33 protein-coding genes, 5 tRNA genes and 1 pseudogene are annotated in these 57,671 nt (G+C 42.3%); 19 read left to right on the plus strand and 20 right to left on the minus strand.

The window, feature by feature from the left end:
• Positions 1–482: RNA-guided endonuclease InsQ/TnpB family protein (locus OGM63_RS03805; protein WP_263744177.1), on the plus strand; the 482-nt coding region annotated here is incomplete at its 5' end.
• Between the two features lie 477 nt (positions 483–959).
• Here the strand turns inward: OGM63_RS03805 and OGM63_RS03810 are convergent.
• From OGM63_RS03810 to OGM63_RS03825, 4 genes are all read right to left on the minus strand, one after another.
• Positions 960–3,764 carry a CHAT domain-containing protein gene (locus OGM63_RS03810; RefSeq protein WP_263744178.1) on the minus strand — a complete coding sequence of 935 codons (2,805 nt, stop codon included), beginning with the start codon at positions 3,762–3,764 and terminating at the stop codon, positions 960–962.
• 136 nt (positions 3,765–3,900) lie between these two features.
• A complete protein-coding gene (locus OGM63_RS03815) occupies positions 3,901–7,200 on the minus strand; it encodes a two-partner secretion domain-containing protein (protein ID WP_263744179.1) in 3,300 nt (1,099 codons plus the stop codon).
• Between the two features lie 339 nt (positions 7,201–7,539).
• Positions 7,540–12,510, minus strand: a complete 4,971-nt coding sequence (locus OGM63_RS03820) for a two-partner secretion domain-containing protein (protein ID WP_263744180.1) — start codon at positions 12,508–12,510, stop codon at positions 7,540–7,542.
• A gap of 589 nt (positions 12,511–13,099) precedes the next feature.
• Positions 13,100–14,950: a ShlB/FhaC/HecB family hemolysin secretion/activation protein gene (locus OGM63_RS03825; protein ID WP_263744181.1), complete on the minus strand. Its 1,851-nt coding sequence runs from the start codon at positions 14,948–14,950 to the stop codon at positions 13,100–13,102.
• A gap of 388 nt (positions 14,951–15,338) precedes the next feature.
• Here OGM63_RS03825 and OGM63_RS03830 point away from each other — a divergent pair, with 388 nt between their 5' ends.
• Positions 15,339–17,486: a serine/threonine-protein kinase gene (locus OGM63_RS03830; protein WP_263744182.1), complete on the plus strand. Its 2,148-nt coding sequence runs from the start codon at positions 15,339–15,341 to the stop codon at positions 17,484–17,486.
• 168 nt (positions 17,487–17,654) lie between these two features.
• Here the strand turns inward: OGM63_RS03830 and OGM63_RS03835 are convergent, their stop codons facing one another.
• The 5 genes from OGM63_RS03835 to OGM63_RS03855 all read right to left on the minus strand — a co-directional run bounded on the left by OGM63_RS03835 (position 17,655) and on the right by OGM63_RS03855 (position 23,726).
• On the minus strand, positions 17,655–18,944 hold the full coding sequence (locus OGM63_RS03835) for a Glu/Leu/Phe/Val family dehydrogenase (RefSeq protein ID WP_263744183.1): 1,290 nt from the start codon (positions 18,942–18,944) through the stop codon (positions 17,655–17,657).
• A 293-nt stretch (positions 18,945–19,237) separates the two neighbouring features.
• The gene (locus OGM63_RS03840; protein ID WP_263744184.1) at positions 19,238–20,701 is read right to left on the minus strand and encodes a folate/biopterin family MFS transporter; all 1,464 of its coding nucleotides are present in this window, start codon (positions 20,699–20,701) and stop codon (positions 19,238–19,240) included.
• A gap of 115 nt (positions 20,702–20,816) precedes the next feature.
• A complete protein-coding gene (locus tag OGM63_RS03845) occupies positions 20,817–22,019 on the minus strand; it encodes a beta-ketoacyl-ACP synthase (protein ID WP_263744185.1) in 1,203 nt (400 codons plus the stop codon).
• Positions 22,020–22,125: 106 nt separating this feature from the next.
• Entirely contained in the window at positions 22,126–22,920 is a 795-nt protein-coding gene (locus tag OGM63_RS03850) for a peptidylprolyl isomerase (RefSeq protein ID WP_263744186.1), read from the minus strand.
• Between the two features lie 224 nt (positions 22,921–23,144).
• Positions 23,145–23,726, minus strand: a complete 582-nt coding sequence (locus OGM63_RS03855) for a photosystem I assembly protein Ycf4 (protein WP_263744217.1) — start codon at positions 23,724–23,726, stop codon at positions 23,145–23,147.
• Between the two features lie 413 nt (positions 23,727–24,139).
• Between OGM63_RS03855 and psbD the strand changes: the two genes are divergently transcribed.
• The 6 genes and pseudogenes from psbD to OGM63_RS03885 all read left to right on the plus strand — a co-directional run bounded on the left by psbD (position 24,140) and on the right by OGM63_RS03885 (position 30,813).
• Positions 24,140–25,195, plus strand: coding sequence for a photosystem II reaction center subunit D2 (gene psbD / locus OGM63_RS03860; protein WP_263744187.1), 1,056 nt, complete (start codon positions 24,140–24,142; stop codon positions 25,193–25,195).
• Positions 25,196–25,913: 718 nt separating this feature from the next.
• A complete protein-coding gene (locus tag OGM63_RS03865) occupies positions 25,914–27,902 on the plus strand; it encodes an iron uptake porin (protein WP_263744188.1) in 1,989 nt (662 codons plus the stop codon).
• Between the two features lie 320 nt (positions 27,903–28,222).
• Complete coding sequence (locus OGM63_RS03870; protein ID WP_263744189.1) at positions 28,223–28,663, plus strand: RrF2 family transcriptional regulator; 441 nt, start codon at positions 28,223–28,225, stop codon at positions 28,661–28,663.
• 109 nt (positions 28,664–28,772) lie between these two features.
• A pseudogene (locus OGM63_RS03875) lies at positions 28,773–29,014 on the plus strand (cysteine synthase A); the annotation flags it as partial.
• Positions 29,015–29,029: 15 nt separating this feature from the next.
• Positions 29,030–29,725, plus strand: coding sequence for a J domain-containing protein (locus OGM63_RS03880; RefSeq protein WP_263744190.1), 696 nt, complete (start codon positions 29,030–29,032; stop codon positions 29,723–29,725).
• A 209-nt stretch (positions 29,726–29,934) separates the two neighbouring features.
• The gene (locus tag OGM63_RS03885) at positions 29,935–30,813 is read left to right on the plus strand and encodes a 6-carboxytetrahydropterin synthase (protein ID WP_263744191.1); all 879 of its coding nucleotides are present in this window, start codon (positions 29,935–29,937) and stop codon (positions 30,811–30,813) included.
• 82 nt (positions 30,814–30,895) lie between these two features.
• Here the strand turns inward: OGM63_RS03885 and OGM63_RS03890 are convergent, their stop codons facing one another.
• From OGM63_RS03890 to OGM63_RS03900, 3 genes are all read right to left on the minus strand, one after another.
• Positions 30,896–31,864, minus strand: coding sequence for a PrsW family glutamic-type intramembrane protease (locus OGM63_RS03890; protein ID WP_263744192.1), 969 nt, complete (start codon positions 31,862–31,864; stop codon positions 30,896–30,898).
• Positions 31,857–32,780 (minus strand): class I SAM-dependent methyltransferase, encoded by a 924-nt coding sequence (locus OGM63_RS03895; protein WP_263744193.1) that lies wholly within the window; start codon positions 32,778–32,780, stop codon positions 31,857–31,859. The genes OGM63_RS03890 and OGM63_RS03895 overlap by 8 nt, the downstream gene beginning before the upstream one ends.
• 200 nt (positions 32,781–32,980) lie before the next feature.
• Positions 32,981–34,639, minus strand: coding sequence for a DUF3352 domain-containing protein (locus OGM63_RS03900; RefSeq protein ID WP_263744194.1), 1,659 nt, complete (start codon positions 34,637–34,639; stop codon positions 32,981–32,983).
• Positions 34,640–35,144: 505 nt separating this feature from the next.
• On the opposite strand from OGM63_RS03900, the gene OGM63_RS03905 reads away from it, so the two are divergent.
• From OGM63_RS03905 to OGM63_RS03955, 11 genes are all read left to right on the plus strand, one after another.
• The gene (locus OGM63_RS03905) at positions 35,145–37,826 is read left to right on the plus strand and encodes a M1 family metallopeptidase (protein WP_263744195.1); all 2,682 of its coding nucleotides are present in this window, start codon (positions 35,145–35,147) and stop codon (positions 37,824–37,826) included.
• 972 nt (positions 37,827–38,798) lie between these two features.
• Positions 38,799–40,016 carry a glycosyltransferase gene (locus OGM63_RS03910; RefSeq protein WP_263744196.1) on the plus strand — a complete coding sequence of 406 codons (1,218 nt, stop codon included), beginning with the start codon at positions 38,799–38,801 and terminating at the stop codon, positions 40,014–40,016.
• 192 nt (positions 40,017–40,208) lie between these two features.
• A complete protein-coding gene (locus OGM63_RS03915; protein WP_263744197.1) occupies positions 40,209–41,405 on the plus strand; it encodes a glycosyltransferase family 4 protein in 1,197 nt (398 codons plus the stop codon).
• A 75-nt stretch (positions 41,406–41,480) separates the two neighbouring features.
• Entirely contained in the window at positions 41,481–43,643 is a 2,163-nt protein-coding gene (locus tag OGM63_RS03920) for a GumC family protein (RefSeq protein WP_263744198.1), read from the plus strand.
• 11 nt (positions 43,644–43,654) lie between these two features.
• Positions 43,655–45,103: an O-antigen ligase family protein gene (locus OGM63_RS03925; protein ID WP_263744199.1), complete on the plus strand. Its 1,449-nt coding sequence runs from the start codon at positions 43,655–43,657 to the stop codon at positions 45,101–45,103.
• Between the two features lie 15 nt (positions 45,104–45,118).
• Positions 45,119–46,192 carry an acyltransferase family protein gene (locus tag OGM63_RS03930; protein WP_263744200.1) on the plus strand — a complete coding sequence of 358 codons (1,074 nt, stop codon included), beginning with the start codon at positions 45,119–45,121 and terminating at the stop codon, positions 46,190–46,192.
• Positions 46,193–46,245: 53 nt separating this feature from the next.
• Positions 46,246–47,421, plus strand: coding sequence for a glycosyltransferase (locus OGM63_RS03935; protein WP_263744201.1), 1,176 nt, complete (start codon positions 46,246–46,248; stop codon positions 47,419–47,421).
• 9 nt (positions 47,422–47,430) lie between these two features.
• A complete protein-coding gene (locus OGM63_RS03940) occupies positions 47,431–48,441 on the plus strand; it encodes a glycosyltransferase family 2 protein (RefSeq protein ID WP_263744202.1) in 1,011 nt (336 codons plus the stop codon).
• Between the two features lie 49 nt (positions 48,442–48,490).
• Positions 48,491–49,450 (plus strand): glycosyltransferase family 2 protein, encoded by a 960-nt coding sequence (locus OGM63_RS03945; RefSeq protein ID WP_263744203.1) that lies wholly within the window; start codon positions 48,491–48,493, stop codon positions 49,448–49,450.
• Between the two features lie 110 nt (positions 49,451–49,560).
• Entirely contained in the window at positions 49,561–50,946 is a 1,386-nt protein-coding gene (locus OGM63_RS03950; protein ID WP_263744204.1) for an oligosaccharide flippase family protein, read from the plus strand.
• Positions 50,947–51,014: 68 nt separating this feature from the next.
• Entirely contained in the window at positions 51,015–51,902 is an 888-nt protein-coding gene (locus tag OGM63_RS03955) for a class I SAM-dependent methyltransferase (protein WP_263744205.1), read from the plus strand.
• Positions 51,903–52,501: 599 nt separating this feature from the next.
• Here OGM63_RS03955 and OGM63_RS03960 read toward each other — a convergent pair.
• The 8 genes from OGM63_RS03960 to OGM63_RS03995 form a co-directional block, all read right to left on the minus strand.
• Entirely contained in the window at positions 52,502–53,593 is a 1,092-nt protein-coding gene (locus OGM63_RS03960; protein WP_263744206.1) for a hypothetical protein, read from the minus strand.
• Positions 53,594–54,139: 546 nt separating this feature from the next.
• Entirely contained in the window at positions 54,140–55,741 is a 1,602-nt protein-coding gene (locus OGM63_RS03965) for a TROVE domain-containing protein (protein WP_263744207.1), read from the minus strand.
• 36 nt (positions 55,742–55,777) lie between these two features.
• Positions 55,778–55,901: transfer RNA gene (locus OGM63_RS03970), tRNA-OTHER, on the minus strand.
• A 31-nt stretch (positions 55,902–55,932) separates the two neighbouring features.
• Positions 55,933–56,063: transfer RNA gene (locus tag OGM63_RS03975), tRNA-OTHER, on the minus strand.
• Between the two features lie 30 nt (positions 56,064–56,093).
• A tRNA-OTHER gene (locus OGM63_RS03980) sits at positions 56,094–56,221 on the minus strand.
• A 53-nt stretch (positions 56,222–56,274) separates the two neighbouring features.
• A tRNA-OTHER gene (locus OGM63_RS03985) sits at positions 56,275–56,399 on the minus strand.
• 35 nt (positions 56,400–56,434) lie between these two features.
• A tRNA-OTHER gene (locus tag OGM63_RS03990) sits at positions 56,435–56,544 on the minus strand.
• Positions 56,545–56,678: 134 nt separating this feature from the next.
• Complete coding sequence (locus tag OGM63_RS03995) at positions 56,679–57,644, minus strand: hypothetical protein (protein ID WP_263744208.1); 966 nt, start codon at positions 57,642–57,644, stop codon at positions 56,679–56,681.
• Between the last annotated feature and the right edge of the window lie 27 nt (positions 57,645–57,671).

The following is a 57,671-nucleotide window of genomic DNA, read 5'->3' on the forward strand; positions in this document are numbered from 1 at the left end:
AGCTTCTTCAAAAACGGGTATCTCGCTGTAAAAAAGGTAGTAACCGTCGTAAAAAAGCTGTTAATAAAGTAGCTAGACAACATAAAAAAGTAGCTGATAAACGGCGTGATTTTCACTTTAAGACTGCTAACAACTTATTGAAAAAATATGATGTTGTAGTAGTTGAAGATTTAAATGTCAAGGGTCTTTCACGTTCCATGTTGGCAAAGTCTGTAACGGACGCTGGATGGTCAAGCTTTCTGTCAATACTTTCAAACAAAGCCGAAAATGCTGGTTTGTTGGTTGTTGCAGTGAATCCATCAGGCACTAGTCAAGATTGCTCTAGTTGTGGCGTTAAAGTACCAAAAAAACTGCACGCTCGGCAACATGATTGTCCAAGCTGTGGATGTAGTTTGGATCGAGATCATAACGCAGCCATAAATATAAGAAAAAGGGCGGAGGGTCATCCCGTCTTTAAAGCTCAACGCCTCCGCGCACAGTAGCCGGATTGGTTGAGAAGCCCCCACTGTAACGGTACTCCGTTCAGTGGTGGGAGATGTCACCAATGATTGTAAGTAGCCATCATGAACTGCGTACACTAATCAAATATACAGCAAATTTCACTCCTGGTTGAGGTACAGCCGTAAAACCCGCTCACCCGCTCCAAGACTACCAAGTGCTACGTCTCTACGTTTATTTAATCACAACGCAATCTGCTGTATGTATAGGTTGTAACTATGACCCAAGCCCATTCGCGTCTCTACCCTTGTATTTTGGGCTTAACACCAAGCGTATTGTATTATGTCCGTTTAATTAACAGTAACAAAAACCTACCTACCGTCCTAAAGACGTTCCAGTCGTCAAGACGTTCCAGTCGTCAAGACGTTCCAGTCGTCAAGACGTTCCAGTGGAACGTCTCTACAGTATGTGTGATAAACCTGTCGTGATATAACACCAGGAATTTGCCACATTCGGTGCAACTATTGCCAATTTCCCACCAGAACAAAAGGCGCCCAGTAATGGGGATGATTATATTTCGTATCTTTCAAATCTTTTAGCAGACTCAATTGTGAATATTGCAGTACTTGTGCTCTATTTATTTTCTTTTCTTTAGCTTGCTCTAACTGGTGATACAATTCACCCATGATTTTGGCAGTACTTTTATCTTCTACTGACCAAAGTGTTGCTAGGGTACTCCTAGCACCAGCACGCACTGCTACCCCAGCCAACCCTAAAGCAGCGCGTTCGTCTCCACTAGCTGTCTCGCAGGCTGAGAGAACCAATAATTCAATTGGTCTACCCTGATTTAGTGTGCTGTTTCTTAATAAGTTACCAAAGTCGATAACATTAATCCGGCTATCCCAAGCAAGAATAAAAGTGTCTTCAGCTTTAGAACTAAACTGACCATGAGTAGCTAGATGGACTATAGGAAAACCAGCACCCCCAATCTCTTTTTTGAATTCTTTGGTAGTGAATTGAGCGTTGAGGATCGGCTGAGATGGAATTCCAGAGTTTTTAATTTGTTTGAGTTCCTCTTCGACGTATATTAATGGCTTAAATTGTCCTGTAAATTCTTTACCAACTTCGCTTAATCCCGCTGTTAATGCTCTTAACTTAATCTCCGCTAACGGTTTTGGTTCGATTAGTTGCAAACCAGAACTTATAGCAATGGGATACTTTTCGATGAGATAATTCTTGCCATCATAAAGGATAGACATCGGGATATTCCGTAACTTCCCATTTAGGACAAAAACTAAGTTACTAACTTTACTGGTTGCTAATTCATTTTCTAGTGGTTGAATCAGCCAGTCATATAACTGTTTGTATTCGGGTAAAAAGCCCTCTATTATACTGTCAGGAGTTTTCAAAGAACCCTGTACATCTTGTACAGTTTGCTCAAAATCTTGTTGAGAAATCTGTTTTGTATGAACGCTTAAAGGTTGATTAGGTAGGCTGAGAATAACTTCTAAGCGATCGCCCAAAATAATTGGATAAATAACCGCTGCTTTTTTGTCTACTCGATCAATCTGTTTTGTATTTGCTTCTACGCAAGCTTCTCGAAAAAAGTTGTTGAGTTCAGCTACTTGCAAAGATTCAATTACATCACGAGCTTGAATTAGCAAACTTTGCCTTTTTTCGTTTTTTACTTCTTTATTTAAGCTAGCAACATATTGTAAGTCTAAATCAACTAACTCTCGGTAAATTGGTTCGACGCGATCGCGAAACGAAAACTGTAGTTCTGCATTGTTGCCGACTAAATCACCGCGTAATGACCCAAGAGCATCATAAGCTTTGGTGTAAGCGGCGATCGCATCTTCTATATCTCCTTGACTTTTACGTATTCTTCCCAACTGCCAGAAAAACTGGTAAGCTATGTCTGGTGCTTCAAAATTGGAAACTATACTCAAAGACTGTTGAGTAAATTTTTCGGCTTGTGTCTGTGGTGTTGCTTCAGTCAGTTCATACAGTCCACCACGATTTCCCAATGCATAAGCTTCAGCTCGTTTGTCTCCCAAACTTCTAGCTTGTTCTGTAGCTCTAGCTAAGATTTTATCAATGTCGTTAAATGTTGGGAGTTGCGGATTAGCACCCACCAGCGTCAATTTTTTTGTTTGAGCGGAGTTAATAAAGCTTTGAGCAAAATTAATTTGCTGGTATACTCCGGTACGACTGGGGGATAAGGTAGTCAATTGAGAATTAAGCGATCGCCATAATTCTTCTGTTGCTGACACTTGCCCAAGTTTCAGCAATAAACTGAGTTGATTGAGTTGTGCTTGCTGTCTTATCATTGGCGATGGAGACAACTTTATCACCTCACCATAAGCAGAAGCAGCTTTTTCTTCGTAATTTTCTCTTCGGCTGCGAAATGGTTCTCTTTCAGCGATCTCTCGTGCAGTGTTACCTATACTTAAATAAGTAGCAGCTATGTCTTGAGGAGAATTCAATTTTTCAGCTAAATTTAAACTTGTTGCTAAAATAATTTCTGACTGCTCTGGTTGACTGACTAATCGTAGCAGTTCCCCAAGGCTTCTTAATCCCACTGCTACAGTTAGAGAAGGAGATTCGTTTTCAACTTTTTTCAGCTTTTGAGTTAATTTGTCTTTACTTAATTGTCCTAATTCTTGACAACTTTTCACTCCCTCAATTTGTTTATTCAATACCTCTAATAAAGTTTTGCAAGCGCGGGGATAAAGACCCAAATCTTGCATTGCTTGAGTTTGATTTATCTTGCTTTGAGCAACTTTCAAAGGTTGATTGATTTTGCCATAAATATTAGCAGCTTCTTGCCAAGTATTGAGAGCATTTGCCGATTGTCCTATTTCCCTTTGCAAAGAACCGAAAACGTCTAAAGTTTGAGCTTGGATTTGGAGCTTTTCTTTATTTTCTGGCTGGGTTTTGAGAATTTGTAAACTTTGGGCGATCGCAGATGATGCTTGTTCCCATTGTCCTAATTGTTGATAAGTCAAAGAAAGATTACTCAAAGCCATAGCTTGATTTAATCTATCACCTTGAGCCAGAAAAACATTAGCTGTTAATTTCCATGCCGCTGCCGCTTCGATGAATTTTCCCTCACGATATAATTGAATAGCTTTGCTCGCTTGCTGTTGGGCATTCTGCGGACTTTCGACAACAAAATTTGATGCAGGAAGTTTAGCGATGGCAGGTGAGATTGCAGCTGAGAGAATAAATAATAAAGCTACGAGAAAGAGCGATCGCTTTTTAGAGGATTTTAAAGTCTTACGTAAGACTTTAAAACCCTTGGAACCTAACCTCCCTTTCCCCACTTCCCTGCGAGAGGGGTTTGACGAGTTTCCAAATATCCTCTTATATATTTTTTGGATAAAACCCTTCAATTTTCCACTCAATCCAGACTGTTTTTTATACACGTTTTATTCCTCCTGTCAAGTTATATAGAAAAAATTAACGCGCTGGACAAGCAGCCGTGCTAAAAGGACGTTGAGAGCCAGTATTTGTAGGATCGTATGCGGTGAGAACTACCTGACCTTTATCGTTAAATATCCATCCTTGGGCAGGTACGCGTTTAGCAGTAACAGTAGTTGCAGGTTTTATAGTTGCACTACGAGAATTGCCGGAACTGGCAACAGGTTGTAGCAAATCAACGCGAACATTATCACTGTTGAGAGTTTCATTAGGAGTTGTTGGTAAACCACCCCGTCCGGTGACAACAAATTCATTGCCGAAACCTTGTCTACAAGGACTTTGAGCAATTTTCTGTGTCGGATTGCTCACAGTCTCTGGTAGTTCAACTAACCCGCGACTGGGGTCAACATCTGGGGAAGTAACTTGTACGTTATCACTAAAGTTGGAATTTTGCTCTGAAAAGGCAGTGATGTCACTTGTGGGTAGATTTCTCGGATTTAAACCTGGAACACCCAGTCTCTCAAGGTCTGCGCGAGTACGAGGAATTATACCAAAGCGAATAGCATTAGTTGTGACTCCTCCACCATTACCACTCACAGAATTAGCGATGATGTCATTATTTCGGGGAAAAGCAACAATAAAAGGAGTATTAATTGTGATGTCACCGCCGTTACCACCTTGTTGACCGCCTGCGCTAGTAGAGATCAGGCTTTCATTACGCAATCGGAGAAAGTTTTGTAGGCTCAGTGTAATATTACCACCATTACCTGAGTTTGTTGAGGCGCTGATAATTCCGCGATCGAGGCTCAAAGTATTTCCCGTAATGGATAGATTACCGCCCCGTCCTGTACCCCTGCTATTGACAAATATTCCGCTTTCTTGTTGATTGACAGGTTCGTTGGTATATAGGGGAACAAACCCTCGAGCGACTTCATTAAATGGGACATTCAAAGTGGGGTCAGCAACCGAAATCGTAATGCGATCGCTACTCACATCAATATTACCTGCATTGTCGCCCCTTTGAGCAGCAGCCACAATTTTGCCACCATCTCTCAATTCTATGTTTTGAGAGTTTACTGTGATGTTGCCGGCATTCGCCACATTTCGGCTTCCAAAGGTGCTGGCAACCAATTGACTGCCATTTTTTAGGGAAAGTGAATCAGTTTTGATATTAATATCACCTGCATTGCCTTCCCCCCCACGTCTAATATTGGTGCCCAAAAGTCCACCATTGTCGATAGAGAAGGAGGGAGCTGAGATATTAATGTTGCCACCATTACCTCTTGAGGTGGAACCCACTTCACTGAATACCTCACTGTTGTCTACGGAAATCTTATCGGTAGCCGTAATATTCACATCACCCGCTTGTGCAAATCCTCCATCTAGTCCCCTTCCATTTATGATACTGGCAGCTACAATTGCCTGGTCTTTGATCACAACTGAGCGTGCCGTAATGTTAATACTATTGCCGTTGCCTAGTCCTAATCCTCCTTCTTCTGTTCGTGCTACATCAGAGGCAACGGTGGCGTCTCCATTCCCATCAAATCCAGCCAAGGTAACGGTATCTCTGGCTTTAATCGTCACACTACCCGCATTTCCTTCTCCACTAGCATTTCTTGCTAACACTTGAGCACCATTAGTCACAGAAAGTGACCCAACATCAATAGCGATATCGCCAGCATTCCCCCGTCCAGAGGTAATGGAATTGATTTGAGAACCATTAGTTGCAGAAAGTGACCCAACATTAATCGCGATATCTCCAGCATTCCCCCGTCCAGAGGTGCTGGTTATGAGTACAGCGCGATCGTTTAAAGAAAACGACTCCCCGGAAATTTGCACGTCACTGCCATTGCCTAATCCACCAGGGTCTACATTGGCGAAGATTCCAGTATTTAGACCTGTAAAAGAGACAGATTCCCTGGCTCGTATCGAGACAGTACCAGGATTTCCTTGAGCATTAGCAAAGAAGCCAGCTTGTAATTGAGATGTATCGGTCAAGGAAACTACTCTAGCATCAAGTAGAATATTTCCAACATTACCGTTTGCTGGCACTCCTTGAGAGCTTCCAATATTACTGAAAATCAAGCTAGTCTTAGCAAGGGAGATGGTATCTTTTGCCTGGACGGTGACATTACCAGCATTACCCTGTCCAGGATTGCTGGTTTGCAGTCGAGCATTATCTAAAAAAACCGAGTCTGCCTTGATATTGATGTCACCAGATTGACCTTGACCAAAATTTGAAGCATCCAGTTCGGCTTGATTAGTTAAAACAAATGAACCAGTTGTAATGCCGATATTACCACTATTAGCAATAGTTCCTGAATTTACATTGTTTTCAATTCGGCTTTGATCTATTCTGGTTTCTCCCGTTGCATTCAGCGTCATATTTCCGGCTGAATTATTAACCGTTCCTAAACTATCGGCAATGCCAGCACTTAGTAAGCTTTCTCCAGAGATTCCGATATTTCGAGCATTGATATCAATACTTCCACCACCCAATTGGTTAGCAATGACATTGATTCCTGCTCGATTGGTCAAAGATACATCACCTCGCTGTACCCCATCCGGAAAACTCAAGGTTTGATTAGCATTAATTCCAACTGTTCCTGGTGCTGTCAAACCTCCTAACTGTACTCGACCTCCAGTAGCCTGCAAAACACCACCATCTAAATTTACATTCCCACCTACTAAAGTTAGGTTCTCTCCTACTGGTACTTCTAAAGTGGGGTTATTAAATCTACCGGCTGCACCACCTAAACCATTAGTTTGACCAAGACCCTCCACGCGAATTTCTCCGGGGTTATCTCGAAATCCCAAGCCAATGGGAATATTTACAGTTAATAAAGGAGGTGCGATCGCATTGGTGGCACTAAATTCAAACCCGTTGTCAAATATCAGACTGTTTGCCGAACTTCCCAAAAAGGAACCACCATTATCTAAACTGGCATTGGGTCCAAAGAAAATTCCGTTAGGATTTATCAAGAAGAGATTGGCGTTACCTAATACACCTAATGTCCCCAAAATATTAGAGCGATTTACCCCAGTAACGCGAGTAAGAATGTTTGCAACCCCGTCTGGATTGGAAAAATAGGCTGCTCTTCCGGCATTGACGTTAAATTCGCCAAAACTGTGGAAAAGGTTTCCCCCACGCCTCGCACCTCCATTAATCTGATCGATTTGATTGATGGGAATGCCGTTAATCGGTTGATTTGGCTGTGCAACGGTGGAAGTTTCTGCACCCAAACTGTTATCTGGAGTGATTTGCGCTTTCGCACTGGTTATCAAACCAAAGGTGCAAAAAAAGGTTAACAGAAAGAGCGTTTTCCAACTCTGTTCCATATAATATTACCTTTTTAGGTCTTGTAACAGATTATCTTTTTATTGTCAATAAAAATGTCAAAAAATATTAACGGGCAGGGCAAGCAGCAGCGGTGCCTCTTTAGACATCTCCAGAAACTAATTATGCGTTGCCCGAACCCCAACAGACGTAGCTAGCTTACGTCTCTACGTATGACTCTGGAGATGTCTAATGTAAAGACGTTCCGGCGGAACGTCTCTACGACGGTTAGGATGTTTTTTATTAATGTTAATTAAACGGACATGATATGAGTCGTATAGTAAGCGCAAAGAGCGCTTATTTTAGGTACGCGCATTGCCTACTACAAATTTAAAAAAATGTTAACGTGCAGGGCAAGCAGCAGCAGTGCTAAAAGGACGTTGAGAGCCAGTATTGCTAGGATCGTATGCGGTGAGAACTACCTGACCTTTATCGTTGAATATCCATCCTTGGGCAGGTAAGCGTGTCGCAGTCACAGTAGTTGCAGACTTTCTAGTTGCACTACGAGAATTGCCCGAAATGGCAACAGGTTGTAGCAAATCAACGCGAACATTATCACTGTTGAGAGTTTGATTAGGAGTTGTTGGTAATCCCCCGCGTCCGGTGACGAAGAATTCATTACCGATGCCTTGTTGACAGGGATTTTGAGCAATTTTCTGTGTCGGGTCGGTGACAGTTTCTGGTAGTTCAACTAACCCGCGACTGGGGTCAACATCTGGGGAAGTTACTAGCACGTTATCACCAAAAAAGGAATTTTGCTCTGAAAAAGCAGTGATATCACTTGTGGGTAGGTTTCTCGGATTTAAACCTGGAACACCCAGTCTCTCAAGGTCTGCGCGAGTACGAGGGACTATGCCAAACAAAGTAGCATTAGTTCTGACTCGTCCACCATCACCACCAACAGCGTTAGCAATAATGTCATTATTTCGGGGAAAAGCGACAATGAAAGGCGTATTGATTGTGATGTTACCGCCGTTTCCACCTTGTTGACCGCGTGCGTTGGCAGAAATCAGGCTTTCATTTTGCAACCGCAAAAAGTTGCGTAATCTCAAATTGATGTTACCACCGTCAGATGATTGAGTTGAGGCGTTGATAATTCCGCGATCGAGAGTTAAGCTATTTCCCGTAATGGAAATTTCACCACCTCGTCCCTGTCCCTGACTATCTACCGTTACCTCACCACCATCAGCGATCGCAATTCTTGGGAGACTATTCTCATTAGGTTGAATGGTGATACTTCCCCCATTACCTGTAGAGCCAGGAGCAGTGTTAGCAAATATACCGCTTGCGGCTCCCTGATTGTCAAAAGTTCCTTCAATTCGTTGATTATAGTTAGGGTCGCTACCAGAAATCGTAATGCGATCGCCGATATTTAGGTTGATGTTTCCAGCACTTCCACTGTTGAAAGTAGTGGTGATTACTTGTCCACCACCATTAGCTGTAAAGGTATTGGCGTTGATGGTGATGTTTCCAGCGTCACCAGAATTAGAAGTCAATGCATCGACCACCGCCCCATCTGCTATGCGAAAGTTACCAGTGGTAAGATTAATATTTCCCGCTGCTTGAGGACTGGTTGCGGTTGTTCCTCTTTCAGCACTGGCAAACAATCCACTAGAGAATCCTGTTGTATCAACACCAAAAATATTGACAAAATCTGTGGCATTAATCTCAATATTTCCCGCTCTTCCTTTTCCACCACTTAAACCATTTCCTTCAGCTATAAGAGCTGTTTGTATCTGACTTCCCCCTGTGAGGGTGAGCGATCGCGCACGAATATCGATATCACCGCCAATTCCTTCACCTCCTTGTTCCACAACACTTCTGATTAGGCTGGAGTTAACAAGTGCGATCGCATCACCAACTTTTAGTGATATATTGCCTGCATTTCCTATTCCGGAGGTGCTGGAATTTATTAGAGAACCATCTTTGAGAGTTACAGAATCAGAGACATTTAACTGAATATCACCAGCAGTGAATAATCTACCAGCTTCTGCCTGTCCAGAAAGAGTTGTTTGAACTCGTCCATTTGTTGCTTCAAAGGTCTTGGCATTTATGGTAATATCGCCTCCGTTATTACCATTATCATTTCTAGCAGTTACAACTCCAAAGTTTGTTAAACGAAAAGCACCAGTAGTAATATCTATACTTCCCCCAGGTCCAGTTGAGCCTGTTTCTGCGGGAGTAAATATTCCACTCTGGAGTCCCGAAACAGGATTGAAACCAGAAATATCGACAAAATCCGAAGCATTAATCTTGATACTTCCTCCCGTGCCGTTACCACCAGGAAGACCACTGTCTTCACGAAAAAGACCAGCTTGGATTTGTGAAGCATTTGTGAGGGTAAGCGATCGCCCCCGAATATCGATATCACCACCTATGCCTGAACCTCCTGCCTGTACATTGGTGATGATAAAACTAGAGTCACTTAATGCGATCGCATCACCAACTTGTAGTGATATATTCCCTGCATTCCCTATTCCGGAGATGCTGGAATTTATTTGCGCGCTATTAGTTAAAAAGAGGTTTCTCGCGTTGATGAGAATGTTGCCTGCATTACCGGTGGCTCCTGACTCTACATCATTAAAAATGGCGCTAGGATTTCCTTGATTTCCTAGTTGGTTGCGACGACCATCAATCCTAACAGTACCATCCGGAACATCAATCGTTACATTGCCGCCATTTCCCTGCCCAAGAACACGAGATTGAAGTTGTGCACCATTGAGTAAAGAAAATGAGCCAGCTTTGATAGTGATGTTACCTGCCTGACCATTTTGCGCTCCAGTTTCCACATTGCTAAACAAGGCATTATCCACAAATTCTACTAAGCCAGTAGCCTGTACAGAAATATCGCCAGCCCGACTGGAGCCAGAGGTGTTAGAACTGATTTCTCCTAAGTTCATGACCACTCTGCCAGCAGCAATATTGATCGAGCCGGCATCTTGGTTTGGTGCGGTGTTGTTTGCAGTACTTAATCGAGTGTTAGCACCTTCAATCCTCACCAACGCGGGTAAAAAGGAGTTTGCATCGCCAATAAAAATCTGTCCAAAATAGCCGTTACTCGAAATTGCACTATCTTTGATGAAGATTTCGTCGCGGGCATTCAGCGTAATATCTCCAGCAAAATCAGTGTTGCTATTAGTAGTATTTAGCGTCGAATTATCAATATTAATGCGACTGGGCAAGACAGATAAGGCATTTGTTGTGTCTAATTGACCAATAAAAATGCTTCCCAAATTACCTTCACTCGAAACTGTGCTGTTGTTTGTGATGGAAATTTGATTGCGAGCATTGAGAGTAATATTTCCGGCAAATCCAGTAGGATCAGCGTTAGTGGTACTCAGTGTTGAGTTATCAATGTTAATAATGTTTGGTATTAAAGATAACGCATCTGTTCTACCTAATTGACTACCAATAAAAATGCGTCCTAAATTGCCATCACTAGAAATTGTACTGTTGTTTGTAATGGAAACTTGGTCACGAGCATTCAGCGTGATATTTCCTGCAAATCCAGCACTTGCATTTGTCGTTCTTAATACAGCGCGATCGTCTAAAAAGATAGAAGCAGCGTTGATGGTAATGTTGCCCGCATCACCGTTGGCTCCTAACTCCACTAAGTTGTAAACACCACTACCGAAGCCATTAGTACCAAGCCCAGCAAAAGATACGCGATCGCTGGCATTAATCGTTACGTTGCTTGCATTTCCATTACCAGAAGTGCTGGCACTTAAAACCGCACCATTTGTCAAAGAAAGAGTTTTTGTCGTGATGTCAATACTACCTGCATTACCTATGGCGTTATCTGTCACAGCGCTAAAAATTCCAGAAGAAAATCCATTGCTTCCGACCCCATCAAAGGAGATGTCGCTAGCTTGAATTTTGACGATGCCTGCATTTCCCTCGTTAAAGGTGCTGGAACCAATTTGAGCGCCATTAAACAGAGAAAGTCTTCCTGTAGTGATGTCAATACCACCAGCGTTGCCTACAGCATCCCCTTGCACATTGCTGAAGATTCCAGAAGAAAATCCATCACTTCCTACTCCATCCGCAGAAAGTGTGTTTTGGACTTTAATAATGGCGCTGCCTGCATTACCTTGTCCAAAGGTGCTAACCCCCACAACAGAACCAGCCTTTAAAGAAAGCGATCCAGCTTGGATATTAACCTGACCACCATTGCCTTTGCCTGTGCTTTCAAGGTTGCTGAAAATGCCACTGACGTTTTCTAAAGATACAGCACCACCCGCAGAAATAGTCACGTTGCCTGCATTTCCATTACCAGAAGTACTGGAATTTATTTGAGCGTTGCTGAGACTCAGGTTGTTAGTGTTGAATTTGATGTTACCCGCGTTACCTGTTGCTTCACTGCCTACGGTATTGGCTATAACACTAGCAAAGTTAGCTGTTCCCGTAATTGTCACTTGATCAGTGGCATTAATGACAATATCGCCTGCTTGAGCTTCTGACATGCCAAAACCAGGAAATATGCCGGCATCAAGACGACTTCCCCCGGAAACTTCTACATTGCGTCCATTAACGGCAATACTACCTCCACCGATAAAGCTTACATCTACTGAAGCACCATTGCCAAACGATATATCCCCACGAATCACCCCATCGGGAAAGCTCAAACTGCGATCGTTATTAATTCCCACCGTTCCCGGTGCTTTTAATCCTCCTATCTCAACATTTACTCCCAATGCTGTCAGATTTCCACCATCGAAATTAACGTCACCACCTATCAGTGCGAAGGTTTGTCCTGGTGGCACTTGAGGGCTAAGAGCCGCTTGATTAGTAATATTTCCCGGATTATCTCGAAATCGCAAGCCAACGGGAATATTCACAGTTAACAAAGGTGGTGCTTGGGGGTTGGTGGCACTAAATTCAAACCCGTTGTCAAACAATAAACTATCAGCGGTGGTGGCAAAAAATGAACCACCAATATCTAAACGAGCATTTGGTCCAAAGAAAATACCAGCCGGATTGAGTAAAAATAAGTTTGCGCTACCTTGGCTTTGAATCAAACCATTAATTTGAGATAAAGAACCTCCGGTCACACGGTTGATAATATTTTGCACATCCAAAGGATTTTGGAAAACAGCCGAACCACCATTGGGGACAGAAAATTCTCTGAAGCTGTGAAATAAATTTCCTCCAACTCGATTGCCATTATTGATGGTGAAATTTAAGCTATCCGGGCTGGTAACAGTGGTAGATAATGTTCCATCAGGAGAAACTTGTTGCGCTCTGACGCTGGTCATCAAACCCAGAGTGCAACAAGTAGTCAAGAGAAAAAGCCTTTTCCAATTCGGTTTCATAATTTTTTTTTGGTAATAAATTTTAAATGTGTTGTTGATTTGAAGTAACGTACCTAGGGAAGGGGTTTTGGGTTAGGTCTGACCCCTCATTTGACCGAAAAACCCTCGTAAAGACGTTCCACCGGAACGTCTCTACAATCGTGTGGAATGACGAAAAATCCTTGCTCCCCGGACCTCGTAGGGAAGGTGTTTTGGGTTAGGTCTGACCCCTCATTTGACCGAAAAACCCTGGTAAAGACGTTCCACCGGAACGTCTCTACAATCGTGTGGAATGACGAAAAATCCTTGCTCCCCGGACCTCGTAGGGAAGGTGTTTTGGGTTAGGTCTGACCCCTCATTTGACCGAAAAACCCTCGTAAAGACGTTCCACCGGAACGTCTCTACAATCGTGTGGAATGACGAAAAATCCTTGCTCCCCGGACCTCCTAGGGAAGGGGTTGGGGGTTAGGTTTGACCCCTCATTTGAACAAAAAACCCTCGTAAAGACGTGACCATGGAACGTCTCTACAATCGTGTGGAATTGGGATGCTCCGCGTTCCGACGGAACGTCTCTACCCCTAATTCGGATTTTCATATTATTTACCGACGCCTAAAAAGGACTGTAATTAACTGAAAAATACAAACCTTGCTCTTGCAAAGTGCGATCGCCTGAATTAACATCTATTAAGGGAAAACCATAATCAAGACGGGCATTAAGCTGATTAGCCATTTGAAGAAGCAAACCTACCCCCGTACCCACCAAAGTGTTCGGATCTGGGTTGCGATCGCCTGAACTATTCCAACCAATACCAAAATCGATAAAGGGCACTATTTGCAAAAGTCCGTTTACCTGATTTACCCGCAGAATTGGTAATCTAAATTCCGCTGAAGCAAAAAAGCCATTATCAACCAAAAACTGATCCTGACGATAACCCCGGACGCTTTGCAAACCTCCAATGCTAAATTGCTCTAAAGGTACAAGGGATCTCGTTGCAAACTGTGCGTCAGAACGAAATACAAACAAGGTGTCCGGTGCTAAAAGTCGCACATACTGTCCTTGTCCCCTCCAAGAGAAATACCGACTATCAGGAGGTTGGCTGTTGACAGTCGCATCAAACAACCCTACCCCAAGATTAAATTGAGAACGAAAAGCTAAAACTTGTTGGGGACTGCGTTGTGTATATTCCTGAAAAAACCGCAACACTGATAAGCGGGTTGCCCCATTATCATCAGCTCCTGCAGAAAGCTGAAAATTTTGTCCTAAAAGTTGGGTCTGGCTTTGCTCTCGAGATAAAGTTAGACCTAGTGCTAATTCTTCGGTAGCAGTTTCAATTATCGGCTGGCGGTAACTCAAATCTACATAAAAATAGTCACCTACGATATTAATGCGATCGAAAGGTGGTTCAATGACGTTAGTATCTGCAAATCCCCCAGATAAAGTCAGTGTACCATTGCGAGGATTGAGCGGTACTGAGTAACTCAAATCCAAGGTGTTGCTGCCATCGGTATTAGTATATTGTGCCGTTGCGCGATCGCCAAACCCAAATAAATTGTTTTCGTTGATCCGCACACCCCGGCGAAAACTACCTACACTAGGAACACGACCATTATCAACAAAAAATTCTGTTCTAAACGAGTCTGCTTCTACTACCTTGACTTCCAGTAAACTCTGTTCCGGACGCGATCCTACAGACAGTTCAACCGAAATATTTTTAATCAAGGGGTTAGTTTGCAATACTTGCAGCGCTTTCAACAAGCGAGTTCGATTCAAAGGTTTGGAGACACCAAGTCTAATCCGACTGCGGATGTATTCTGAGTTCAACCGTCGATTACCAGTTACCTTAATGTCTTCTATTCCACCTTCAACAATCTCAACTTTGACAACTGCACCCTCTCTTGAAAAAACTTGGTCAGCTGGAATAAAAGCACCAGAATTGATGTACCCAGCATCAGTGTAAAACTTTGTGATTTCAGCTTCAACTTGTAACAATCTCGCAAAGCTAATCGGTGTATTGGTAAAATCTTTTGTAATCTTTCTTAACTTTTCATCATTAAATGCTGTGTTACCTTCAAACTCAAACTTCTTAACTGTGATACTTCCAGGAATCTCTGGACGTGGTGCAGATGAAGGAGGTTTTGTTGGGGTTTCATCCAGAGGAGTTTCTGGTAATGGCTGGGGAGTCGGGATTGGCTGTGGAGGTGGTGGTATCGGTCGAACAGGATTGGGATCTGGCTGTGGAGGTGGTGGTATCGCTCGAACAGGATTGGGAACTTGAGATAGAATAATAGGCGATGCTGTAGTGTTATAAGCAGGAGTAAAAAATTCGTGAAAAGGTATTTCAGCCTGAAGAAGTTCATTACAGCTGCTTTCAGCTAACGCTTTATGAGCAGAGAACGTGATTAACGCCTGCACGATTAACAAAGCAGTTAGATTGTTTAAGCCTCTGTTATTATTGCCCATAATCATAGTATTATGTACTCCTCAGCAAAAGTTTTGTGATTTTAGGCGCTGTATAAAAATGAACTGACTATGATTAATTTTAATTAAAGTTTATTTACCACATATTGTTATTTCTAGTCACTATAATCATAATAAAAATTAACTCATCGCTTAGAGTAAAAACGTAGAAGTGTGTTTGATTATCTGTAAGCTCAAACTAAAAATTAATTGTTAAGCTGAAAATAATATATAGTCGTCACTTAACATAAATTTAAATTCGGGTTATATAAATAAATTGATTTCTATGTACTTTAAGCAGATGAAGAGCATAAAAATATACAAGTGATTGCGATGGAAATGCTTAGTTAAACAACATCGCTTGAGTATAAAAAACGCGCGTTAACTAAAAATGGCGAAACAGAAGGAAATATTACTAGTTGGACGCTACAAGATTATAAAAGAATTAGCAAGAGGGGGCTTTGGTATAACCTCTCTTGCTGAAGATACCATGTCGTCTAACTGTCCTTGTGTAGTTAAACAACTGTACCCGCAAAACTCGGATATTATTGAAACAGCAAAACTATTATTTAAAAGAGAAGTTGCTATTTTAAAATATTTGCAACAAAAGCAACAAATACCAAAATATTTTAATTACTTTGAAGACGAACAAAATGGACAAACACATTATTACTTAGTTCAAGAATATATCGATGGGGAACCTCTGCAAAATCTAATTTTTCAGCAATGGACACAGCCAAGAGTTATTAATTTTCTCCGAGAGATTCTCTCTATTTTAAAATATTTGCATCAAATAAATGTTATTCATCGTGATATCAAACCCCCAAATGTGATGAGAAGGGAGCAAGACAAGAAGTTTGTCTTAATTGACTTTGGTGCTGTCAAACAATTAGATATTAACTACTCATCTCCTCACGAACAGCATACCCAGACAATGATTGGAACTAGTGGATATGCTCCTCCAGAACAAATGGCAGGAAGACCAGGTTTTTACAGTGATATATACGGTTTGGGTATTACGGCAATCCAGCTTTTAACTAAAATACCACCCAAAAATTTAAAACGGGATGAAAAAGACAACATTATCTGGGCTAATGGGCTTGATATAGATAAATCTTTCTCTGCCATTTTAACAAAAATGGTCTACCATAATACTGAACATCGTTATCAGTCTGTAGAAGATGTTCTCAATGATTTGAGTGACTTGACAGCAATCAACGAAGAGGATTTTATCCGTAGTTTATACCAAGGTTCTAATGTAAATACAATTAATCCTTTCAAAATACCGGAATTTCCAACTATCAGTCAAAGTGCTAATAATTTCAATACTAAACAACCACCAACATCAACATATAATAATAAGACAACACTAACTAGTTTGTCAGAGTCGAAATTGTGGAAAATTACAATTGTACTGACAGCATTAGGCGCGATCGCATTATTGATAGAATTTATTCATCCATTTATTAGACCTATATATTATTCTTATCAAGGTAATCGTTTACTTGATATACGTCAACCAGAGAAAGCTCTTGAACAATTTCAAAACCTGATAGCAATTAATCCCAACTCTGCCACAGCTTGGAAAGGAAGAGGTGATGCTTATTTAAGTGTAGGTCGCGATTTACAAGCTTTAGAATCTTATAATAAGTCGCTATTTTTTGAACCTAAGGATCCAAAAACCTTAAATAATAAAGGGAAAGTGCTATATAAGTTACGTAAATATAAAGAAGCTTTAGAAATACATGAAAAGGTACTTGAAATTAACCCTAATAATCCGGAAGCTTGGAGTGGCAAAGGTTTAGCCTATATTGGCTTGAATAAGTACAAAGAAGCAAACGATTCCCTTGAAAAACTCAAGCAAATCAATCTTGGTGAACCAAGTGTTTGGCAGCAAATAGGTTTGGTTACAGAACTTTTGCAAGGACCACAAGCTGCAAAGACATCCTATGAAGAAGCAGTGTTATCTTACGACGATCTTCTCAGAACAAAGCCAAGCGATGTAGTTGCTTTGACAGACAGAGGATCTGTCTTACTAAAATTAAACCGTCTTCCAGAAGCGCTTGATTCTTTTGAAAAGGCTCTAAAAATTGACAATAATTTTTATGAAGCTTTACTTGGTAAAGGTAATGCGCTGGGTGGTTTAGGAAAACCTCAAGAAGCACTTTTCGCTTTTAATCGAGCTAGTGAAATTCGTCCGCTAGATTATCAAGTATGGTTTACGCGAGGAAGTTTGCTGGCACAATATATGAAAGACTATAACGAAGCTTTAAAATCCTTTGAAAAAGCAATTGAACGCAGATATGACTCATATGATGCTTGGGTGAACAAAGGAACGGTGCTGTTAGAGCTAAACCGTTACGATGAGGCTTTGGTTGCTTTTGATAAAGCCAAAGACCTTCAACCGAAAGATCGTTATGTCTGGGCTAACCGAGGATATGCCTTACAGAAATTGGGAAGAACTCAAGAAGCACGCAATTCTTATAACAAAGCTGTTGAACTTGGACTCCCTCGTGAAGAGTTAAACATGAGCAAATAATAAAACATTATATCATGTCTGCTTAATTACTTGCAATAGACATCTCCGGAGTCATACGTAGAGACGTAGCAATGCTACGTCTCTTGGGGTTCGGGCAACGCATAATTAATTTATGGAGACGTCTAATGTAAAGACGTTCCACTGGAACGTCTCTACAATAGGTTGAATTTAAGGATAAAGTCCCCTGTCACTGAGCGCTTGCGCTACACGACCAACCCCCAAGGTGTAAGCTGCTAACCTGAGAGGAATTTGTCGCACCTTGGATTGTTGAATCACTCTTACGTAAGCTTGCACCATCAACTGTTCCATTTCCCGGTTCACACGTTCCTCATCCCAAAATAGGTAAGAAAGACCTTGTACCCACTCCAAATAACTCACCACAACACCGCCCGCATTCGCTAAAATATCCGGTAAGACGGTTACTCCCCGCGCTTCTAGCAATCGATCCGCTTCAAGCGTCACAGGACCATTAGCCGCTTCTGCAACAATCTCCGCTTGGATTTGATTGACATTTTTTTCAGTAATTTGATTTTCCAAAGCCGCTGGGATTAACACCTCACAAGGTAAAGTTAGTAACTCATCATTGCTAATTGGTGATGCTTGGGGGAAACCAACAAGACTTTTACCGTTCTTAGCAGCATAAGCTATCATTGCAGGGATATCAAGACCAGTTTGGGAAAAAACTCCTCCTGAACCTGTGGAAACGGCGATAACTTTCGCTCCCGCTTCGTGTAGCAATAAAGCTGCTGCACTACCTACGTTACCAAAACCTTGAATTACTATCCGCGCATTGGTTAGGGATTTCGAGCGATCGCCTAACGCCTCACGTACTACAATCATGACACCGCGTCCGGTTGCCATTTCCCGTCCCAGCGAACCACCAATCGAAAGCGGTTTACCAGTCACAACTCCAGGCACAGCATGACCAACATTTACAGAGTAGGTATCCATCATCCAAGCCATCTCACGGGCTGAAGTACCCATGTCTGGTGCAGGTATATCTACACTCGGACCGATATCTTTAATTAACTCGCTCATGTAACGTCGGGTAATTCGTTCTAATTCACCGACGCTGTAGCGTTTTGGATCTATTGCAATACCTCCCTTAGCACCACCGTAGGGAATACCTAGCAACGCACATTTCCAGGTCATTAACATTGCCAGTGCTGACACCTCCCGCAATGTTACCGCCGGATGGTAGCGAATGCCACCTTTATAAGGTCCCAAAATATCGCAGTGCTGCACCCGATGTCCAGCTAAAACTTGCACTTCACCATTATCCCGTTTTACAGGAATGGAAACTGTGACTATCTTACGTGGGTGGCTAAGTATTTCCAACAGACCTGGATCTAAATTTAATTCTTTCGCTGCTGCCTCTAAATAACTACAGGCTTGGTCAAATGGGCAAATGTGCCCAGGTGTTGCACTTGAGTGCGATCTGAGGGGTGTTGAAACCATAAAATCTTCTCCTAATCGCGGTATCTACGCGAACCGGATATATATGATATGGCTAGCTTATCCTTTTTTTTCTCAAAAATCTATATTTTGTAACTTTAGTTACAGTTTTTTGAGATAATTTAGAATAGCGCAGTAAATGTAGAAACGTCATATCATTTCACGAAAACTTTGATACAAATGAATTTTGTAGAGACGCGATCGAATGAAATTTCTACATGAATAGACACAGAGAAGGAAAACATGTAGAGACCTAGCACGGAGCTAGGTCTCTAGGGGTTTCAGATAACGCATAATTAGTTTCCACTTTCTATGTCTAATGTTTTGACTATTTCGCTTTGGGAGTCAGCAGCCTGCAACCAGCTGAGGAATGGCAATGGCAAAAGGTTACTAAGATTAGCAATGACTATTAGCAGCCACATAGCATCGAAGTTTGTCTCGGTAATGCCTAGCTGATGCATCAGTATTGCCCCTAATTCGTGGGAAAGCAGTCCGGCTAAGTTTGTGATCGACATCAAGACGGCAAACAATGTCGCTTCCACTCCTGGGGGACACAGCCTCGCTGCTAGCACCAATACTGGCATATAAGCAATTTGCCCCATCACTTTGATGATGAGATTATCACCGATACTAAACCAGTGGTCATCTATACCCAAAGCCCGATTTGTGTGAGTTACCAGCAGCAGCATTGTCATTCCCAAAACTGTGGAAATAACGGTACTCCAACCAAAGATGATGCGAAACGGAACGCTTTTCAGGAAACGCTGAAAAATCCAGATACCAATTAGTGAAGCAATACTTGTCACCAAACGCACTCGTCCTAAAAATTCTGGTTGAAAGTGTAGTTCGTTGGTAGTGAAAAAGAAAAAGGCTGAATCAGCGTTTGGCATTGCTAGCAAGATGAAGAGAAAAGCTGTTGGTAGCCAAATCGCTTTTTGAGAAACGGCTTTGCGTAATTGCTTTAATTGATGCTTGATTGTTGGGGAGTTGCTGCTATTGTTATCTTCCTTGGTGAGGCAGTCGTCGTCTTGGACGGCAGCTTTCACCTGGGAGCTTTCCCCAGAAACCTGCTTTCGCTTTGGGTCGATGGGGAACTGCCTCTCTCCTTGGGTTTTATTTACGGGTGTTTCTGCAATCAACCAAGCTACCCCGGAAACGATGAGGGGAAATGAGGCTGTAATCAAAAATATATGGCGGGTAGTGAAATGCTCTAAAAGCATTCCGCTAAAGTAAGCTGTGATCAAGCCGCCTAAGGCTACAGTACCCCAGGTAAGGGATTGTAGGGAACCTGCTGCTGCTTGAGATTCTCCTCTAGCGCGTTCGACAACCAGTGAGTCAACTATGACATCACTGACGGCGCTAGATAAAGAAGTAAGAGCGATCGCTAATGTAGCTGCCCAGGTCGTGTGAACAATTGTTGCGAGGCTGACCCAAGAAATTGTTCCGAGTATCCCCGATAAAATCAAGTATGGACGCCGTCGATAGCCAAAAATTGGCAACCCATCGGAAATAAAGCCAAATACGGGTTTGATAACCCAAGGTAACATGACAATGCCCATTAATGCTGCAACCTGAGCGGGACTCAGGAACAGTTCATCTTTGAGGAAAAAGCTGATGGCTAAACGTGCCAAGCCTAAGATTCCTTCGACTAAGTAAACAGTAAGAATGGCAAGTAATTCGACAGAGGGTTTGTTGCCAAAGAAAATTTTTTCTGTTACTGAGTCTTTTACCTTGGACAAGCCAGAGGAGGAAATCAGCATTTGGTAAATAAATTTTAACTTTTATGGACTTTTATTATGATATCGATTTTCCTAAAAGCGCAATCCCTTGTTCTGCTGCTTTTGGGATCAAAAAAGGCTGTTCGATAAAAATGCATCACCGGAGTATGGCGATCGCCGCATTCTGTCCCCCAAACCCAAAACTCAAACATAACACCCGCCGAATTTCAGCTTCACGCGCTGTCGTGACGAAATCTAAATCAAACTCAGCCTCTTTCAATCCTACACAAGGCGGTAAAATTTGATTTTTTAATGCCAAAAGTGAAAAAGCCACACCCAAGGCTCCCGATGCTCCTAAAGTATGACCTGTAGCGCCTTTACTAGAACTAACTGCCACCTTTTGAGGAAATAACCGCTGTATGACCATACCTTCTATCTGGTCATTCATCTGAGTACCTGTACCGTGAGCATGAATGTAATCAATATCTGAGAAGGTCAAGTGACTGCGTTCTAAACATTGCTTTACACAAGCGATCGCACTTCTACCTTCAGGCTCAGGTTTATTAGCATGATATGCATCGTTTGTCAAGCCAAAACCGAGAATTTGACCATATATTTTTGCTTGACGCTGTTTTGCTAACTCTGTTGATTCCAAGACAAACACAGCGGCACCTTCACCTAAAACTAAGCCTTCACGGTGTTTATCAAACGGATAAGCTCCAGTTTTCGCGCTTGCACCCATTTGCTGAAACCCAGTTATTGTTAGTGGTGTAATCGGTGCTTCGACGGAGCCGGCAATTACTCGCTGACATTGCCCACTTTGGATGAGTAAAACTGCTTGAGCGATCGCCCAAATTCCTGTAGCACAGGCAGCCATCGGCGCTAAAACGATCCCTGTTGCACCGATTTGTCGCGCTGCGGCGATCGCATTCATATGCGGCAAAGTATCCAACCAAGAAAGAGGAGGGGGGGAGGGGAGGAGGGGGGGATGAGGCAGAAATTTGTCCTCCTTGTCCTCCTTGTCTCCCTTGTCCCCCTTGTCTGTTTGTCTCCCCCTCTCCCTTGCTATCTCTTCCCACGAAGCTTGATGACTGCGACTTGAGCCGATGACAACCCCACAATCAAACAAAGGTGGAACTAAAAGAGCATCTTTCAAAGCTGAATCAACAACCATCTTCGTTAGGGTTCTTAACTCGACTGGTTGCTTACCAATCAAACCTAGAGGACGTGGTTCTAAATCTGGAAATGGTTGATGTAATTTAATTCCAGATTTACCAGCAATTAACTGCTGCCAACTATCCTCTAAGCTTTTACCCAAAGCGGAAACAAGACCAATACCAGTGACAACAACTTCAACCAATTTTGGGGAGTAGGGAGTAGGGAGTAGGGAGTAGGGAGTAGGGAGTGGTTAGTTGTACTTTTTTATAACGCTCCAATTAACCACCAACAACTAACAATCCCAGTCTTTACTTCCCGCCATTTTTCAAGTTTTCTGCACCTTGGGTGACTTTGGCTTCTTCAATGCGATCGCCTTGCTGAATTTTGTTAACTACATCCATTCCTTGGGTGACATTGCCAAATACGGCGTAGCTACCATCTAGAAAGGCGAGATCGGCAAGTGCAAAATAAAACTGGGAGGAAGCAGAGTCTGGTTGTTGCGATCGCGCCATTGCGACTGCACCAAGTTTATGTGTCAAAACAGGCGTTTCAGTAATCGTCTTGCTGTATACAGGCTCTTGGGCACCTTTTGGCTTAATTTCTAAAGGTATAGAGCGCTCAGTTCCAGTTTTTGGGTCAACAAAACCACCTGTTCCCAAAAGTTGTGCTGGTGTCTTCGGGTCTTTACTTTTAGGATCGCCTCCTTGAGCCACAAACGGTTGCGGTTGGCGCACTACTCTATGGAAAGATAACCCATCATAAACACCCCGTTGCACCAAATCGATAAAGTTACCAGCGGTAATTGGGGCGTTTGTGCCGTCTACTTCGATAGTAATCGGCGAACCTTTTACGGTCATCACCACAGTAGCCTTACCTTCGAGTTTTGGTAAATCTTTCATTCCGGGGATACTCTCACTATTTGTACTTTGAGATACAGAACTTGCCTCTGTAGTCGTCTTGGTGCTTGCTTCTGTAGCTGCTGAGGTCGCTGTGGAGGATGGGGAAGCGTTATTAGAAGCAGCCTGCTGCCCTGAACATCCCCCCAACATCAATCCACCGACAATCACTAGAGCAAGTAAAAACTGTGGAATTTTTAAGCGCATTGTTACTTACAAAAATTTTCGGATAGTTTTCCATTCCAATTTTTCGGTCATGTGGAATGAAAGACTACACACATACTAAGCATACCCGTCAAAATGCGATCTTAAACCACCAGTGCAGCGAGGCACATCATATTTCATAAGTAGTGAGCGCTTCAGCGCTCAAAATGGCACTCAAAGTGCCGACTACAAACAAAATACTCAATAAAACTCTGTCAAACACAGCTTTAAAGTCCTTCTAGTGGAACTTGCAAAAAGCGGGCTAATTCCGCACCTTTAACTTCTAACTCTGTTAGCGATAATGGTTGACCTACCCGTGTTAAGGGAATATCTCGGCGACCTTTAGCTCGCAGGTAAAGAGCGCGACGTGGATTTAGACCCTCTTTGAGATCGACTCGCACAGATTGCACATCTTGTGTTGCAAAGTCAACATGAATGCGACGGTTTTTGCCAGGAAATCCCCAGCGAAAAATTTTAATTTTGCCAGTTTCCCGATCAAACTCGTTGTATCCGCCTCCTACATCCCATAAAATTACTAACCACAGGTATAAGGCTAAAAGAAAGCCAGCAATGGAATATAACCCCATCACCAATCCTTGAGGGACAAATACCAGTTGAGTTGGATCGCTAACTATGAGTAAATTGACTTTGAGGTAACTGGATATCGCTGCCAGCAAAAAGCCTGTGGACCCTAAGGTCACGATAGTTGCCCACAATAAGTTGCTGAAGCGACGAGAACCGAGAACTTTTTGATGCAAAACGTTTGTCGCGGAGCGATCGCCTTTGTTAATGGTTGTTGATGCCGTCATTGAACTGCCTACTTCCGGTAATATCTTCCCTAAAAAAAGTCTGCCATCCCAAGAGGATGTATTGCAAGCAAGTTTTCCGACTCTTTGTTTGAAGATTTCTGAGAAAACCTGTGTCAAATTGTAAAAATTCTGATATTGATATTAATTAAGAGCTTCGTGTTTGATACCTGATTTACTAAGGTGGATCGACGCAAACTCGGCAAGATGTGATAAGTTAAGAATCATTAAGTTACCACAAGCTAAATATAGCAGTAAGTGGTGATTATGAAGGCACAGCTGAGAAATGGCGGTGATTAATTCGCTAGATTCTCAGAATCTCAGCAGCATGTAAGCTAGTGAGAGTGTCAAAAAAACGTTAATTCCTCAAAACGTCAAAAACGTCGCAATTTTAGTAAAAAAGAGGATTTCCTGTAATGACCATCGCAGTAGGACGCGCCCCCAGTAGAGGGTGGTTTGACGTACTAGACGACTGGTTGAAGCGCGATCGCTTTGTATTCGTAGGTTGGTCAGGGATATTATTATTCCCTTGCGCCTTCCTGGCACTAGGCGGTTGGCTAACCGGTACAACATTCGTCACTTCTTGGTACACCCACGGATTAGCCTCATCATACCTGGAAGGCTGTAACTTCTTGACAGTAGCAGTATCAACCCCAGCAAATAGCTTGGGACACTCGTTATTGTTACTGTGGGGACCAGAAGCACAAGGCGACTTCACCCGTTGGTTTCAATTGGGTGGATTGTGGGCATTTGTGGCTTTACACGGAGCCTTTGCTTTGATTGGCTTCATGTTGCGGCAATTTGAAATCGCTCGTTTAGTAGGGATTCGTCCTTACAATGCGATCGCATTTTCTGCCCCGATAGCCGTATTTGTCAGCGTATTTTTGATGTACCCCTTGGGACAATCAAGTTGGTTTTTTGCTCCTAGCTTCGGCGTAGCGGCAATTTTCCGGTTCATCTTGTTTATCCAAGGCTTCCACAACTTTACCCTCAACCCCTTCCACATGATGGGTGTAGCAGGTGTATTGGGTGGAGCATTACTTTGCGCGATTCACGGTGCAACAGTGGAAAATACTCTGTTTGAAGATGGCGACGGTGCAAACACCTTCCGCGCCTTCAACCCAACTCAATCAGAAGAAACCTACTCAATGGTGACAGCAAACCGATTCTGGTCACAGATATTCGGGATTGCTTTCTCCAACAAGCGTTGGCTGCACTTCTTCATGTTGTTTGTCCCAGTCACAGGCTTGTGGATGGCAGCAATTGGAATTGTCGGTTTGGCGCTGAACCTCCGGGCTTATGACTTCGTATCGCAAGAATTGCGTGCGGCAGAAGACCCAGAGTTTGAAACATTCTATACCAAAAACATTTTGCTGAACGAGGGTATCCGCGCTTGGATGGCTCCTCAAGATCAGCCTCACGAACAATTTGTATTCCCTGAAGAGGTACTACCGCGTGGTAACGCTCTCTAAGGATCAATGATGCATTATTAATCTGCATTTAGCATTCATCATTTATCCCCCGCCTTTTTTGGTGGGGGTTTTTTATTTATCGTCAATGTGTTATATTAATTGAAGGTGTAAAAACCCAGAGTGAAATGCTCTGCATTTTTGAAAATAAGACCACTTAGGCAACAAGGAGGTGATGCCCATGATAGAAAGTAGTATACGCATGGGTCATCAGGTTGCAGTTAGCCGGCTGTGTGCCGGGGCTGTTCTCTAAAAGTTAGCCTTAGCTCTGTTGAGAGACTAAGTTAGCTCAAGTAGCAAGGCTCGCTCGGAGTTCCTTCCGGCAGTCTGGTTGCAATCTGAAGACCCGCTAGACCGCCCTGAATTAGGTTATCTAATCTAATTCAGGGCGGATAGTTTTTTAAGGGTGTTTTTTAAGTTTTTTGAGAAATAATGAGAAATTTCTTATCGCCTGGGATGTGTGACAGTTTATGAGGCGATCGCTCCCACCTTGTCAGATGACTCAGAAGTTTTATAATACCAAAGTATAAGGGTATGTTTTTGCATTAAGTTAATCACATGAATTTTTATAGAAAATTAATCAGTTATTAGCTTGGCAAAAACTAGAATTGTAGTAGTGACAATTAAGCCTCATATAAAAGGTTTAAAAAGGATGTCGCATTTTCCGGAATAAGTGCAACAGACAAGGTTATCTATACAAGGTGTGAGGAAAAGAGGAAAGATGTCTAATTTATTGTGGAAATCCTTGGTGGTTAGTCCAGCGGTGTTAGGAGCAACGTTGTTAGTTTCAGCAACAGCGATCGCGGCTCCAAGTACAACCACCCAGAAGGCTATTCAGACAGAAGTATTACAAACTGAAAAACCAGAAATTCTTTCAACAGAAGCATTACAAGCCGACAAACTAGAAGTTCTACCAACAGTAGATAAACTAGAAGCTTCAAAAAATACTTCTAAAGGTATAGTATTCCCAACTGCCGCTACAGAAGTTGCCCAAAAGGCAGATGTAGCTCAAGTACAAAAGAGTACAATATTTTCAACATCTACCGCCACTACAGTTGGTAAAAAGCCACAAGTATTGGCTCAAGTACAACAAGTACAACAACAAACTCAAGTTAACACTTTAGATCAAGTTAACAAGTACAGCAACGAAGGCAAAAACGGTAATTCTCTAGCTCAAGTAACATCGGTTTCTCAGTTTTCCGACGTACAACCGACAGACTGGGCATTCCAAGCGTTGCAGTCCTTGGTTGAGCGCTATGGTTGTATCGCAGGTTATCCAAATGGAACCTATCGCGGCAACCGTGCATTAACCCGTTATGAATTTGCCGCTGGTTTAAATGCTTGTTTGGATCGCGTTAACGAATTGATTGCCACAGCAACAGCTGACTTGGTAACAAAAGAAGATTTGGCGACCTTACAGCGCTTGCAAGAAGAATTTTCCGCAGAACTGGCAACCCTACGCGGACGTGTAGATGCGTTAGAAGCTCGGTCTGCTGAACTAGAGTCAAATCAATTCTCTACTACCACCAAGTTGGTAGGTGAAGCTATCTTCGCCCTCAGTGATGTATTTGGCGATCAAGCTGGCAGCAGAAACAACACTGTATTCCAAGAGCGTGTCCGCTTAGATTTGCAAACCAGCTTCACAGGTAAAGACGTTTTACATACCCGTTTGGCTACTGGTAATGCCGGAAGATTTAACTTAGGTACTGGTGGTATAGATACGAATAGAAACGGAAGGATAGATAACCAAGAGCTTAGTGCCGAAGGTTTTCAAACCTTTAACCTCTCAGGGAATGCTGCCAATAATAATGGTATCGTCCTCGACTGGTTAGCCTATTATGTCCCTGTGGGACCTGCGAGACTTTACGTCTCAGCTACCGGTGGTATTCATAGCGATTATGCTGCTACTGTCAATCCTTACTTTGAGGACTATGACGGGGGTAATGGGGCTTTAACTACATTCGCTTCCGAAAACCCCATCTTCCGGATTGGTGGTGGTGCAGGTGCAGCGCTTAACTTTAACTTTGGTAAAAGTGGTGGTCTGCTCAAACCAAGTGGATTAACTATAGGTTATTTAGGTTCTGAACCAAATAATCCTAGCAACGGTTCAGGTATATTCGAGGGCAACTATGCTGCTCTAGGACAGGTTAATTTTAACTTGGGCGAGCGCGTGGCATTAGCTGCAACCTACGTTCACGGCTACCACGGGGCTGGTAGTGCTTTATTTGATGCAGGTGGATTCCAAGACCAAAGCCTTGGTGTAGTAGGTACTCAACAAGCCAACACTTTAGGTGTTAATCGTGTAACAGGTCAACAAAGCGCATCTTCTAGTAACTCATACGGTCTGTCAGCAGCCATTAGACCTAGCGACAAACTGTCTATCAGTGGCTTTGTCTCTTACCACGAGGTTACAGGCTTTGGTCAAAATGATAATTTTGAAGCTTGGAGCTACGGAGCTGGTCTAGCTTTACCTGACTTTGGTAAGAAGGGCAACGTTTTGGGTATCTTCGGTGGTGCAGAACCTTATGCCTTAGGTCAGAGTGGTCGTAATTCCAGAGATATTCCTTATCACGTTGAAGGTTTCTACAAGTATCGCGTGTCTGATAATGTCTCCATCACCCCTGGTGTGATTTGGCTGACCTCTCCTGGTCAAAATAGCAACAATAGTGATGCCTTTATTGGTACGCTCAGAACAACGTTCACTTTCTAGAACATTGACAATCTGACTACAATTTAAAACCCTATTACTCCCCGCCCTCAAGCGGGGTTTTTTATTCGTAGTCGGCGCTTCAGCGCTGAAGCGCCGACTACAAAGTATCAAACCCTAGTGGAGAACCGGAGTATACTAGAAAAAGTTGGGAGTTATGAGTTATAAGTTCTGAATTATTAACTTATAACTTCTCAAGGGAGCAACGGTTTCTAAACAAGCTTTTTCATAGAGATCCTGGGGATCAAGACTTTCGGCAAAACTTTTCGGCTCCTCTTAAACTTCTAACTCCTAATTCCTAACTCTTAATTTACTTACAGCCTGTGGAACTATCGTGTAAATCAGAATACGGAATTCTTGCCTTATTAGAGTTGGCAACTCATTACCAAAGCGGTGAACCACTCCAAATTCGTACCATTGCGGCACAACAAAATATACCCGATCGCTATTTGGAACAACTGTTAGCAACTTTGAGACGTGGAGGTATAGTCAAAAGCCAACGCGGATCAAAAGGAGGCTATATCCTGTCGCGAGAACCTTGGAAAATAACACTTTTTGAGGTTATGGGATGTTTGGAAGGGTTAGATGTGAGGACGTGTGATCAAGATGTCCAACCCAAAACTACTGTAGACAATGGTGTTATAGAAGATATCTGGCTTGAAGCACGTCAAGCAGCAAATGCAGTTTTACAAAAATACACGCTTCAGGATCTCCGTGAAAAACGAGATGCGAGGCGGCAGTTAGATATAATGTACTACATTTAGTCAATGGTCAATAGTCAATAGGAAAAAACTTTTGACTGTTCACTCTCGACTAAATGCGAAAAAGACAAAGCGCACTAAAACTGACTTAGTGCGAGAATATATTCGTTATATTGAGAAGATAGATGACGTGATTACCGTAGCCGACGAAGCGATCGCCTACCGTCGCCGTTTGGCAAGATATACAAAAGCTATTATCTGGCATTTCCAGTGGCGCATTATATCTAGCAATTCCTGTCGCCCCATGATAAAAAAAATCAAGGGCGTTTAATTGTGATGATTCAAGTCAGTTTTGGAGAGAGGTATTTGAGTCCGCTGTTGTTCCAAGACTTAAATTCATGCATTAACAGCTAACAATAAATTGGAGTAATGGCATCTAATTACTACGAAACTCTTAAAGTAAGTCCGAATGCAAGCCAAGGGGAAATTAAGCAGGCTTATCGCCGCTTAGTGAAATTATTTCATCCGGATACTAATCAACAAACAGCAGACCGCGAGCAAATTATACACATTAATGCAGCATATGAAGTTCTAGGCGACCCACAAAGTCGCCTAAATTATGACCAAAAACTGCGCGACAAGTCCCAAAAATCTCAGGGCGATCGCCAACAGCGGACAGCTGCTGCTCAACAACGTTACAAAGCAGCAAGGCGAACCGGACGCGATATTGATGATCAAATTGAGGCATGGCTGCACCTAGTTTATCAACCAGTCAATCGCTTAGTTAGTGGTATTCTCGATTCTCTAGAAGACCAAATTGATCAACTAGCCGCCGATCCCTTTGATGATGAACTATTAGAAGAATTCCAAGATTACTTAAACACCTGTCGAAATGACCTCAAGCAGGCGCAAATTAGTTTTCGTTCTCTACCGAATCCTCCAAGTTTAGCAAGAGCTGCGGCTCACCTTTACTACAGCCTGAATCGCATCGCCGATGGACTTGACGAGTTAGAATATTTCCCCCTGAACTATGATGAGCATTATCTGCACACCGGGCACGAAATGTTCCGCATCGCCACAGGATTGTACCGTGAAGCGCAAGAATCTATAAATGTATATGTTTAGTCATTGGTGACATGTTAGTAGTTATTTGTTAGTGGGAGCGTGGTTATGGGAGTAAAGAATATCATCGGACTGCTTTACCACTAACAACTAACCATCAACAACTAACAATTAACCACCAACAATTAACAACTAACAATTAACAAAGGAATTAGTTTATCCTGGAAGAGGTGAAAGTTTAATAAATTTTAAATTCTGTTGACAGGATACTCATGCAATGCATTGTTAATCGCCGCGCTCAGTTTTCGGCAAGTCATCGTTATTGGTTGCCAGAACTAAGTGAAGCCGAGAATATTGAGAAATTTGGCGCTTGTTCGCGATTTCCCGGACATGGACATAACTATGTTCTATTTGTCTCCCTAGCTGGGGAATTAGATGAATATGGCATGGTGCTGAATTTGTCTGATGTGAAAGAGGTAATTAAGCAAGAAGTTACAAGCCAACTAGACTTTTCTTATCTCAACGATGTGTGGACAGAATTTCAACAAACTCTGCCCACTACAGAAAATATCGCACGAGTTATTTGGCAGCGGCTAGCACCCCGCTTGCCTGTAGTCCGCGTGCAGTTATTTGAACATCCTGAACTTTGGGCAGATTATATAGGAAACTCAATGGAAGCTTACCTAACTACCAGCATACACTTTAGCGCCGCTCACAGATTGGCTCACCCGAACCTCAGCGACAAAGAGAACGCAGAGATTTACGGTAAATGCGCTCGGACTCACGGTCACGGACACAACTATCATTTAGAAGTTACCGTCAAAGGGGAAATTGACCCGCGCACCGGGATGATTGTAGATTTGGGTGCTTTGAATCAAGCGATAGAAGATTATGTTATTGAGCCATTCGACCACACCTTTTTAAATAAAGATATTGCATACTTTGGCGAAGTAGTCCCCACTGCTGAGAATATCGCACTTTACATTAGTAATTTGTTGCGATCGCCTATTCAAGAATTGGGAGCAAAGCTTTACAAAATTAAACTCATCGAGAGTCCCAATAACTCCTGCGAAATCTACTGCACCGACGACGAGTCAGAATCAAGCTCAACCAGTGCTGTAGAAAATCAGCGAGCTTTAATGCCTGTGTAGCTCATGTCACATATAAATTGAACAATTAGGGTAGACGTAGCAGTGCTACGTCTCTACATTTTTTTCACTTTCTATGTCTAGTTTAAAAATATTGCCGTTGCGCTGAACGTCTTAAATACCGATAAATTAGCCACGCTATCATTGCAAAAATCAGACTTAGCAGGAAGCGGGTAAATATAAACCCCAAAATATCAGGGTAAAAAAGTTGCGACAAACTTAAGGGACCCAGAATTCTTCCCATCAAAAAAAGCCCAAAAATAGCATTTCCACCTATAATCAGGGCAAACAGCACTAAACCCCGTTGCCAGTTACGAAGCTTGGGTGTATACCCAGAAATCAAAGTAATCGGTGGTTTGCTTTGCACTTTTCGCAATAATTGCTCTAATCGCCAAAACATCCATAATAAAAACGGAAACAAAGCATAGCTGAGGAAGCTTAACGGTGCTGGGTAACGCCAAGCACTAGATAGAAAATTAACTAAAGCATGACAAATTACTGAATTTAGCCAAGCGCTGGGAATAACTTTTTTGTATCGAGATAAACGAATGTATGAGCCAATAAATATTCCCAGGGCATAACCCCAAGGAGCAGAGAACAAAGCGTGGACAAGGGTTGCGATCGCACGCTCAAAAATTGTTGCCGTGCCATTGTCAAGGTAAATCCAGTTTTCTTCAGCGGTGAATCCAAGGGCAACAGCTATGGTAAAGAGAAAAACGCTACCGGGTCGTAATTGATACCTGCGTTGAAAATAGCAAGTTGGAACAACAACCGCTGCTAACTTGCAGCCTTCTTCTATTGGACCAATCTCCACAAGTTGCCGCAGGGCAATACCAGGAAGGGATCTATTCATCTGTTGCCAGTCTACAATCGAGTTGGCTACAGTTTCAAAAAGCCATTCTAGGCTCAAAGCGATGAAACCAAATATTGCCCCGATAATAAAGAACAATAGTAGTCGTAGCAAAGATGGGGCAGTGGAGACACGGTAATAGTAGTAGATAAGAAGCAGCAGCGGTGGTATAACCGCATACAGCAGCAGAGATAAATCAGCCACTCAACTGAGCAATTACGGTACGGTGACGGGGAGTGTTACGAGTGATGGTAGGTGCATTAAAACCTGCCGAAATCAGAGTTTGTTCAATGTCTAAGGCAAAATATTCGTCTAAATACGGTTCAGTACTTTTGAGCAGTGTCAAAATGTAAGGTGGCATCTGAGCGTAGATTTCCGATTTAGGATTCATATCCATGATTGCCAAATGTCCACCAGGACGCAGCAGGCGTCGCGCTTCTGCAAAAATATCTTTGGTTGCTGACTGGGGCAATTCGTGGCACATTAGAAAAATTGAGACTAAATCAAATGATGCATCTGATAGTCCAGTTGATTCGGCAGGTGCATGAACCCAATTTATTTTACAACAATTGTGTTGCTGTTCTCGGTAGTGGGCAACGGCTAAAAAGTAGGGAGATAAGTCTAAGCCTGTGATTTTGGCTTGGGGATAAATCTTTTGGAGGGCAAAGGTACTCAAACCCACACTGCAACCCATGTCTAGGATGTCTTGGGGTTCATGGGGAATTTGTGAAGAGAGGATATCGTGGTAACTTTGACGCAATTTTGGATCGCCTTGGGCTTCAGCATCCTGCCATATTTTCGAGTGGACAGCGATCGCAGCGGGTTCTACTTCAAAAGCCGCTTGCCAGCTTAAATTTCCGGTTTCGTAAGCGTGGAATGAGGTGAGGTAGTATTCTGGGTAAGAAAGCTGGGGATTTTGGACTTCAGCTAAATCACTTTCCCAATTACGCGCTTTTAGTGTCTCTACTTCTTTTAACCAAGATACACCCATTTTTTCAGAGCGTTTGATCATCATTTGTCTGGCTTGGTGTTTGGCTAGGCTGTATAGCGGCTTAATTCCTAGGATACGATTTACCAAACGGGAGGTTAAGTCAGGAGAAGTTTTTACAGCAGCTGTCATAATTTAAATTTGGTTTAACTATTTTTCTACTTTAGGCATGATAAAAGTCTATTTACCATAATGACAATCCGTAATGGGAAGGGGGGAGATGGGGAGGAGGGGACTGCGTGATCAAGGGGGACAAGGGGGACAAGGGGGACTGCGTGATCAAGGGGGATAAATGCCCAATGCCCAATGCCCAATGCCCTATGCCCAATTCGCTATTTCCCGGTTTTTGGTTTAAGTGCTAACAACATTTCTATTTGAGAGGTGGATTTGTCGAGACTGGTAGCAGTTACACCGAGTCCGCGAATGGAACTTAGGATGGCAGCAACTTCTGGGGGAATGGCTTGACCGAGGATGGCATAACGATTTACAAGAGAAACGGTTTTATCCATATCTACGTAGAGGAAGCCACCGTTAGGTTTTTGTAAAGAACTGGTGACGGCTTTAAAGTTGTCGCTGTTGTCGAGAGATTGATTTTTGGGGTCGGCGATCGCCTGAGCGATGGGACCACCTAACGCCACAAATATGGTATCTTGATCTAACCAACCATGTGCTAACAATGCACCTTGTTGGGGAATTTGCCATTCAGTTATATCTTTACCGCCGATATTTCTTTGGGCAACCTTGATTTTTTGGGTTTTAGCCAAATTATCTAGTTTGCTGAAGCTGGATTCAGCGGTTTTGCGATCGCTTGTGTCAAATACAAATGCTCCACCAACACCAAGTTGCGCTAATATACCTTGATTGGAAGGAATCGCTGCAAAACCAAATTCCCCATTCATCCAGCCAAAAATATCTTTATCTAAGTCAAAATTTACTGCTTTGAGCTGTCCACGTGCTTGTTCGACTACTTGCTTAAATTCTGGATAATCTTTTGATTGTTCGACTACTGCTGACCACCAACTGCTGATCCCTTGTCCGTTAATTAGGGCTAAAGTATCACTGGGAAAGTTTGCTACTATTTTCGCGCTCGTGTTTTGATACTGAAATTTGCTGAGTTGCGGATCTAAATTGGCGATCGCTTTCATCCGCACTCCCCCATCATCAATCCCAATATCCGCTACCATCGATTTCACCTGCTTCAACTGCTTCAGCGTTTGTGGAGCTATTGTAGTTTGCGAATTTGTCGCTATTAATTGCTGTACCATTCCCCCATAGTCTGGTACGTAAATTCGTGCTACAGTATTTTTGACATCTAAATTTGTCGTAAAAACGTTATTTGCGCCTGGTTTACTGGCAAAAGATGGTTGTCCTTTATACGTATCAATGGAATTTTCTACAGTTTGCTTTTCCGGAGCAAGTACCACATAAGTATTATTTAAAACTGCACTATAAGAGGGTTTACCCTTACCTGTAGTTTCGGTAATTTTCTCTCCTTTATAGTCAATTTCCTTTGTAGTTACGCCTTTTTCTTGCTTTAATTTTTTCCCAAAATTTAAAGCAGCGAGTTTGTCCTTAATTCCCACCACCATCAAAATATTCGGTTCTCGTGTCGCTGGGGGAGTATTTGGAGTTGGGTTAGCTGGAGTTGATGGTAGCACAGCAATCATCACACCACCAACCCAAGGCTTTAAATCTTTTTCATAAGAAATATTACTTTCTGTGAGCAAATCTTTATTTAAGCTATCCAGACCTTTTGCGACTATTTTTTGTGCTTCTGGTGTGCCAAATTGTTGTAATTTAGCCCAAGCTTGAGGGTCGGTAGATATATAAGTTGCAATAAATGCCCCAGAAGGAACTATCTTAGCACTTGCCAAAGCGTCTGAACTATTGCCAGACGGGCCTTTTAGATACATATAAGCCGCTATACTTCCTGTCACAATTACAGCAGCGCTAATCCCAGGAATTAAAAATTTTGATTTAGTTTCGGGCATTGATGTTATCCTATTTTCCTCAAATTGTTACTGAGGCTTGTACAAGCGTCATGGTGGAGTTTGCTGATTTCTTGTTCTTTTGCACAAATGTAGCGTTATTTACTAGGGACTTTAGTAATACAAAGAACTCATTGTTTGGAAATTCCTCCAAGAATTACTTCAATGGGATGAGGAATGAATCCGTAAATGGTATGTTGTTAATTCCCAACTGCAAGCGATCGCGCTCTGGTCAGCTATTCTCAGCTATAGAAACGCTTTTCTAGTATTGACACTCCAGTCAAGCGATGGAAGCGTCAAGCGCTGTTAATCAAGTGTCAAAGGGGTGCGATCGCGCAAGCAGGTGGATTTATTGAAGACAGATACCAGAGGGAAACCTTCTTGTGGAACTGTCCTCCTTAACTAACGACCTAGCTGTGTTAATTTGGGCAAAAAACACTTCTATCGCTATTTGTCTTACCTAGATTCAGTAAAAGTTTTCGTATCCGTTCAAGGTTAGTAAGTATCAATGTCGCAGTTTTCTTTTGAAGCCGAGAATAATCACCACAGATCTTTTGAGTTACCAGGTGCCAAACCACACTATAACCCCGATCGCCCAGGACAGGTAGAGCATATTTATCTAGACCTCAGCTTGGATATTCCGAACCAAAGTTACCAAGGTACTTGTACCATTCGCTTATTACCGATTTGCAATGGTGTCGATCGCTTGACTTTGGATGCGGTAAATTTGAACATTAAGTCTGTCGAAGTCAACCAGGTGTCATCCAAGTTCGACTGCGATGGAGAACAGCTTTTTATTCAGCTTTCTCAACCGACGCAAGTTGGAGTAAAATTGCTTCTGGCGATCGCCTACTCTGTGGAAAAACCCCAACGCGGTATTTACTTTATTCAACCTGACAAACATTACCCTGACAAACCTATTCAAGTCTGGACTCAAGGAGAAGACGAAGATTCACGTTTCTGGTTTCCCTGCTTTGACTATCCAGGACAACTGTCTTCGAGTGAAATCAAAGTCCGAGTACCCAAAAAGTTTGTAGCTATTTCCAACGGCGAACTGATTGACACCACAGAAGACGGCGATGATAAAATATACCACTGGTTACAGCAACAAGTTCATCCTACCTATTTAATGACTTTGGCTGTAGGCAACTTTGCGGCAATTTGCGATGAGTGGCAAGGCAAACCCGTCACCTACTATGTAGAAAAGGGACGGGAGGAAGATGCTAAACGTAGTATGGGCAAGACTCCGCGCATGATGGAGTTTTTAAGCGAAAAATATGGTTATACTTATGCTTTCCCCAACTACGATCAAGTATGCGTTGATGATTTTATCTTTGGTGGGATGGAAAACACATCCACCACGCTGTTAACTGATAGATGTTTGCTGGATGAACGCGCTGCATTAGATAACCGCAATACCGAAAGTTTAGTTGTCCACGAACTCGCACATCAATGGTTTGGCGATTTGGTGGTGATAAAACATTGGTCACACGCTTGGGTGAAGGAGGGAATGGCTTCTTATTCTGAGGTGATGTGGACAGAACATGAATATGGGGACCAAGAAGCTGCATATTATCGGTTACTGGAAGCACGTAGTTATTTAGCTGAAGATGCATCCCGTTACCGGCGTCCGATGGTGACACACGTTTACCGAGAAGCGATCGAACTTTTTGATCGCCACATATATCAAAAAGGTTCTTGTGTTTATCACATGATTCGCGCAGAATTAGGCGAAGAACTATTTTGGCAAGCAATTGGGACGTTTGTCCGGGATAATGCCCACAAAACTGTCGAAACAATCGACTTACTAAGGGCGATTGAAAAAGCTACTGGACGCAATCTGACGTTTTTGTTTGACCAGTATGTTTATCGCGGTGGTCATCCTGATTTTAAAGTCGCTTACTCTTGGGATCGAGATGCAAAGCTGGCGAAAGTCACAGTTACCCAAAATCAATTTACCACAGAAAGTAATGGTAATAATTTATTTGATTTGAAAATCCCCATCGGTTTTGGTTATACGTCAGAAGAAGTTAGGAGTGAGGAGTCAGGTAGAGACGTTCCGGCGGAACGTCTTTACGGAGATTCAACGATAAGTCCTACAGACGCGATTAATCGCGTCTCTACTCCTAACTTGAAAATCTTTACAGTGCGTGTAAATGAACGCGAACAAAGCTTTTATTTTCCACTTACAGAGAAACCAAACTTTATTAGCTTCGATGTCGGGAACAATTATCTGAAAACTGTGTCTCTAGAGTATCCGGTATCGGAGTTAAAAGCACAGATGGAATTTGATCCAAATCCTATCTCCCGTATATATGCAGCCGAAGCTTTGGCGAAAAAAGGAGGTTTAGAAGCGGTAAATGCTTTGTCTGCTGCGTTACAAAATGACTCCTTTTGGGGTGTACGTGTGGAAGTAGCAAAGAAACTAGCTGAGATTAGGCTAGATCAGGCAATCGTAGCCTTAGTTGTTGGATTAAAAGATGCAAATTCTTTCGTGCGGCGATCTGTGGCGGAAGCACTTGGTACAATCAAGACGAATGAAAGCTTTAAGGCTTTAAAACAGCTTTTACAGGATGGCGATCCTAGTTATTATGTAGAGGCAATGGCAGCTTGCTCAATTGGTGCGATCGCTTCTGCTTCCTTGGATGACAAACCCAAGGAAGAAAAGGTACTAAAGCTGCTAAAATCAGTTTTGACAGAAAAAGCAGGTTGGAATGAAGTTGTTCGCAGTGGTGCTCTAGCTGGTTTAGCTGAACTCAAAACTTCTGAAGCCGCTTTAAATTTAATTCTCGAATACACCAAAATCGGTATACCGCAACCCTTGCGTTTATCGGCGATTCGTGCATTGGGAAAAATTTCACTCGCTCAAAGTGCCCCCAACTTAGAAGCGATTTTAAATAGATTGGCAACGCTAGCTAAAGAAAGCTTCTTTTTAACGCAAGTTGCAGTGGTTGTGGCACTGGGACAAATGGAAACTCCCAAAGCAATCTCGATTTTGCGATCGCTTGCCGATCAAACAGCTGATGGACGTGTCCGTCGTTATGCTGAAGAAGAAATGACCAAAGTAGGTCTTCATATTGGCACAGAAGGAACTCTGCGTCAATTACGCTCAGAACTCGACCAAGTAAAACAACAAAATCAAGAACTCAAAAGCCGCTTGGAAAATTTAGAAGCCAAATCCAAGCTGTAATAGATGCATCATCTGTTGTCATTCAGGTGCGTTAGGTATTATTGCCTAATGCACCAAGACATCCACCCAACAAGCGGCAAATTTCGGCTTATTACCCTTTTTAATTGGGTGCAATATGTCATTTAGGAATACCGATTCTCATGAGAACAGCGATCGTTTTATTTATAGCTGACTGCAATTTTTTTCTTCTTCAAAAGTTATTGCTCAAAAGCCGTTCATATTGTCGTTTCCGTTAAATTTATCACTTTGGAACGCGATTTTAGTTAATTAAACTTTTTGCGAAAGTTAAGTTTTTGTTAATTTACCGACAGAAGCGCACAAAATTTTAACAGACATAACATAGGTATGCATATTTTGAAAGATGATAATTTTCCTTTGATAGTGTTTGGCTGCATTTTAATATCTTCTATTCTAGTTTTGGGAAGATATGCTGTTAGTTGCTATTCACTTCCTCAGCGGCAAATTATCAGATAATATGCATGAGGCTGTTGTAAATTTTCCAGTCTAGATTACCATTCATCCTAGGCTCAATTGCTTATATTCAAAGCCTTACAGCTTTTCGGCACATCATAGTTAAGCATCTTTTCACCACCTAAAAGCAAGCACTCGCTGGAAGTGCATCTTCAGAATTCACCCTCCGCAGATAAAAACTAATTGCAACTTTCGAGGGTGAATTTTTCTAGAATTTAGAGTTGGGGAACCATGACTAAGTTAAGTCAAGCATTTTGCTATTAATTTATAAAACTTGGCAAATTTTTGTGTTCTTCCATACCATTTTCCGAAGTTCAACAAATTAAACAAGGAGATCGAAAAATTACTCTGCTAGCATTTAATTCATTTAGGTAAAAAAATATTACCTCAGAGATACTACGAAGTGAAGATGAAACCATATATAGTAAAAATTACACGTACTTGAAGATTTTGTGTTAAAACTTATATTAGTGTTTACACAAGTTGTCCAGGGTTGTAGTAATGCGTAAACCAGTTCTCACAATTTTTTACCAGTTCAATCCTTGGAGCACTACTATCGGAGGCATTCAGACCCTAATAAACATATTTATCAAGTACGCACCTCCAGAATTTGCGGTACGACTCGTAGGAACAGCAAACGATAAAACCCAGCCTATTCTCAAATGGCAATCAGCCGAATTTGCCGGGAAAGAAATTAGTTTTCTCCCTCTATTTTCTCTGAAAAATGATAATGTTAGAAGTTTGATCCCGACGACAGTAAAGTATACAGCAGCGCTTTTAGGGCAATGCTTTGAGTCAGATTTTATGCATTTTCATCGGCTAGAGCCAACCTTAGCAGCCCTGAATTGGCAAGGAGAAAAAACTTTATTCATCCACAATGATATTCACACGCAAATGCAAACTGTGCGTGATAAAAAGGCAATTCTTTGGCGGAGATTTCCCGCAGCATATTTCGCTGTAGAGAGTTTATTAGTGCCTCAGTTTAGCCAAATTCTTTCATGCAATACCGATGCGGTAAAACATTATAAAGAGCGTTACAAGAGTGTTAGCGATCGCGTTGCATACATTAAAAACTCCTATGATAACGAGCTTTTTTATCCCTTGAACCAGGAAGAGAAAGAAGTAGAAAAACGCGAACTAGCCCAAAAGCTAGGTTTACCGGATGATACACGTTTTGTGCTGTTTGCGGGTCGTCTGCATCCGCAGAAAGATCCAACATTGTTAGTACGTGCAATTGCAGCCTTAAACGATCCTTGTGTTCACCTACTGATAGCGGGTGATGGAGAGTTAGCAGCTCAAGTTCGCACAGAAATTGATACCTCAGGTTTAACAGGTCGAGTAACAATGCTTGGGGCTGTACCAATTGCACAACTGGCACAGTTGCATCGGATTTGTAACGTTTTTGTGCTGAGTAGCGCTTATGAAGGTCTACCTTTGGTCGTGCTAGAAGCGCTAGCTAGCGGAACCCCAGTAGTCACAACAGAATGTGGCGAAACCCCGAAATTGCTAACTTCTAACAGTGGAATTGTTTGTAGGCAACGCACAAGCGAGTGTATCGCTGATGCCTTACGCAAGGTACTACAGCATCCAGAAGATTATCCAATTGAATCTTGTGTCGAGACTGCACAACCCTATGCAGCCCGCACGGTTGTTCGAGATATCTACAGTGAAATGTTAAATCGTTGGGAACAGCGAGTAACTTTTGCTGTTAAAGTCTAAACATGAAAAATGGGGTTAACCCAAATACAAGAACCACCGAGCATTCGTTTTAGCAACTCCTTTCAGCAGCCATGCAAAAAGAGTGAGAGCACAAAAAATAGCGCCTAATCGTGCTTTCCTGGTGTAAGATTTAAGACCAATCAAATTCTGTGTATCAGATTGTACACTACCTCCAGAAAACAAGTGATAAATATGAAAATAGCTGTAATTGGTGCAAAAGGTCTTCCTCCGAAACAAGGTGGTATAGAGCATTACTGTGCAGAAGTCTATCCACGCATGGTTGCACAGGGACACAGTGTGGATTTATTTGCCCGCTCCTCTTACACTGAGTCTTCCTGGGTTGAGAATTATGAGTACAAAGGCGTGCGAGTTATTTCTCTACCAGGTGGACACTTAAGAGGAGTAGATGCATTTATTACCTCAGGACTGGGAGCGATCGCTGCCACTGGCAAAAAATATGATATCGTTCATTTTCATGCTTTAGGTCCATCTTTATTTACTTGCTTACCCAGCATCGCCACCGAAGCAAAAGTAATTGTCACCTGTCAGGGGTTAGATTGGCAACGTGCGAAATGGGGTAATTTTTCAACTCGGCTGATTCAGCTAGGTGAAAAAGCCGCAGTCCGCTTCGCCGACGGCTTTATAGTTGTATCAGACGCACTGAAAAAGTACTTTTGGCAAACTTACAATCGCGAAACAATATACATCCCTAACGCTCCTGCCAGCTACGCTGATTCTGACCCGAATTTTCAATACGGCAGTGATTTGGGTTTGGAACGGGGACGCTATATTATATTTTTGGGCAGAGTTGTACCCGAAAAATGTCCCGACTTGCTGGTTGAAGCCTTTTCTGCTCTCCAACCGAAAGGGTGGAAATTAGTATTAGCAGGTGGTGTCAGCGATACCAAAACCTTCACTGCAAATTTATTAGAAAAAGTAGCAAGCGATCGCAATATCATCTTTGCTGGAGAACTCAGAGGTTCTCGACTCGCAGAAATTGTCCGAGGGGCTGGATTATTTGTTCTGCCTTCTAACTTAGAAGGACTACCTTTAGCAATGCTAGAAGCCATGCGCGAAGGTATTCCCGTACTAGCAAGCGACATTCCACCGCACCAACAATTAATTAATCACGGACGGGGAATGCTTTTTGAAGCTGGAAACGTGAAATCCTGCATTAAATCTTTAGATTGGGCAGTTAATCACCCCCAAGAACTCGCAGTCATGGCTAAAAATGCCCAAAAGCACATAGAAAACAACTACAGTTGGGATGGCATTACCTCTGAAACATTAAAACTATACACCACACTGTTGAAATCGCCTGCACCAGTAGAAACAGCCGCTATTTCGCCGCAAAAAAGCGGGCTGGCTGAGGCGATCGGCAAAAAATAACATTTGTTTAAGTTGTTAGGTGCTTTACCAATTTGTGAGAAATGATCAATCACCAATGAAACAAGGTTTTGTGCGATGGAGAAGGGTATATCCTCATTATTAGCAGTTTTCAAGCGGCGTGCATTGCCCGCATTCGTGACATTCACGGCAGTAATTGGTGGGGCTTTTGCTTACCTCAACGTTACCCCGCGTTTGTATGAAGCATCAGCGCGACTGATACAGGACGATAGAAGGGTCAGCGTTTCTGAATTGGGTCGCGACTTGACCCAGGTGTCTTCGGGTGCCCCTGGTGGTCCGAGTCCCCTAGCTAACCAAGCCGAATTAGTCAAATCGCAACGTGTTTTGTCACAAGCGATCGCTCTGGCTTCTCTCAAATCCACAACCAAAATCACATCCGAAGAACTCAAGAAAAAATTGGGTGTGAAAATCGTTCCCGCTACCAACATTCTGGAACTGAGCTACAAATCGAAAGATCCCGAACTTGCAGCCCAATTGCTGAATGCCGTATCGATAGCAATGATTGAGGAAAATACGAAAACAATCAGTTCGGAAGCGACCAAAGTACGGGAATTTTTACAAAATAGCGAAATCCCGAACGCACGTAAGCGCTTGCGAGCAGCTGAAGATCGTGAAAGCCAGTATAGACATATCAGCGGGATTATCTCTTTTGAAGAGCAAACTAAAAGCGCAGTTGAGAGTTTAGCCACTTTAGAAGACCAAGAACGCAGTCTGACATCTCAACTGCAAGAAGCAAAAGGACGGGATGCATCTTTGCGGCAAATCACCGACGCTAAAAGCCTAGATAAAGCTTACGCATCTGTACGCGGTGGACAAGATGAACAATTAAAAACTTTACGCGCTAAGTTAACAGAGTTAAATACAAAGTTAATTGAAGCGCGTTTGCGTTTAACAGAAAACCACCCAACTGTAATCGCGCTGTTTCAGCAACGAGATCAGGTCAATAAATTGTACACAGAGCAACTTGCTAGCGTGTCGCCGGCAAATTCATCCGTTGCGACAAACACTGTTGCCGGCGATCAAATTAGTCAAGACTTGACTTCTAAATTTCTTGCCAATGAGACAGAGCGATCGGCAATTGAAAATAAGCTTAAGACAGTAAAAGCTCAAAGAACTCAACTGCAAATTAGCCTCACAAAGCTACCGATTCAACAGCAACCCCTCATTGCACTAACCCGCGAACGGGAAGACGCTACTGCCTCGTTAAAATCGCTACAAAGCAAACTAGAGGAAGCACGCATCACTGAAGCTCAAAAGGTTAGCAATCTCCGCTTGATTGAAGCCGCGAAAGCACCGACAATCGCCTCTTCACCCAAACGTTCAGCAGTGCTGGCGCTAGCCACAGTGTTCGGAACTGTTTTAGGTACTGGTGTGATGTTGCTTCTAGAAGTGATGGATAACACCTTAAAAGATGCCTCCGAAGCCGAGGAACTACTGAACCTACCCTTACTTGGAGTGTTGCCGCGTCTGCCTGCTAAAACTCTCGTTCTAGAGCCAGCCGATCGCTTTTTAGATGATATCAGCTTAGTTGAGCCTTACCGAACGCTCCTGAAAACCTTGGAGTTTCGCAGTCGCGATAAGGTGCAGATTATTGTTGTCAGCAGCGCACTTTCTGGGGAAGGTAAGTCAATAGTCGCATCGCACCTAGCCGCCATTTCCGCCATGTTATCTCGGCGGACATTAATTATAGATGCAGATTTGCGTCGCCCGATGCAGCATACACTATTTAACTTAGCGCCGACGCCGGGAATTACAGATGTAATTGAGAAGCGCAGAAGCCTAAATCAAGCGGTGCAGCCGACAGATGTTGAAAATTTGCATGTGTTAACTGGTGGGGAATTCCACGGACGTCCCTCGCAGTTATTAGAGTCACCGACGATGAAGTCTTTGGTCGCAGAAGCAGCGGCGAGTTACGATTTAGTAATTATAGATACAGCACCCATCAGTGCTTGTGCAGATGCCGCTACATTGGCACGACAGAGTGATGGAATCATGCTGGTAACACGTCCTAACATCACCATCAAAGAAGTACTGCAAAGAGCGGTATCAGAATTAGAAAATAATCAGATACCAGTACTTGGAGTTGTGGTCAATGGAATGACACAGCAGACAGAAAAGTATTTCCGCTATCCAGTTGATGGTTATCGACCGGTAGAAGGGCGATCGCCAAAGCGTTTAACCGCAGTCAAAGGTGGTCGGAAAAATTATGACAACGGTTAGAGGTACTAAGAATGCTGAATAATCAAGGTTCAAGACGTGGTTTGCGTCTGATGCTATTGATTAGCTTCCTGGGCGCCGCAACTGGTGTAGTTGTGGGCTTCGCAGCAGGTGCTCAACCCTTTTATCTGGGTGTCGCTTTCGGAGGTATCGCAGCAATTATCTGCTTTTTTTCCTTCTTTGAGCAAACTGTACTCGGTTTATTAATCTTGCGATCGGCTTTAGATCCGTTTTCTGGTCAACAGCTACCAGCCGCGTTTGCCATTGGTCTAGATGCCCTGACTATACTTTATGTCACAGTAATGTTACTGAGGGGGCAAACTGTACGCACCAATAAATTTTGGTGGTTATTTGCCGCTTGGGTAGCACTACAAGGCGTATGGGTGATACTTTTGCCTTTGGGAGGATTGGGGCTAAATGCTGCCTTTTTGCCAGACAGCATTCGCGAATGGGTACGTATTTTTTCCTGGCTGATGGTCTACCTGATAGTCATGCAGCTCAAAGACCGACTTCATCCAGAAAAAATTGTTTCTGCTTTACTGCTGGCGCTAATCTTTCCCCTGACAATAGCATTAATGCAGACAATTTTACCGCCTTCGCTTTTACCGCCAATATTTGTGTTTGGGGGAGGTGATGAAGTTTTATTTGAAAAAGCCTCTCGCATTAACGGAACCCTAGGTCATCCGAACACCTTCGCAACCTTTTTATTGCTGTTCATTGGTCTTACTTGGTGGAAATTAAGTCACTCCAAACAACGTTGGCATTGGCTGATATTGCTATTCCTGCTGGCATTTTTTTATGTGAGTACTAAAGCTTTATTTAGTTTGCTCATGCTTGCCGTTTTTGTACTAGTTTTGATTTCGCCAAAATTAAATATTATCAAGTTACTTGGTGGGATAGTTTTTTTAGCAATTGTCATCGGCTTATTTGCTAGTACCGAATTTGGACAACAACGTCTGGGTTCAATTGCGAATACACCGCTACTAAATCCAGATATAGATATATCGCGAGCAATTCTCTTATCACAAGGAGATAATAACAGCTTCAATTGGCGAGTTTCTCAATGGTATATGCTACTAAAAGCTTGGCAAGAATACCCAATCTTAGGTTATGGCTTGGGTTTGAGCAAACAAGTAGCTGGTAATGGATTTCTTCCCCACAACGATTATATCCGCACTTTGGTAGAACAAGGAATTGTGGGTATGGTGAGTTTTATTGCCTTTTTCCTAGCTCAAATTGTCCGTTTTATCCGCTTAATTAAAGATACACCGAGCGGTACGGCTCAACATGATTTTTGTTTAACTCTTTTAGCTGTTTTTTTAGCTATCCCTGTGGGGATGATTACCGAAAACATTTGGACTCATACCACTCTGTTCTTCTATTGGTGGACTGTATCAGCAGTTGCTGATTGGGATTGGAATAAACTTCAACCACAGACTCCTTTACTCACCAAACCTTATTAAAAAAGGAGATATTTCATGCAAAAAGTTATAAAACATCAAAAATTAAATCTCCTCCAGGTGTTTCGAGGACTTGCCGCAATCATGGTAATACTTGCTCACTGCGACTTGATATTTAATCAAAATTTGCAAAAAGACTTTTTCGGGAAAATCTTTAATTTTGGTGGCTCAGGTGTTGACTTTTTCTTTGTATTAAGCGGATTTATTATTTTATATATTCACCAATCAGATATTGGCAATAGAAGTAAGCTCAAGTCATTTTTTATCAAGAGATTTACCCGAATTTACCCAATTTACTGGGTAGTTTTGACGCTAAAGTTATCCGCTTCTTTATTCTTTGCTTACGATGCTGACACCGGAAAGAGAAATATTTTAGAAATATTAAAAGCTTTTATCTTATTTCCTCAAAGTCGAGAAATTCTCTCAAGCAGCTTTCTCGGTGTTAGCTGGACATTGACATTTGAAATTTTCTTTTATATCATATTTGGTTTATTAATTGGCTTAAAACCCAAATTATCTTTTTCCATAGTTTCCATCTGGCTATTATTGACATTTACACATTTTATTGGCATCTTCAATTTACCTAAAGACGGCTTGATGCTTAATTTTATTTTCAACGAACATAATCTAGAGTTTTTTCTGGGTTGCGTAGCAGCTTACATTGTATCTAAACATAAAATTCCTCAAGAAATGACTTTAATTTGTCTGGGGGCTTTTTTATATACTTTAGGAGCAATCAATTATTACTATAAAGTTGTAGAAATATCGCCTGTAATTTCCTTTGGTATTCCTTCGATGCTTTTGGTAGTTGGCTCTACATCTCTAGAAATGAGGAAACATGTACATGTAAATGAGGTTTTGATATATATAGGGAATGCATCATATTCTATTTACTTAATGCACGGTTTTGCTATAAACAACATCACAAAGTTTATCTTGAAAGTTGCCCCAGGTATTACTCAAAATAGTCTGATATTAAATATACTGGGAATCATGATTGGCGGAATGGGACTTATATTTGGATGTGCTGTTTACTCCTATATTGAAAAACCGCTGATTTCAACTCTCAAACCAAAATTAGTGACAACTTAGTTGGTTGATAATATTTACTTTTTTGTTGTTATGTAGCAAGAACACAATAAACAATGACCCAACAACTAATTAATTCCGATAACGCACAACACAAAGGATCGCATGAACGACCCTACAGAATTGTTTTGGTGCATCCAAGTGCAGGGGTTAACTCTAGCGGTGGTTCGGAGATTGTTGCCATCGAGCTTGCACGTCGTTTGAGTGCATACTTTGAGGTAGAACTTTTAAGTGGTGCCCCTTGTGGTTCCTTCAGTTACCCTGTTAAATGTATTTCCCGCACTTTCAGTAGTCGTGTTGTGCGTCATCCCTTAGTAGCTCCACTACTACGAGGTATTGGGACGCATCCTGAGATTGTGGTGGAACATCTGACTAGCTTCTTTCCCTGTCTTTTGCGTCTTTTGAGTCAGCCTGCTGATTTGATATTTCCCCATAATGATTATGGTGGATTGGCTGTAGCTGTTTGTGTGCGATCGCTCATTGGTACTCCAATACTTTTTACCGAACACAATAGCTTAAAGGCAAACGGGAAATGTCTCAAGCGGAATCTTGGCTTTCGTCCCGATCGCTTCGTGGTGTTAGATGAAGCGACGGCAACTTATGCTCATAACCTAAAACCTACACAACCAATAAGTGTCATTTCCAATGGTGTGAATCTTGAGCGATTTACACCGAACGGAACCAGTATCAATTTTGGCTTGCCAAGACCAATGGCACTGTGTGTAGCTAGTTTGAACCGCAAGAATCACAAGCGAGTCGAACTAGCTATTCAAGCAGTGGCTCGCTTACCCCATGTTAGTCTTGTTGTTTGTGGGGATGGACCCGATCGCTCATACTTTCAAGCATTAGGCGATCGCTTACTCGGTCAGCAACGATTTGCTATTCGTACCTTTGCCTACGAGCAAATGCCTGAAGTATATCGAAGTGTGGATGTATTTACACTTCCTTCTGTGGATGAACCCTTTGCACTTGCCTATCTCGAAGCAATGGCAAGTGGTTTACCAGTAGTGACTACTGATGATGCAATTCGTCGTTACATCGTTGCAAATGGGGGCATAGTATGTGACGTAACGAACCCAGACACTTACGCAGCTGCACTTGCCCAAGCTTTAACAGGTGATTGGCAAATGCGATCGCGACAAAATGCATTGCGCTTTAATTGGGACACGGTGGCATCAAGCTACCGCGATGTGATTTTAGAAACGATTATGCAGTCTAAAAAAGTAAATTAGGGGTCTACTATGCCTTATGTTTCCGTAATCATCCCAGCCTACAACGCTATGGCTTACCTCCCAGAGACTTTGGAGAGCGTTTTTCAGCAGACATTTCCTGATTTTGAAGTCTTAATTATTGATGATGGCAGTTCTGATAGAACTGTAGAATGGGCATCTCAAATTGCAGACTTGCGAGTTAAATTAATTTGCCAAACAAACCAAGGTTCATCCGTTGCACGCAATACAGGTATTACTGCCGCACAAGGTGAATACATAGCCCTTTTGGATGCAGATGATATTTGGGAGCCAACTAAACTAGAAAAACAAGTACGTTTGTTAGAAGAAAACCCATCAGTAGGTTTAGTAGATACTTGGACAGTTTTAGTTAACCAACAAAATAAATCTACGGGGAAAGTAATTGTCTCTCATGCAGAAAAAGACGCATGGAAGCAACTAGTTCAGTTTAAAACAGTCTGCTGTTGTGACAGTACACCTTTGATTCGTCGCAGTTGTTTTGAAACGGTGGGATTATTTAATCCAGATTTACCTTTTCTGGAAGATTTAGATATGTGGATTCGTCTTGCTTCTCGCTATGAATTTGGAGTAGTAAAAGAACCCTTAGTTCGCTATCGACAGCATCCTGGGAGTAAATCTACTAATTGCCAAGGAATGCTAGAAGCTTTTCGGACAATTATCGAGAAAGCTTTTGAATCTGTTCAAGTCGAATTACTGCCTTTAAGAGATAGAGGATATGGTCGCGTCAATCTCTATTTAGCTTGGAGAGCAATAAACAATAAAGATTATGAACAAGCAGTGCATTTTAATTATCAAGCCATTGCTCATTATCCACAGCTAATTTTTTCTTGGGACTTTATCCGTCAAAGTATTGCTTTGGGGCTGTTAAAACGACTTGGTTCGCAAACTTATGATAGAGTGCGATCGCTTGTGCAAACAATGCGTCGCAGCGCAGGGGAATGGAATTCGCGGCTAAACAAACAAAGTCCACCTGCACAGACTTCAGAAAAAACAGCAATTTAAACTAGATTTGGTGTTAATTACCAAAGCAGACAATTTGAGAGGTAAAAAGATGCCGAAAGTTTCCGTTGTTGTTCCCGCATATAATGCAATGAAATACCTCCCAGAAACCGTGGAGAGTGTCTTGCAGCAAACTTTGACTGATTTTGAAGTATTGATTGTTAATGATGGTAGTTCTGATAAAATCGTGGAATGGGGTTCACAGATAACCGACCCCAGAATTCGAGTGATTACCCAAGAAAATCAAGGTACGGCTGCGGCACGAAATAGAGGAATTAGTGAATCTCAAGGCGAATATATTGCTTTTTTAGATGCTGATGATATTTGGGAACCGACTAAGTTAGAAAAACAAGCAAATTGTTTAGATAATAATTCTTTAGTTGGTCTGGTTGATGCTTGGACAGCTTACATGGATGAAAGTGGTAAGTTAACAGGCATAGTCATGAAGCACAATGACGAGGGTGATGTATATAAAAAAGTTTTTGAATCATGTGATAGCACAGTCTGTTGTGGAAGTTCACCGATGATTCGCCGTGTTTGTTTTGAAACTCTCGGCTTATTCGATGAAAATAGCTACATTGAAGATGTGGATATGTGGGTACGTATCGCTTGTCGTTATCACTATGGAGTTGTCAAAGAAGTTATGGTGAGATATCGACAGCATCCTCATAATAAATCAAAAGATTGCCAGTCGATGTTAGAAGGTTTTCGGCGATTGATTGAGAAAACATATCAAGCTTTGCCAACAGAAGTATTGTATTTAAGACCCAAAAGCTATGGAAGATTGTATGTCTTTCTCGCTTGGAGGTCTATAGATAATAAAGATTTCCAACAATCAGCGCATTATCGCAACTTAGCGATCGCTAACTATCCACAACTACTTTTACAACCGTCGTTGATGCGCTTGAGTGTCGCGATCGCGGCACTAGAATTGCTGGGATTTGAGGGTTATGAAAAAGTGCGATCGTTTAATCGTGCTTTACGTCGTCGTTTGTTATTTCGCACAATCTAATAAACTGAGGGAGTGGGGGAGAGGGGGAGAAAATTATTCTTTCCCCCTCTCCCCTTCCCCCCCCTCCCCCCCTCCTCTTCCCTAATACCTAATCGCTTTTTGGAGTAACTGTGGGACTGCGTAATCAAGTTATTAAAGGTGGAGCCTTACTAGTTGTAAGACAAGCTCTGGGAATATTACTCAGCCTGATAGGAGTAATATTTATTACGAGAGTTATTGGCCCTACCCAGTACGGATTGTATGGAGTAGGTTCTGGAATTGTCAGCTTTCTCGGTGGTTTGGGTATGTGGGGTTTGGACGTTTATTTACTACGCAAAACCACTAACCCAGAGCAAGAAGATTATGACCAAGCCTTTACCCTGTTGCTATGTTTTGGCGGAATCTTTGCGCTGAGTTTGGTATTAGGGCAACATATTATCGCCCAAATGCTTAACCTTCCAGAAGCCGCACCGTTTTTGGCAGCTTTGGGTTTGACTTTACCAATATCATTGTTAAATATACCTTTAACAATTAAACTCGACCGCGACTTAGATTTTAAGCGTGTGGCATACATTGAGTTAATCAGTCAAATTAGCTACTACGCGATCGCGCTGCCATTAGCACATCAAGGAGCTGGTGCTTGGGCGCCGACTGCTGGTTTGTGGCTTCAGCAAATCAGCATGGTTGCGCTAACTTATTCGAGTACTAAACTTCGTCCGCGCTTGTGCTGGAAGCCAAGTTTAATTCGGGAGATGCTGAAGTATGGCTTAAGCTATTCTAGTTCGACTTGGTTATGGCAATTGCGATCGCTTGTTAATCCAGTCATTGTCGGACGTTTCGCCGGCGCTGAAGCTGTGGGCTTTGTTTCTCTTGCCATTCGTTTAGTCGAAATGCTTTCTTTTGCCAAGACAGTAACTTGGCGTTTAGCGATGGCAGCGCTTGCTAAACTCGAAAATGACAAAACGAGGCTGCGGCACAGTATTGAAGAGGGAATGCGCTTGCAAGCCCTAGCAGTTGGCGTTCCAATTGCAGGTTTTGCCCTGCTCGGTCCTGTAGTATTATTACTGATTTTTGGCAAAAATTGGACTCCAGTGCTACAAGTCTTTCCATTTATTGCCGTTGGCTATCTTTCCAATTCCATCTTCAATTTACATTGCTCAGTACTTTATCTGCTAGGTAAAAATTTATCTGTTGCTTGGTTTCATGCAGCTCATGTCGCACTTTTTGCCGGACATGCATTTTTGCTAGTACCGCAGATGGGAATAGTTGGCTATGGCTATTCCGAAATATGTGCATTAGCTAGTTACCTACTACTTCATATATATATAGTCAAAGAATTGGGCAATTTAAATTACACTAAAGCTCTTATTTGGTACGGTATCACCGTTGCTGTTTTAGTCTTAAGTACATTACCTGGTTCGGCTCGTTACCTATCTTGCTTGTTGCTACTCCTTCCACTAACATCAACTAAAGAGAGAAATACCCTTGTCGGGTATTTACAAATATTAAGGTCTTGACAAAAAAGGCGCTTAGGCTAATCTAAGCATCTCAGCTACAATGTAATTGAACTTAGCGGTACAAAATTATGAACATTAAACTTCCTTTCAGTTATCAAGAAATTGTTGATGAAGTAGTTAATTTTACCGATTTGCCCAGACAAGAAGTAGAACATAAAGTGTGGATGCAGGCTATAGGTGAAGGACCCGTAATTCAAGAAGCAAAGCATTTTGGAGTAACTCCCCATCAATATGACGACAAGATGGAAAAACTCTACAAAGAAGGATATGGATTAATAATTGAGACTATGGTTTTTTGGGCATCACAAGAAAGACAGCTTTGGATTCAACAAGCGGTGGAAAGGATTCGCTTATACGCCCAAAAAAATGCTCGCGCACTTGATGATTTAACTATTCTCATGTTAGGTGACGGCACCGGCAATGATTCTTTAGAACTTGTCAATAATGGATTTAAAATTAACTATTTTGACATTCCTGGAAGTAAAACATACGAATTTGCGACAAAGCGGTTTGCCCATTACGATTTGATCGGCGATCGCGTAAATCTTATATCTGACTATAAATCTTGTCTTACATCTCAATACGATATTGTACTTTCTTTTGAAGTTTTAGAACATCTGACTGACCCCATTGCCGCTATTAGAGATATTAACTCTATGCTGAAAACTTCCGGCATCGCCATAATTACAGAAGCATTTTCTGCTGTTTATGATATTTTTCCTACTCATTTAAAATCAAATTTAAAATTTGCTAATCAGGCACCTTTTATATTTTTACAAAAGAAAATGCTCCTGACTTGGTATAGTCAAAAATCGTTTTTTAAGTTTAAACCAATGGAATTTGTTAAAAAAGAAAGAATCTCCCTGAAAGATTTTATCTCTCTTTTTAAAGATGCCAAAATCAGGCAACCATACATCAATGCCAAAATCAGAAAATTATTCGCTTTTGGTTCTTGATCTAACGTCTCTATAGATGTTATTGGTGGTTGGTAAATCATACATATTGTAGAGACGTTCCACCGGAACGTCTCTTTGCCGGAACGTCTCTTTGCCGCTGCCAAATACCCCCTTGGCAACAGTAATGCTCAAATAGGTGTTTCGTAACTTTTAGGACTTACGCAAGTGAAAAATAATGTAGAGACGTAGCAGTGCTACGTCTCTACAAAGGTTTTGGGCAACGCATATTTAATTTTCACTCCTATGTCTATTAGACCTCTCCGGAAAACAATGTAGAGACGCGAAATTTCGCGTCTCTTGGGGTTTGGATAACGCATATTTAATTTTCGGAGATGTCTATTAGACCTCTTGCAAAAGTCCTTCCTTTCCCTTCTTCTTTGCCACGAGTGCGACGAGTACGTGAGACAAAAAATTATTTATGCAAGAGTCTATTGTACAATACCGTTGGTGTTAAACCCCAAATCCTCGTAGAGACGTAGCACATGCAACGTCTCTACAGGTCTAAAATCAGTACCAAAAATCCTTAACACCAACCGTATTGGTCTATTGTAGAGACGTTCCAACGGAACGTCTCTACGACGGTTGCCCTCGCTTATTCTTCAGTTTCCAATCGGTGGAGCAAGAGCAGCACGCGGAGTTCCACCACCACCAATACTGTCTGCTTTATTGTTATCGACGATTTGCAACGCTTGAAATAGCTTCATCAAGTCGTCGTGTAACTGTCCGCTTGTACCCTGCAAATCATAGCCGAAGGTGTTGTGAAACTCATCTAGAACTCCTCTTTCCACTGCAAGGTAATGAGCGTCCCAACCGGCATCATCAACAACATAAGCTCCGTAATCTTGCAATGCATGAAATATTTTTTTAGCAGCAGGTGTTTGCAAGTTAAGACTTTCTTCGGTTTGGTCGGGAAGAATTGCTAAAAGCGCTCCTTGCATAAGGGCGGGGTTTTGACCATGATACTGGTTGGCGGCATTAGCATCTGCACGATCTGCGGGCCAGCGATGCCCAGGATTAGACTGAGAGTAATAATAATATTTTTCCCCCCAAAGAAGAACTTTCAATGCATGACGAATAGGCTGATTGCTGGTAAGTTCACCTTTGCGAATAGAGCCACCAATGGAAGAAAGACCAGAACCAAAATGCGCTCCCCCTATTCCTTCTCCGTAAATATCAACATCGGGATAATAACGCCAACCATAAATTGAACCTCCATGTTCACAACGAGCTAAGGGTTCAAGCTGCACTAAAGTTTTACCATCTGGCATGAGAAACGCACTCGCATTGTTGGGTGTGCTGTAGGGCTGATTTGTGGCATCTGCAACAATTAAATCGTCTGGAATGGGTAGTGAGATTTCCATAGATTTAGTGCCTGTACAGCGCCCTTCACCCCAGGTTCCAGGAACATAAACTGGACGGTAGGGATCACCTGCTTCGAGTTTGTAGAAGTACTCTTCATCTGCCGCAGCATAGCCTGCCTTATTGATGCCAGCAGGTATGTATTGGGCATTTGAGCCTATGGGCATGTTCCAAGGCGATGTCGATGAAAAGGGTTGAATAAACTTGTCTCGTGTAGGAGTTTGGCTGGGAGTTGGCATACAGCCGAGAACAAGAGTGACAATTACACTCGCTAGGAATATTACTAAACTAGATAGCCGCAAGCGCCGAGTCAAAAAGGGAAAAAAGCTCATGAAATAGTCGATCTTGTGTTTCCAGAGTCCAATGTATTTGGTAGATACACAGAATGTCATGAGCATTATTCCGGATTGCTTATTTACTCACTTATATGTATTTACACTAATTCAGTCAGCGCGCCCAGCCATTGTAAGCCTTGCCATGATTGGTTTACTGCTCATTACGAGCTTGGGATACAAAGTTCCTTGGTGACGTTATAGACCATTGCGTCAAAGTTAACTATTAGCCCTCTTTTATGACTCTGGAGAGAGAATAATAATTATGAAGCCCTGACGACTGGAAGTCGCGGCTACACAAACGCTCGTCCGCCTACTTTGGACTAACCTGAAAATAGGGTTTCAAATTTAATCTGGCGAGAGTAATAAAAGAGCGTTAGGTCTGTGGTTGTAATTATTTTGGTAATTGGGGATGAATCTGTTAGCGATCGCACACGATAATTTCCGTCCAAATGAATGGGGACTTGGCTCCCGGTCGGCTTCGGTGGGTATCTCGGTCAAATGCTTCTGTGAAGCAACTAAACGCAGTGGGGAGTGTCAAACTACTTACAACTCACCCGTAGCTAACATCTGAATAATCCGAGGTATTCCCGGATCGAATCCACCTAAATCCCAGGAAAGCGGATCTTTGGGGTCTACCAGCGTAATCTGGTAAGGTGTCAGGGTAACATACACTGCTTTCACATCGGGATTCACCTTTTGCCGATACTTAGCCAGCGCTTGACTGGGATGCTTATAACCAGCCCATGATTCTGAATCTGTCCAAAAGCAAACGACATCTGCTTTAAACTTATTCTTAATCATCCAGTCATAGGCTACAGATGCATCTGTTCCACCGAAGTTTTGATTGCTGGCTTTGCGAACAGCCGAACCAAAACTATCTTTGGCAGTAATACCCAAGTCGCGGAAGTCGGTTGCAAAGCCGCGAATCATGTAGTTTTTCTCAGCTTTTGCTGTCACTAAAGCCATTGTTGTGGCAATTTCACAACAAGTCAGTCCCATATCTGCAACCATACCACCCATTGAACCAGATACGTCAACGGCGTGCATGAAGACTTTATTTGTGGGTTTCACCACATCAAAAGACAATTCAACGGCTTTTTCTAAGATGTCTACAATCCGAGAAACTGGGTTCCAAGTCTTTTGGCTGCGTCCTAATCTTCCCCCAGATTGATAAGTTTTCAACGCTTTTAAAACATCAATCGGATGGATGCGTCCTTTACGCAGATGTTCTCTGTTGTTGAGAACAGCTTCCAAGCGCAGTAAGTTAGCGCTTTCATCGGTTCGCAAAACACCCAGTTGTGTTAGTGAACCGAGGTTACGCAACATTGCACCAATTGGCATTTCAGAGAAAAGCAGCTGCCAAGCAGCTTTATCCATTTTGCCCACAGGTGCAGCCATTTCGTGGCTTAGGTGTCCTTGAGTAATGGCTTCATGGGTTTTGGTGGGATTCCGTTTTAACCATTCATACCACCAAATCTGCGCGATCGCCTGGGAAGGAATTTCCACAGGCATTTCTTCCCAACCTTTAACCACCCACTCAAATAATTGCCGATGCTCTTCTGTAGGTGGCTTGACATGAAACAACCTTAATGCATCGCGATTGGTGAAACCTTGACGCTGTTGATATTTCAAAAGTTGATAAGCTAAACCTTTCACATCTTCCCGCGAAAGCCAATTTTTCCCAGCTTCGCGCACCACCTTACCAAATCCCCGCAGAGATTTGGTGTAACTCAACCATTCGTAAAAATGGCTACCAGTGCGGATAACAGATGTGAAGATTTCCATAAAAGCTTTTTTGGCTTCTGGTGCTTCACCCATCGACAGCAACACCAATGCAAGGATAGGCGCACTGTTATTGATGGCGCGTCCATCGCTAGCATACAAGATTTCTTCCGCAACCCGGCGGGGATTTTCGGCAACAGCTTGTTTTAAAACCGCGACAAAATCCTCTGTTAACTCTTGCTTACCGGCATAATAAGTGCTTTGTGCCGTGCCAACCAGCAAACAGCGACGCAGCATCTTCCAAATGCCAGCATCAAACATAAAGCCACCACTACGTCCCTGAATCATCTCTGCTTCTCGACCAGGGATAGGTTTATTTTGTGGTGTACCTTTCTTATTTTTTGTAAAGAATTTATAATTCATGACTTCATCTCCCAGCCCTTACGGGCAAAATGAAAGGTGGCGGAGCAGGATTTGAACCTGCGACATCCGGCTTAAAATGCGATAACCCTCATTCTTCGGCTCTTTCAAGCAAGGTGTGAAAAAGGATGTTTTCGGCGCTCTACCACTGAGCTACCCGCCACATGAGATTTGAGATTTTGGATTTGAGATTTTGGCGTGGGGAGGTGGAACTCGAACCCACCATCTCCCGGCTGGACGATAACCTTCAATTCTCCGTCCCGTTAGGGCTAAATTGCGAATAAAGGATATTTTTCCGGGTATTCTGCCATTAAACTATCGCCACATGAGATTTTGGATGGATTTTGAATTTATTTGGTGTAGCGGAGCAGGACTCGAACCTGCGACCTCTCGAACTTAAGTCGATAACCCTCATTCGTCGGCTCTTTCAAGCAAGGTGTGAATAAGGATGTTTTAGCGCTCTACCACTGAGCTACCCGCCACATGATATATTCATGCATGAATGCATTCAAAGAAGGCTTTTTAATTGTTTTGGTGTAGTGGGGCGGGATTCGAACCCGCGAATGCTCGTTTTTTATACGATAACCCTCAATTCTTCGGCTTTTTCAAGCAAGTTGTGAATAAGGATGTTTAGCGCCTTAAACCACTTGGCTACCCACCACATGAAAATTCGCACGTTTTGTATTTCTAATTAATTGGTGTAGCAAAGCGGGATTTGCACCCGCATTTGGGGCGAATTAAGGGGGACACTTTCGCGATAACCCTCACGGATAAAATTGGCGCTCTACTGTTGAGCTACTTGCCACATGAAATTTGAGATTTCATCTAAATACTCCTTTTTCTACATCAGCTTATATTACAAATGTAGTTTATGTAGTGCCTATTGTCAAGGAGTTGGGAAATTAATTTTGGAGTTGGTGAGTCTGGTAAAATTTAGGGGTCAGAATTCTGAGTTTTGAGTTTTGACTTCTGACTCCTGACTTCTTTTATTTTTATCTGCTTCTTTCTGCGCCGCTTCACTATACTCTCGATATAACTTAGTGCGAATTTGAGCTTCTTTATACCGACTATGATTGGATGGGACTTTACTCATTAAATCAGAGGCTCTTTGCCACCTAGCAGCTAGATCTAACCATTGAATTGATGTTTGAGCATTTTTACCGCTTGCAGAAGCTTGATTGGCAATTCTCACAGATGCTGCAAACAAATCTTCATCTAGGGTAGAATCACTGGATATATCCGCCAGAGGAGGTATTTCTGGTTCTTGGTTAATCCAAGCTGGCTCGGAAGATTTTACCGCTGGTGATAAAGGTTTAAGCACTTGTTGTGGCATTGAATTCCATTTACCACCTAACCAACCATAAGCACTCCAACCAAGGAAAAATAAAAACAGGGATAAACCCACTGTATTTAGCATCTGTCCATTGGGGGATTTTTTGTGTTTATTTTTGTTAATCAGTACTAAAGAACTAGAATATTGTGACTTGGGTAAATTTGGCTTTGCTTGTTCGATTTTACGCTCTTGGAAATCTTGAATTACTTGCTGTATTATTGTTGGTTGAGCTAAAATAATTTCCTCTGACCAAAGTAAATAGTTTTCTCCAGCGCGGCTAATTTCCTCTAACCATAGCAATTGCTGTTCTTGAACAATTCGACTGTTGATGTTAACTCTGCGAATGTTACGGGGTCCGATTGATTCGAGAATTTGCTGAATTTGCTTGACTAGAGTTGATTGTTCAAGTTTATCAACTGTACGCGCCTCACAAAGAAGTTGTAAGACACCATCAGCAAAAATAGCTCTGGTTCTGACACCAGAATTGGCTAACTTTTGGTTCAATACTTGAATAATCGCAGCAACGCTACCCAGGTGAGCTTGCCACGCAATATCATTTATCCGGTCTGTCATTTGAAGTTTAACGATAGCTTTTTAAAG

The sequence above is a fragment of the Plectonema radiosum NIES-515 genome (genome assembly GCF_025753815.1).
Taxonomy (GTDB): Bacteria; Cyanobacteriota; Cyanobacteriia; order Cyanobacteriales; family Nostocaceae; genus Hassallia; species Hassallia radiosum_A.

Coding starts and splice junctions, on each gene's coding strand:
- OGM63_RS03825 (WP_263744181.1), bottom strand. CDS start 14,950: ATGGGCAATAATAACAGAGGCTTAAACAATCTAACTGCTTTGTTAATC.
- OGM63_RS03835 (WP_263744183.1), bottom strand. CDS start 18,944: ATGGTTTCAACACCCCTCAGATCGCACTCAAGTGCAACACCTGGGCAC.
- OGM63_RS03820 (WP_263744180.1), bottom strand. CDS start 12,510: ATGAAACCGAATTGGAAAAGGCTTTTTCTCTTGACTACTTGTTGCACT.
- OGM63_RS03920 (WP_263744198.1), top strand. CDS start 41,481: ATGGAGAAGGGTATATCCTCATTATTAGCAGTTTTCAAGCGGCGTGCA.
- OGM63_RS03930 (WP_263744200.1), top strand. CDS start 45,119: ATGCAAAAAGTTATAAAACATCAAAAATTAAATCTCCTCCAGGTGTTT.
- OGM63_RS03855 (WP_263744217.1), bottom strand. CDS start 23,726: ATGACGGCATCAACAACCATTAACAAAGGCGATCGCTCCGCGACAAAC.
- OGM63_RS03840 (WP_263744184.1), bottom strand. CDS start 20,701: ATGCTGATTTCCTCCTCTGGCTTGTCCAAGGTAAAAGACTCAGTAACA.
- OGM63_RS03880 (WP_263744190.1), top strand. CDS start 29,030: ATGGCATCTAATTACTACGAAACTCTTAAAGTAAGTCCGAATGCAAGC.
- OGM63_RS03940 (WP_263744202.1), top strand. CDS start 47,431: ATGCCTTATGTTTCCGTAATCATCCCAGCCTACAACGCTATGGCTTAC.
- OGM63_RS03925 (WP_263744199.1), top strand. CDS start 43,655: ATGCTGAATAATCAAGGTTCAAGACGTGGTTTGCGTCTGATGCTATTG.
- OGM63_RS03915 (WP_263744197.1), top strand. CDS start 40,209: ATGAAAATAGCTGTAATTGGTGCAAAAGGTCTTCCTCCGAAACAAGGT.
- OGM63_RS03965 (WP_263744207.1), bottom strand. CDS start 55,741: ATGAATTATAAATTCTTTACAAAAAATAAGAAAGGTACACCACAAAAT.
- OGM63_RS03955 (WP_263744205.1), top strand. CDS start 51,015: ATGAACATTAAACTTCCTTTCAGTTATCAAGAAATTGTTGATGAAGTA.
- OGM63_RS03895 (WP_263744193.1), bottom strand. CDS start 32,780: ATGACAGCTGCTGTAAAAACTTCTCCTGACTTAACCTCCCGTTTGGTA.
- OGM63_RS03935 (WP_263744201.1), top strand. CDS start 46,246: ATGACCCAACAACTAATTAATTCCGATAACGCACAACACAAAGGATCG.
- OGM63_RS03905 (WP_263744195.1), top strand. CDS start 35,145: ATGTCGCAGTTTTCTTTTGAAGCCGAGAATAATCACCACAGATCTTTT.
- OGM63_RS03900 (WP_263744194.1), bottom strand. CDS start 34,639: ATGCCCGAAACTAAATCAAAATTTTTAATTCCTGGGATTAGCGCTGCT.
- OGM63_RS03830 (WP_263744182.1), top strand. CDS start 15,339: ATGGCGAAACAGAAGGAAATATTACTAGTTGGACGCTACAAGATTATA.
- OGM63_RS03995 (WP_263744208.1), bottom strand. CDS start 57,644: ATGACAGACCGGATAAATGATATTGCGTGGCAAGCTCACCTGGGTAGC.
- psbD (WP_263744187.1), top strand. CDS start 24,140: ATGACCATCGCAGTAGGACGCGCCCCCAGTAGAGGGTGGTTTGACGTA.
- OGM63_RS03945 (WP_263744203.1), top strand. CDS start 48,491: ATGCCGAAAGTTTCCGTTGTTGTTCCCGCATATAATGCAATGAAATAC.
- OGM63_RS03885 (WP_263744191.1), top strand. CDS start 29,935: ATGCAATGCATTGTTAATCGCCGCGCTCAGTTTTCGGCAAGTCATCGT.
- OGM63_RS03850 (WP_263744186.1), bottom strand. CDS start 22,920: ATGCGCTTAAAAATTCCACAGTTTTTACTTGCTCTAGTGATTGTCGGT.
- OGM63_RS03815 (WP_263744179.1), bottom strand. CDS start 7,200: ATGGAACAGAGTTGGAAAACGCTCTTTCTGTTAACCTTTTTTTGCACC.
- OGM63_RS03865 (WP_263744188.1), top strand. CDS start 25,914: ATGTCTAATTTATTGTGGAAATCCTTGGTGGTTAGTCCAGCGGTGTTA.
- OGM63_RS03910 (WP_263744196.1), top strand. CDS start 38,799: ATGCGTAAACCAGTTCTCACAATTTTTTACCAGTTCAATCCTTGGAGC.
- OGM63_RS03960 (WP_263744206.1), bottom strand. CDS start 53,593: ATGAGCTTTTTTCCCTTTTTGACTCGGCGCTTGCGGCTATCTAGTTTA.